Source organism: Paenibacillus silagei (assembly GCF_017874735.1).
GTDB classification, from domain to species: domain Bacteria; phylum Bacillota; class Bacilli; order Paenibacillales; family Paenibacillaceae; genus Paenibacillus_AQ; species Paenibacillus_AQ silagei.
The window spans coordinates 173,014-230,684 of the sequence record NZ_JAGGLV010000009.1; the positions used below are offsets into that span (position 1 = coordinate 173,014).

Sequence of the window (57,671 nt, forward strand, 5' to 3'; positions counted from 1 at the left end):
TGAGGAGTGGGGTTTCCACCGTTTTGCCGTCAGGCACGGTCATGCGGAAGCTCCAATTCTTTGTATTCTTGCCTGCAACATAATAGGCTTTCATTCCGTTATTGAAGAGGATGAAGGTTTTCTTCTCATCCCAGCCGGTTTTGGCAATCGCCTCTTCCGTCATCTGCAGAGTGAAGTCAATGACATCTCCCTTGTTGAGCGTAACCCCGGTCAGAATCTCCGGCTGAATGCCGTTCGCGGTCTTGGAATACTTCGGACGCACAGCATCGACAATGACGCGGTATCCGCCCCGGTCGAAGTCAAACGGGTTCCCGGCTTTGCGCTCCACCCAGGAATTGCTGCCGCTGCTTGGCACAGCGTTGAGATTGAAAACCGCTTTATTGCCCGCTGCATCACTGAGCACGGCTTCTTTCAATTTATTCTCCAGCGACAGATCCATCTGCGCACCGCCGGTGGTTCCCCCGGTAATTAACGGTCTCAGCGGAAGGTTGCTGCTGTTATGGAAAGGAACTCCTGTATATCGGTAGGCAATTTTTTTCTGGTAGGAATCCAGAGTGTTCTCATTAAAGGATATATTCTGCAGATACTGCTGCTGTCCAGCTGCCGGAAGTCCGGTGTCCGGATCATTAATGAACAGCTTGTGCCGCAGGAAATAGTCAGAATTGGCCTTCACTACCGTGCTCGGTCTGACCGGCTCGCTGAAGTTGTAGCTGAGGGTGATGTTCTCGTCTCTTTTGACATACAGCTCTTTCTGGTTAATATTCTCGTTGAGTCGTTCTGCACCATTGCCGGTGAAGGTATAGTTATCTATGACCGGACGTTTGAGATCCTGGAACTTGAGGTAAAATCCGCGTACACCGGCTGCTTCACCGTCGTCATCGCCTTCGCCCCAGACCCTAACGGTAATGACAGAATTCGGTTTGATGAGGGCCTTGGCCGACTTGTTATACCGCTGGCTGCTGCCGGTTCGTTCATTAATAATATTTTTTCCGTCAATGTTTACTGTAATGGACGAATGACGGGTCCATAAGAACCCGGAGTGACGCCGCAGCACGGAGAATCCTGTAAGCATCTCCGCATGTCCGCTCTCCGCCATATTCTTTAGAAGGGTATTGTCGGCTACCTTCACCTGGAATTCAACCGTTGCTTCATTATCATCGACACCCGCAAAGATATCTCCCTTGACCCAATCATATTTGGCATCTTTGTCTTTCTCTGTCTGCTTGAAGCCTTCCACCTCGGTATAAAAGTTGAGGAATGTATTGTCCGCAGGGTAGCTTAGGTTCCCAACATGTTGTCCGTTTGGAAACGTGACTTCATAATCATCACCCGCAGCCTGTGCCAGTCCGCTAAAGGAACTGGGTATTAACGATAGCAACATACTAAGAATTAAGCTTAGCGAGGTATATCTCTTCAATCTCCTGCTCATTAACAATTGGTGCTCCCCCTTATTCGTTCATCATTTCCTGTCCGGCGTGCAGCAAGCTTCGCTGTAGTCTAAGATTCACTCCCTATGCTTCCGCATTCTCCTTTCGCCCTGCCCTCCCGTGGACAAAAAATACTAGTTATAAACTACCTATTTTTTCATATCTGCATTTATTCTATCAGGCGGCTCTAAACAAACTCTTAACAAATCTCGACAAAAGCTGCGTCAAACGCCCCGAAATAGGGTTAATACACTCGGAAAACGAAAAAAGTCCTGAATTTTTAAGAGAAAATGTCTGAAAATACAAAAAAACCGCACTGAGAACGGCTCAGTTGCGGTTTATTGGTGTGGATAAGTTATTTTGCTATCTAGTATTCTTCAGCAAGTCAACCATGTTATGATAATGAATTTCACTCAGATGGTCGATAAAGTCATCCATCTTATAATTCTCACGTTCAACAATCCATAGACAAATCGCACCTACCAATCCCGATATCATGTACTCGAGACCAATTTTCATCTTTTCGTCGTGGCGGAAATCGCTGATTCCGGCGAAGATAAACGTTTTAAAAGCGTCTTTTAAGTAGATGGGGAAGTTTGGGTGAATGTTTTGAGTGAGCATGGTTTTAAAGAATATCATGTTTGCATCGATATTGTCGAAAATCGTTTTTATCATCGTACTGAACATATCCTTGTCCATCTCATGGATCGAGCTCACCTCCAGGCTCAAGCAAGCATTCAAATTCTGTACGCTCTCCTGAAATAACTTGTCCATGAATTCAGGTTTATCTACATAGTGTAAATAAAATGTGTTTCGATTTATCATCGCTTCGTCGGCAATGTCTTGTACAGTAATTCGTTCGTAGCCTTTGGTTTGCACTAGTCTCAAGAAGGCTTCCTTAATCGCTTTTCGCGTTTTAAGAATACGCAGATCCACCTTATCCTTGCCCAATAATAAGCCACTCCTTCATAAATAATAGTCAAATATATATAAAATGATGTTTAAATGTCATGTTGACTCATATCAACCATTGAACGTTTTAATTGTAGATTTTACAATTAAAATTGTCAATTACACTCACGTATTCATAAAAGGAGAATCAGATATGAAAACACTAGCGATCATTGGTGCAGGTAAGGGATTAGGAATGTCTATTGCGAAGAGCTTTGGAAAAAATGACTTCCAAGTGGCATTAGTCGCAAGAAACGCCGCAAAGCTGCAAGAAATGGTGAATGACTTGAAAGCGGAGGGTGTTGTGGCCTCTTATTTCATAGCGGATATTTTCAGTAAAGAACAAATTGAACAGGCGATCAGTAACATTAAAGCACAGTATGGCCAGATTGATGTGCTGGAATTCAGTCCTACAGCAGGCAACTATCCTCCCACCTCTGTATTGGAGTTAACCGTAGAGAATGTAAGGGACGCATTTGAGGCCAATGTGGTCAGTGCCATCCAAGTTGTCAGTGCTGTTCTCCCTGATATGCTCGCTAAGAATGAGGGTTCCATACTATTTACCACAGGATTATCTGCCATGTACCCCGTCCCAATGATGGGGAATATCGGTATTGCTCTTTCAGGGCTGCGCAATTATGTAGCTAATCTTCATACTTCATTGGCTGCTCAAGGCATTTTTGTTGGTCACCGTTCTTTAGGCTTGTTGATTAAGGAGTCGGGTACTGGCGCAATCAATGATCCGGATGTGATTGGCGACATGTGGTATCAAGCCTATATGGACAAAACCATATGGGAGGAAGAATATCCCAAGGGTGTAACCCCCGAAACCATTGTATTTTAACATTCCGTGATGGATGCGGCCTCATTGCAGGAAGGCGGATCAAAAAAGCAGCTCCAGGATAAACCCCTGGTGCTGCTTTTTCAATCTAACTATTTATTTCCCCACCGCAGTCCGGTTAATTACCGCGCTGACCCGGGTCAGAATCTCCGACATGGAAGCCGGATCCTTCACATCATACTCATCAATATTCAGGCGCAGCACCGGGCAGGCGCTGAATTCGTTGATCCACTGGGAATAGCGGGCGTGCATATGCTCCCAGTAGGAGACATCGGTCTGAATCTCCATCTCGCGTCCGCGCTCATTAATGCGGGTCAGGATCGAAGGCAGGCTGCCTTCAATATAGATCAGCACATCCGGGTGCGGGAAGTATGGCGTCATCACCATGGCCTCGTAGAGGCTGGTGTAGGTTGCATAATCTGTCGGGGACATGGTGCCTTGGTCGGCGTGCATTTTTGCGAAAATCCCGGTGTCTTCATAAATCGAACGGTCCTGCACGAATCCGCCGCCCAGCTCGAACATCTTCTTCTGCTCCTTGAAGCGCTCCGCCAGGAAATAGATCTGCAGGTGGAAGCTCCACCGCTCGAAGTCGTGATAGAACTTCTCCAGATAGGGGTTATGATCCACCTGCTCCAGTGAGGTCTGGAAGCCCAGGCGCTCCGCCAGTGCTGCGGTCAGCGTCGATTTGCCGACGCCTACGGTTCCGGCCACCGTGATAATGGCATTGTTCGGGATATTGTAACTGTTCATTTCATAAGCTCCTTTACTTGTTCCGCGATGGCGGTGAAGTCTTCCGGGTTCTCCACGAAATCCACCTGGTTTCCGTCGATCGTGACGATTACGGTGGACGGTTCGCGAAGGGCCAGTGATGCCATCGCATCGTCGTAATCCTCAATTAACTGCTCGAGGTAGGCAGGGGCAATGATCTCTTCGAAGGTACGCGCACGCTTGGCAATCCGGGCCAGCAGCGTATCCAGATCCGCCCGGATATACAGAATAATGTTCGGCTTGGGGAAATCATCGGTCAGAATATGATAGATCTCCCGGTATTTGTCCCGTTTCGATCCCTTCAGCGTCCGTTCCCCGAAGATCAGATTCTTATAGATATGATAATCCGAAATGACCGGCTTCCCTTGATCTATGTACTGCACAGTCGTGTCTTCCAGCTGCTTAAACCGGTTGCAGAGAAAGAACATCTCAAGCTGGAAGCTCCAGTCGTCCATATTCTGATAGAACTTGTCCAGAAACGGATTCTCGTCGACAATTTCTTTAATAACCGGAAGCTGTAATTCGGTGGCGAGCATCGTGGCGAGGGTGGTTTTACCGGCTCCAATCGGGCCTTCCACGGCTATAAAAGGTGCATGTTTCATTAACGCTAATTTCCTCCTCAAGTACGGACAATTCCAAAAAAACAGACTAAATTATTGTACCACAGGAGCGCCGCCAGCAACGGTTAATTTTCAAAGAAACTTTTCGCACCTGTGCAGCGTCTATATTCAAGGTAATATATTCATTTATTTACCTAATTCAGTAATTCCCTATAGAGAGTAGAGGATATCTTGATGAAAAAAAGAAATTTGCTTGTGAGTATGGTGATGGGTTTGACGGCGTGTCTGACTGTTGGGACTCCCGAGGCTGCAACAGCAGCAGCTAGTGGCGGTAGCTCCGGTATCTCTTCCTACGGACCCGATTATCTGATTAAGGATGACGGGAGCCTGTGGGTCTGGGGTGAGACGAAGTCTGTACCTACGCAGGTACATGGACTAAGTGATGTACAGTCTTCTTTCCCGCTATATTACAGCGCAATGGTAACCACCAAGGATGGCTCGGTCTGGAAGTGGGAGAGCAACGCCCGGACGATGGCCATCGAAGTTACGCCAGTGCCGGAATTGAAGAATATAACCAGTTTCCAAAGAGTATACCCGCGTCATTTAGCAGTTACCGGAGAGGGTACGGTATATACTTCAGTTACGTCAACTGACGATAATACGACCCCACCGTTTGCGAGTGTTCCGGGCCTGGATCACGTTGCAGCTATCTCCCAATATTCCGAGAGCAACAAGCTTAACAATAAAGATAGCGACTGGCATCGTTATCTGTTCTTGAAGACAGACGGGACGGTCTGGACCAGCATTGACGAACTTGCCACTTTTACACCCGTCCCCAATCTGAAGGATATTGTGCAGCTCGAACAGAATTATGCGCTCAGCAAGGATGGCAGCGTCTGGACCTGGCCAGACCAGGATAGTTATTTACCGGAGACCTATAGTGACCCGGCCCAGTTAACTGCAACTCCATTCTCCGGCTTAAAAGATATTCGGGCCCTGTACAACAACGGGCGCAGCCGGCTCGCGATTGATAAGCAATCCCGACTATGGTTCTGGGGCTCCACGGTCACCGGATATTCGGATGGAACCACATATCAGGATGAACCCGTTCCGGTCGTCTTCTCAGGGATCAGCAAGGTGACCGATGCCTACATCGTTGAACAATCTATTGTCGCACTGACCTCAGACGGCAAGGTCTATGCGGCTTCGATTGCCGCAGAGCTTATGTCGCCGAATGCAAAGTTCACCTTGCTTGCTTCCGATATTCAGTCGATAAAAGGCGGCGGAAGACATGTCATTATGCAGAAAAACGACGGCACGCTCTGGGGCTGGGGCGTGAACAAGAATGCTCAACTAGGGTACGGTACTTATGAATTCAGCTATAAGCAGCCTGTCCCGATGCAGAAGCCGATCTCCGTTACCCTGAATAGCGAATCCATCGCCTTCACGAATGGAGTAATTACCCGTAACGGACAGAATTTCATTCCGCTACGTTCGCTGTTCACCAAGATGGGCGCTACTATCGGTTATTCCATGGACAAAGTAGTAACGATCACTGGTACCGCTGCCGATAAAACTCCGCTATCCATCGTCATCAATACCGTGAACGGAGCCACCACCGTCAATGGTAAAAGTGTCACTCTGGCCACGCCGCCGTTTGTAGTGAATGGCACCGTCTACCTGCCGCTGCGCTTCATCAGCGAACAGCTTGGGGCGAAGGTTGACTGGCTGCCGCAGGAGAGCAGAATTGCGATTAGTATGAAGTAAGAAGGTCTTCCTCCCATAAAAGAGCAAAACGGGCTATCTCCCATCGCAGATGAGAATAGTCCGTTTTATAAATGATTCGTTGTTTGAGATAAGGTGATAAACAGTTTTTTTCTGATACAGATGCAGATATAGCGTTCTCACCGACCTCCATTGTTGCACTAAATGCAGGAATATTGGCTGGTTAGGAGACTAATCTAGGCATTGTTGCACTTTTTGCAGCATTTCCAGTGGATTAGCGGCTGAGATCAGCAGATTGTTGAATTTTATGCAGGATTTCGCGCAGACGCTCGGATCAGCGGCGGTATTGTTGCATTTATTGCAGCATTTCCAGCGGCAGGTAAAGCAGCGCAGCACCGGAAAAGTAACGGTGAGCGGTGAGCAGGACTAATTACTGATTAGCGGCAATATAGCGGATATTCATCAGAAAAATAGCAAATTGGCAATATCGCAGGCTGCCGATCAAGCAAGCTCCCCCTGCCCATCCGCGCACCCACAAAACGCCCCCTCAGCCAAGGCTGAAGGGGCGCTTCTATTATGCATCTATATATTGCAGCTATTCGTTATGACAACCGGCCGCTAAAATCACTATATTCGAACTCGCGGATTACCTTGAGGCCTTCTGCTTCATTATAGGAAGCGATGGCCGGGAGGTTGACGCCGTTGAACATGTGGTTCTTCACCATGGAGTAATGCGCCATGTCGGTGAAGATCAGCTTGTCGCCGTATTTCAGCGGCTCCGGGAAGGAATAATCGCCGATAACATCCCCCGCCAGGCAGGTCATGCCGCCCAGCCGGTAGGTGTGGGCGAATTCGCCCGGTTCTCCGGCCCCGATAATGCCCGGACGGTAAGGCATCGCCAGCACATCCGGCATATGGCATTCCGCCGAAGTATCGAGAATCGCGATATCCATGCCGTTATGCATCGTATCCAGTACCGTGGCTACCAGATAACCGGTATTGAGCGCAACCGCTTCTCCCGGCTCCAGGTAGATCTCCACATTGTACGTCTGCTTCATGTGCAGAATACACTTGATCAAGGTGTCGAGATCATAGTCAGGACGGGTAATATGATGCCCGCCACCGAAGTTCAGCCATTTCATACCGTGCAGATATTGGCCGAACTTCTCCTCTACGACCTTAAGCGTACGCTCCAGCGTATCCGAGTTCTGTTCGCACATAGTATGGAAATGCAGGCCGTCAATGCCGTCCAGCTCGTCCGGCCGGAAGTTCGGCAGGGTTACGCCCATGCGGGAGAAGTTGTAGCAAGGATCATAGAGCGGCACTTCAATCTCGGAATACTCCGGATTGACGCGAATCCCGCAGCTAATCTGCTTCGGCGCGTTCTGCACGCGCTGCTTGAACCGGCTCCATTGGTCAAACGAGTTGAACACCATATGATCGCTGTAGCGAAGCAGCTCATCGAACTCGCGGTCTACATAAGCCGGTGCATAGACATGGACCTCTTTGCCCATCTCCTCAAAGCCCAGCCGGGCCTCAAACAGGGAGCTGGAGGTTACCCCATGCAGGTATTTGCCTACCAGCGGGTACATGGCGTGCATGGAGAAGCCTTTTTGCGCAAGCAGAATCTTGGCTCCGCTCTTCTCCTGCACATAATTCAGAGTCTCCAGGTTCTTCGTCAGCAGCCGTTCATCCACCAGATACGCCGGGGACGGCAGATTGCTGATATCAATATCGATGTCCTTGTTCTTCATGGTCATACGCCTTAATCCAGCAGCGTCGGCGAGAAATCTTCTTGCCAAGGCAGGCCGTGTTTGTTAAGAGCATCCATGAATGGATCTGGGTCGAACTCTTCGATATTGTGTACACCCGGCTTGTTCCAGATGCCTTTGATAATCATCATTGCCCCAATCATCGCAGGAACGCCGGTAGTGTAGGAAATGGCCTGGGAGCCAACCTCTCTATAGCACTCTTCGTGATCGCAGACATTGTAGACATAATAGGTCTTAGGCTGGCCGTCTTTGGTTCCTTGAATGATACAGCCGATATTGGTTTTACCTTTGGTTCTTGGTCCCAGGGAAGCCGGGTCAGGCAGAATGGCCTTCAGGAACTGCAAAGGAATAATCTCTTTACCTTCATAATTAATAGGCTCAATAGAAGTCATGCCGACATTCTCAAGCACCTTCAGGTGAGTCAGATAGTTCTGCGAGAAGGTCATCCAGAAGCGGATTTTTTTGACGCCAGGAATGTTAACTGCCAAGGATTCTAACTCTTCATGGTACAAAAGGTAGATATCCTTCGGGCCGATCTCCGGGAGATCGTATACTTTCTTCTCGGACAGCGGCGCTGTCTCAATCCACTCGCCATTCTCGAAGTAACGTCCGTTCGCAGTAATCTCGCGGATATTAATCTCAGGATTGAAGTTAGTGGCAAACGGATAACCGTGGTCGCCCGCATTCGCATCCACAATATCAATCGTATGGATCTCGTCAAAATAATGCTTCTGCGCATAAGCCGTGAATACACCGGTTACGCCAGGGTCGAAGCCGCTGCCGAGCAGCGCTGTAATTCCGGCCTTCTCGAATCTTTCCTTGTAAGCCCATTGCCAGGAATATTCAAACTTCGCCGTATCCTGCGGTTCGTAGTTCGCTGTATCTACATAGTGCACTCCGGTAGCCAGGCAGGCATCCATGATCGTCAGATCCTGGTAAGGAAGAGCCACATTAATCACGACATCCGGCTGGAAGCTCTTGATCAGCTCAATGACTTCTTCCGTGTTGTCAGCATCCAGCTTGGCCGTAGAAATCTTAGTCAGGCCCCCGTCCAGCTTCTCCTTGAGCGCATCGCACTTCGACACCGTACGGCTGGCAATGCAAATCTCTTCGAATACATCCGGGTTCTGGCAGCATTTATGAACAACAACGCTCGCTACACCGCCAGCGCCAATAATTAACGCTTTTCCCAAATTAATAACCCCCTAATTATGCTTAAGTTATTAGTTATTAGCCTTGCTGCTCTGGAACAGGCTACATCCTATGAAAAATCAACAACGCTGATTATACAGAAACTTTCTCAATAAATCAATAAAATCCGACAAAAACTGTGATCTTCCGTGTAAAATCTGCCGTTTTCTACATTAATACTCTGTAATTCACTTCATTGCACTGAAATCCTTCGTTTTCCTTCGCTTTTAACCTTAATAAATTGAAAATAAGCTTAGGGTCCCGTCCACATGTCAATCCATCAGGCCAACCGGATAATTATATCACAACGGCGGTGTTGTTCAACTTTTTTATTTCAAATTTAAGCAAGACCAGCCGGACAAAAGTGCAAATGATACACATGATAATAAATTACCCGTTTTTCGCTGCCGTTAACTGATCATTGTAAAGGCCGCCCAGTGTGGACTACTCTGATCTGGTCCATCCGTTTATTATGCGTAACCCTCTCTATCCCATACCTCTGTCGTGCCTAGCCGTTGCGGGATTAGCAGGACCTCATCGCAGACGGCGGCTGTCCGCTGAGCTGCTTGAAGGCTTTGCTGAAATGAAACTCATCGCTGTATCCGCAGGCGGCAGCAATCTCCTTCAGGGTTAGCCTGGTATACAGCAGTTGCTTCTTCGCATGTTCATAGCGGATTTCACTTAAATACCCTTTGGGACTCTTGTGCAGATATTGCTGAAAAAGACTGCGCACATACGAGGAGGATATGCCGTAGCGCACCGCCAGCTCATGGATCTGCAAGGGTTCACTGTAGCGCCGCTCAAGCTCCTCCTTCATCCGTAAGAACAGTTCATAGCCCTGCCCCAAGTCAGGATTAGCGCTATCCTTAGCCTGAAACAATTCGTACAAAAGCTCATAGAGCAGCGCCTGAGTCTTAAGCTGGCTTCCGGGATTACCAGGAACAAAATCGCCGGCAATCTGGCGGAACAGCTGACTCAGCTGTCTGCCTGGCTCCCTCCCCGGCTTCAGGAGGAACGGCAAAGGCAGTGCATGAAGCGGCTCCACCCTCCCCTGATTATCCGCTGAAGGAGACAACGTATACAACGACAGCAGGATCATGGTGATCCTCAGGGGCTCCCCGCCTCCGCTGCTCATCTCCATGGACAGGCCCGGCCACAGATAGAACAGCATGTCCGGCGACACCGGATGCTCCTCTGTGTCTGTCTGGAACACTCCTTCCCCTTCCTGAATCCAGTACAGGCTGTGCACATGTATATTCTGACGGATATCCTTCCAGTGCGGGAAGGTGGTCTTGTCATGAATCCAGTGGATATCCATCACCAGATTCTGCGGAATCTCCTCCATGTATAGCTCCTCCGTTTCTCGGTTTGCCATTTACCAGAGATGGGATCAATCAGGAATGGGATCAACCAGAGATTAATACTGAAGCGTTTTTGACATGCCAATTTTGTTCATTATACCATGCCACTCCCCTGCATTCATTGCTACACTTAGGACATTAACGGCTGGAATGATGAAGGAGAGATACCAGATGACTGAAACCCTGTCCACCCAAGCACAAGCCCTGGATTACATGCCTTGGATTGGCTTGTCCGAACAAGAACGTCTTCAGCAGGACCGCTACCAGCAGCAGCTTGCTGCGGATTATCCCTGCACCTTCGGAGAAGCCTGCTTCGTCTCGCCGCAAGCCATCGTGCTGCCGGATCAGCTGGCGCTCGGCGACCGGAGCTACATTGCAGGAGGTGCGATTATCCGCAGCACACGGCTGGTCACAGGCAGCGACTGCTCTATGAACAGCTATAGCATATTGTCAGGCGATATTACCATGGGGAATGGCGTGCGGATCGCTTCCCATGCAAGTCTATACGGCTTCAATCACGGCTACGCCGTGACGGATGTTCCGGTCTTCCGCCAGCCTTTGACAGTCAAGGGCATTGTCATAGGAGATGATGTGTGGATCGGGGCTAATGCCGTGATTCTTGACGGGGTGCGGATCGGCTCGCACAGCATTGTTGCGGCGGGGGCGGTAGTAACCCGCGATGTGCCGGCGTACAGCATTGTCGGCGGCAATCCGGCCAAGCTGATCCGCAGCCGGCTGGCCGGGGAGGCCGCTGCAACGGCTGAGCCCACCAAGGACAAGGAGGAATCAGTGATGAAGATGAAGGATGGAATGGGAATTGAGGAGGCTAATTTGGGGGGAGAATCTGAGCAGAGGGAGGAAGGAAGTAAGGGGCTGGGGAAAAACGGTGAGCGGTTGGAGAAAAATATTAAGCTGTTCGGCGAGGACGTTGAGGCGGTGGGAGATCGCAGTGAGGGGTCGGACGATGGCGTTGGGCGGTTGAGCGATGGTGCAAGGCGGTTAGGCGATGCCGCAGGACTGACTGGTGGAGTTGCCCCCGCTTTTAAGACACTTTATAGCCAGTTGGCAGACTTCAGCAAGCAGTTGCAGGAGCAGCTAACTTCCCTGCTGGAGTTCTACTCCGAAACGATCGAGGGAGAGAAGCTGTTCCGGGACCGGCCGGGAGCGGGGCGGACCGTACGGGCGTACTGCGATGCTGTGGAGATTGCTGCAATGTTCGGCAGTCTGCCGCCTGGCTGGATGAAGGAAGAGCTGATCGCCACATTAGAGCAGTTCCAGGATAGCCAGACCGGATTATTGCCCGACCCGTGGTCGCCGCCCGGACCGGAGGATCAGCCGGAGCGGTTAGCCGATCATCTCTCGCGTTATCATCTTCTCGCAGTAGGCTACGCGCTGGAGGTGTTAGGTTCTGCTCTGCCCCATCCCGTTGCTGTTGCCGAGAATATGGATACTGCTACACTGTATCAGCAGCTTAATAGTCTGCCATGGACGGACAATGCCTGGGGCGCCGGCGACTGGATCGATTGCTATGCTACCGGCCTGTATCACAACCTGAAGTCCTTCGGCTCCGGCAAGCGCCCGGACGATCTCTTCGGCTGGCTGGCGACGCATTGCCGCCGGGACTCCGGGCTGTGGGGTCTGCCTACTGCGGAGGAGGGCTGGCTGCAGCCGGTGAACGGCTTTTACCGGCTTACCCGCGCTACCTACGCCCAGTTCGGTCTGCCCCTGCCGTACCCGGAGCGCAGCATCGATACCGTGCTGGCTCATAGCCGGGACCGCCGCTTCTTCCGCCTGGACGCGCTCAATGCCTGCAACGTGCTGGATGTCGTCCACCCGCTCTGGCTCTGCCAGAAGCAGAGTGATTACCGGCAGGCGGAGATCCGCGCTTGGGCGGAGAAGCTGCTCGGCGAAGTGCTGCCCTTCTGGGTTCCCGAGCGCGGCTTCGCCTTCCAGCTATCCCGGCAGCAGGAGACCGGCCTGCAAGGCACGGAGATGTGGCTAAGCATTATCTATCTGTTGGCGGACCTGTGCGGGTTAAGCTCAGCCCTGGGCTACTCCCCGAAGGGAGTACACCGCCTGGAGCCTGCCTTCTCGTTATCCGTATAAGCGGGACTGGCGTTCATACGGCTGCCAGAACTTACGCGCACAAGTGGGAACGGCTTTGCCGTCCTTTTAAAGGACGGTACCGTTTCAGTGAGAAGTAGAAGGCCTCGTGGCACCACAATGTATGCTGTTTAATACGAAAATAAAAGTCGGGATGCGACTGATGCACCCGACTTATTTTCATTCCTGGGGGTGACAAGGCCTCTGTCTTGTCATGCCTGTTTTTCGCATACATTCGGGTCATACGCCTGCGTGCCAACACAATGTATGCTGTTTTTCGCATACATTTGGGCCATACGCCTGCGTGCCACCACAATGTATGCTGTTTTTGGCATACATTCGGGCCATACGCCTGCATGCGGAGCACAATGTATGCTGTTTTTCGCATACATTTAGGCCATACGCCTGCGTGCGAGCACAATGTATGCTGTTTTTGGCATACATTCGGGTCATACGCCTGCGTGCGAGCACAATGAATGTTGTTTTTGGCATACATTCGGGTCATACGCCTGCGTGCGAGCACAATGAATGTTGTTTTTGGCATACATTCGGGTCATACGCCTGCGTGCGAGCACAATGTATGCTGTTTTTCGCATACATTCGGGCCATGCGCCGTGTGCCACTAACATGTATGCTGTTTTTGGCATACATTCGGGCCATGCGCCTGGGTGCCAGCACAATGTTTGTTGTTTTTCACATACATTCGGTGTGGATACTATAATTTCCTATACAAGCGCAAAAACCCCGTCGTCTCCGCTCGTTCTTAGCAGGGATGACGGGGTTTTGTACGCTTTTACCTGCAGCTCCCGGTTATTGCCCGAAGCCGACGCGCGGACGCTCGCGCTCCTTGGTCTGCAGCTCTACCGCCCGGATCGAGGTAATGGGAATGTAGAGGGTCTGATACTCCGTACTGTATTTCACGAACCGATCATCCAGTTCCTCCAGTACGCCTCCCCTAACACTTGTACCATCCAAAAAATGAATATGAACTTCCTGTCCCTTCAGCGCTTCCAGCATGCTCTTCCTCTCCTTCGTCTCACAGATGGGTGATGATCGTGTCAATAATTCCGTACTCCAGTGCCTCCTCAGCCGACATGAAATAATCCCGGTCCATATCCTTCTCCACCTTCTCCGGCGCCTGTCCGGTCCGCTGCGCGGTGATCCCGACAATCTTCTCACGGATCTGGAGAATACGTCTGGCGCTGATGGCAATATCGCTCGCCTGCCCCTGCGCCCCGCCATGCGGCTGATGGATCATAATCTCGCTGTTGGGCAACGCGGACCGTTTGCCAGTTGCTCCCGCCAGCAGCAGCAGTGAAGCAAACGAAGCAGCAAAACCGGTGCAGATCGTGTTGACTTGAGGTTTAATTACCTGCATCGTATCATAAATACCGAAGCCTGCGGTAGTCGAGCCTCCGGGGCTGTTAATGAACATCTGAATATCCTTCTCCGGCTCATCCGCCGCGAGGAACAGCAACTGCGCGATAATGCTATTGGCCAGCCCGTCATCGATTGCCGCACCTACGAATACAATCCGGTCCTTCAGCAGCCGGGAATAGATATCATAAGACCGCTCTCCTCTGGCTGTCTGTTCAATCACATAGGGGATTACGCTCATTCTGGTGTGCCTCCTCTGATCTGTTTTAGTGTGGATACCCTGTAAACGGTCAGCCCGCGCGAAAAGATACGGAAGGCGGAAGAGTTGCGGAAATAGCGGGAGTGCGTATCTTTTACATTGTGCCGTTCGTTTATATAATAGAAGCAACACAACCCATCGAAGGAGAGGGCCACTATGACGATGCTTGAACAACACCGGACATCCGATAAGATAGCTATGGATACAAGACATCTGCAGGAGCTGGGAACAACACTCCAGCGCTACTGCCTGTCGCTCACCCGCTCCCGCTTCGACGCCGACGATCTGGCGCAGGAGACTTGGGTCAAAGCGCTGGGCTACCGCAAATTCACCATCAGCCCCAATCCCGAAGCCCTGCTGCTGCGGATTGCCAAGAATACCTGGATTGACGCCTCCCGCCGCCAGGGGTCGCTCATCCGTGCCATGGAAAGGTCTGGAGTGTCATCCGATCCAGCTTCTGCGGCGGCAGCCCTGGAGGAGCTGACCGAGACGGAGCTGACCTTTCAGGCGCTGCTCGCCCATCTCTCGCCGCCGCAGCGGACCGCCTGGGTCCTCCGCGATGTGCTGGGGTATTCAGCCGCCGAGTCCGCCGGACTCTTGGCAACCACGGAAGGCGCGGTAAAAGCGGCGCTGCACCGTGCACGCCAGGCCTTGAGCAAGGTCCGGGAGGAGCTGATCCAGCATGAAGGCCCCGCGCTTCCGCAGGATTCCGATTACCGGGGTTATCTGCGGGCTCTAGCTGAGGCTTATGAGCAAGGGCGGATTCCAGTATTGCTGGAGCTGCTCCGCCAGGAGAATGCCGGGGAGGTAACCGCTGCTGTAAGCACGTTTACGGTTCAGTCCTTGGATTCCATGTATATAGACAACGCGAGATACGCCTATACCTATGGAGCGCCTGCATACGGTGAGCTTCGGATGGCTGCATAATACGGCTGAATGGAGCAGTAGCTCTGACTATAACTTAGGAGAGGTGATCCCATGAAGAAGGTGCTTGTGCTTGGAGGGACGAGATTTTTCGGCAAAAGGCTGGTGGAGCTGCTGCTCCAGGACCAGGACAGCGAGGTCACCATTCTGACCCGGGGCCTAACAGAGGATTCCTTCGGTGAGCATGTCACCCGGCTGGCCGCGGACCGGACGGATGAAGCGGCGCTTGAGCAGGCTGTCGGGGACACTGTATGGGATATCGTCTACGATAACATTTGCTACACGCCGGATGAGGCGGCGGCAGCTGTGCGGATCTGGGCGGGGCGGGCCAAGCGGTATATCCTGACTTCCAGCTTATCCGTGTACGATCCGCAGCCGGAGGCGCTGGCTGAAACGGACTTCGATCCCTGGCATTATCCGCTGAAGTCTGGCGGGAAGACGGATATCAGTTACCAGGAAGGCAAAAGACAAGCCGAAGCCGTTCTGCTCCAGACAGCCGATTTCCCGGTGGCTGCGGTACGTTTTCCGATTGTGCTGGGCACGGATGATTATACGCGCCGGTTGCATTTTCACATCGAGCATGTTCTGGCGGGAAGGCCGGTTGGCATCCCTAATCCGCAGGCGGAGATCTCGTTCATCCGTTCGGATGAAGCGGCTGATTTCCTGCATTGGCTGGGCCGGGAGGGCTCAGCCGTCACGGGGCCTGTGAACGCCTGCTCGGACGGTACCCTCACCATTGGCGGCGTTATCTCCATCATCGAGCAGATTACCGGAAGGACAGCTATCGTCCAGAGTGAGGCGGCTGAGACGGATCAATCGCCTTTTGGCATCGGTGCATCGTGGTTCATGGATACGGCAAAAGCCCGCAGCGCGGGCTTCAGCTTCCTGTCCTTATCAGAGTGGTTCACGGAGCTGGTCTCGTCGCTGACCCATTCACTTCGCCAGGACCAGTAGCTCCTCCTCCAGCTCTTTGGAGATCTCTTTATCAGGTTCGTTAACAAGCGTACTCAGGCCGGGCGCAGGCTCTTCCTGCACTGGCATTCTTCCTGGCAGCGGCCGGTGATTACCGGCTTCTGCCCTTTTTGCTGTCTGTTCCGTCTGCTTCGTATGCATCTCCCGCTGTAGCTTGGGCTGGATTTCCCCGGCAGTCTCCGCTTCCTGCTGCTCTTCCGATTTCTGCACCATCCCGCGAACCTTTGGAGCTGCATGTGTTGAACTTGGATCTGAACCCGGGTCCGAATCTGGGTCCGGCTCTAGCTCAGACGCTGCTCCCAGCTCGAATCCGGCCTCAGCAGCCTCCGATATTTTGAACACATTGATCTCCCGGAACAGCCGCTGCGAGATTTCATTAATCTCCCCGGCCTGCCTGGCGATGTCCCCGATGGCCTGATCCTGCTGGGTGCTGGAGGCGTTCACCTCCTGAACTCCGGCCGCCGTCTGCTCAGCTACAGCCGCAACAGAATGTACAGCTTCGGCAAGCCGCGAATTGAGGGTACGCGTCTGTTCCACCTTGTGGTGAATTTGCCCGATCTGTATGCTGATGCCTGTAATCGATTCGTCGATAGCGGCGAAGGAAGCCAGGGTCTGTTCCACCTGATGGTCCTGCTGCTCCAGACGGTCCCGGGTCTCCATCATATGTCCCTGGAAATCCGCCATACCAGCCCCAAGCTCCTGAATAATCCTGCTGATAAGTACCGAGGAGTCATTCGTCTGTACGGACAACTGCCGCACTTCATCGGCAATCACGGCGAAGCCTTTGCCTGCTGCCCCCGCCCTGGCAGCTTCAATCGCTGCGTTCAGTGAGAGAATATTCGTCTGCTTCGAGATTTCGGTGATCGAATGGGTAATACGCGAGATATCCTTGGACTGGCTCACCAGCTTGTCCAGCGCCCCATAGACCTTGCTGATGGACACCCGGGAATCCTGGGAGCTCTGACGCAGCGCCGTAACGGTCTCCGAGCCCTGCTGCCTGTTCTGGTTAGCGGCTTCACTCGTAGTCAGCATGACATCCGTATAATCGGCAATCTCCTGAACCCCGCAGGCCAGCTCCTCCAGCAGCTGTGAGCTCTGCTCCGACTGGACAGCCTGCTGGTCTGCTCCAAGCGAAATCTCCTGGATGGTTCTGACAATATTCTGGTTCGTATGCGCTGTAACCGCCGAAGACCCCTGAAAAGATTGCGCGTAATCGGCAAGCGAGCCTGCCGCTGACAAGGTCTGCCGCAGCATCCCCTGTACCCTGCTGACCATATGGTCGAAATGATGGCTCAGTTGTCCCAGCTCATCATTGTACGGGGAGTTAATCTGCTGCCGCAGATCGCCCTCCGCGATCTGTCTGAGCGCCGCCTGCAGCTTGCGCACCGGTGACAGGAACGAGCGGATCAGCAGCCAGGCGAGCACCAGCATGAACAGGGACACTGCGATCGCAGCGTACGTCACGATGGATACCGTATCATCCAGCAGGGCGAAGGAGACCCCCTGGGCCTGATCGGCATTGGCAGCAGCAGCGGTGTACAGCTCACCGTTAGTCTTCAGCATGTCCTGATTCAGCGCAAGCGCCTTCGTATGTATACCATCGATTTTCTCCAAAACACTTAGCGGGTCAAGGGTCTCGTCCGACATTGTGGTTACCAGTTCCTTCGTCAGAGCGCTGTATTCTGCGGCCTGGGCAGACAGCAGCTTATAGCTCGCAGAAGCAGGCGTACCCAGCTCAAAATTTACCTTGGCCAGCTCCGTGGACAGCTGCTGCTGCTTCTCCTTCAAAGGCTCTGCCTGCTCCAGGTCACTGGATTCCGCCAAGGAAGTCTCCGCACGGTTCAGCTCCTGCAGCTGCTGGGTGATGGTTGAGACCGTAATTCTATTCTCCATTTCGCTCTTCTGCCGTTCCATGGATCGCTCGACCTGCTTGATTTTATGTCCCTGGTACACAGCCACGCCCAGAAAAATAAGTGTAATCGCCGAGAAACTCAAGATCAGCTTCCATTTCATCGAAAAGTGCAGCCGCTTCCCCTTCAAAAGTATCATCCCTTCATATCAAGCCTGATTATGCAATAGGTATATTATGCTAATAACCTCATTGTAAAAGCCGGATATTAATTACTCTCTCAAGTTGTGTATGCGCAGCGTAAAGAATGTGTTGCGAAAGTGTTAACAAAGCGGCAAAATTTAAGGAATTAGGAGAAGTTGCATAATGTGCAGGATTTCGATCGGGCAGAGGGCAGACAGAGCCGGAAGCAGAAGACAGAAGGGAATGAACCCTATCTATGAGTAGCGAAAATAGACTTGAAGCTGCAACGAGAGAAGATTTGAGAAAGTGGCTGATCGCAAATAGCACCACAGAGGGCTCTTGCTGGGTAGAGGTCAGTCTGAAGCCGCTCCCGGGGACAATACTGTATCTGGACGCCGTGGAAGAAGCGCTGTGCTTCGGCTGGATTGACGGGGTGAAGAAGGTGAACGCTGAAGGCAAGCTGATGCAACGGCTGTCTCCACGCAGCAAACGGAGTTCATGGACTGAGCTGAATAAGGAACGTGTCCGAAGGCTGGAGAAGCTGGGGCTGATGCGCGACGAGGGACGGCGATGCCTGCCTGATATGGATGTCGGAGCTTTTCGAATCGATCCCTTGATTGAACAGAGATTGAAGGAGGACGAGCAGGTGTATCGCCATTTCCTGGCCTTTCCGGCGCTGTATCAGCGGGTGCGGATCGACACCATTCAGAGCTATATCCGCCAGCCGGAGCTGTTCCAACGTAGATTGGACAAATTCATAGAGAACACCAGAGTTAACAAAATGTACGGCCAGTGGCATGACAACGGGCGTCTGCTGGAGGATTAGTTCTGTTCTTTTACTGCGTTTGTTGTCGGACAAATTACCCTGACGGGTGGGCCAACAGCTCCAGAATGGCATGTGCAACTACTGTATGTGTGAATGGGTGCGGGATTTGGTAATGTGCGCGGGGGGATGTGTGAATGTGCGCGGGATGTGTGAATGGGTGCGAGGAATTAGTTGGAAAAACGTATCTTAATCTGGCTCATTTGGAGCGTTCGCAGAAATTAATTGGATTTATGACATTTATTTTCGTAAAAATTCCCTCTATGGCTCTGATGCCAGCATTTTAAGTGCTATTTTTCCAACTACGACTCGCTGTGGTCCCTTCCGCCCCTGAACAAGTGCCTAAAATCCAACTATTTCCTGAGAATGGGGCTGATGCAGACGGTGAGGCTGGTGCTGAGGCTAACGCAGATACATTTGTAGATGCTGATGCAGCTGCTGGTCCAGGCGCTGGCGCATTCGTTGACGCAAGTGCGGACTTAGTGCGAGTGACACTGCGAGTGTAGGCGGAAAACCGAATACAATGTGCTGCGCAAAGGTAATCAGGGCGGATGTATGTTGAAAACCGAATACATTTACTATTAATGTTACTGGCGTGGAGCAGACGCTGGCGCAACAGCCATCCCCTTGCTCAGCCCATGCCACCCCCGCCCTCTGCAATCGTTCAACTTGAGCGATTCACTTCCAAATCATAACAGGCCCCCGTAACCGGGGGCCTGTGCTCACCTTACCGCCGCTCACTCACTCCCGGCGGTACACCCAGCCGCCGGCCTGGCACAGCGCCGTCAGCGCAAGCCCGCCGCCACCCGGCCCGGTGCGGCGGATCAGCGCCAGATCCGCCGGCGCTCCGGCGGCCAGGCCCGCAGCCACAGGCAGGGCCATGAAGCCTGCCGGATGCACGGACGCCATGTCCCAGGCGTCCGGCAGGCTGGCCAGGCCCGCGGCGCTAAGGCGCGCGATGTGGCGCAGCAGCATCTGCGCCGAACCCGCCAGCAGCCCGGGCTCGCCGGCGAGATGCAGCCGGCCCGCCGGGGTCAGCACGACACGGCCGCCGACCGGCGTGTCATAGCTGCCGGGCGCAAGCCCGGCGAGGGCAACGGCATCGCTGACCAGCAGCACCCGCCGGCCCTTGACCTTCATCGCCACCTTCAGCACCTCATCCGGGAGGTGGAAGCCGTCGGCGATCAATGTGCACCACAGCTCATCTGCGGCGAGCTGGGCCCACAGGTAGTTCGGATGGCGCGGCAGCATAGCATGGGCGCCATTGCCCAGATGCGTGGACAGCCGCGCTCCGGCGGCAACCGCCCCGGCAATCTGCGCGGCATCCGCTGACGTATGCCCGATGGAGACCGTCACTCCCCGCCGTACGCAGTGGCGGATGAATTCCGCGCTCCCCTCCCATTCGGGGGACAGCGTCACAATGGAGATTCGCCCGCCCGAAGCCTCCTGCCACTGGTCGAACAAGGCCGTATCCGGCGGACGGATATGCTCCAGCGCATGTGCCCCGCGCGGCCCGTCCTCCGGCGAGAGAAACGGGCCTTCCAGATGGATGCCCTTGATCGTCGCAGCGCTGGCCTCATCCTCTTCACAGGCCCGGGCAATCGCCCGCATCGCTCCGAGAATCGTATACGGAGCGCCGGTAATTACAGTCGGGTAGAAGCCGGTCACTCCCTCCCGCCACACCGCGCGGACCGCCTTCTTGACATCCTCTGCCCCCAGTGCCGGATGATTGAAATCATATCCGCCATAGCCGTTAATCTGCAGATCCACCAGGCCCGGCGCAACAATTGGAAGCCCCTCTCGTTCCTCCAGCGGCAGCTCCCGTATGCCCAAGGCTTCAATGGCAGCAATCGCCCCATCCTCCACGTGAACCCGAACGGGTTCGCCTGTCCGGTAATGCAGTGCGTCAATGTTCATGAGAAGACCGCCCCGAAGGAGTCGGTGTCCACGAACATCCGGCAATCCCCGTGCTCCCGCAGGATGGTGGACGGACATGCCGTGGAGATGGATTCATGCAGTGTGCGGGTAACCGCACCGCGCTTGGAAGCGCCCGGCACCATGCAGAACAGCCATTGCGCAGACAGCAGGACCGGAATCGTCAACGTTAAGGCCTGCTGCGGCACTTCCGCCAGGCTGGGGAAGCACCCGTCATTCACCTGCTGGTTCCGGCAGACCTCATCCAGTACCACCAGCTTCACAGGAAGCGGGTCATTGAAATCTGCCACGGGCGGATCATTGAAGGCCAGGTGACCATTCTCCCCGATGCCAAGGCAGACGATATCGATCGGCGCTTCCGCCAGCAGCCGTCCGTAACGCTTGCATTCGGCTTCCGGGCTGGCGGCAGGGTTCAGATAATGGACCGTTCCCGGCCGTACCTTGCCGAACAGCGCCTCCCGGAGGAAGCTGCCGAAGCTCTGCGGAGAGCCTGCCGGCAGGCCGATATATTCATCCATATGGAACGCGGTAATCCGGCTCCAGTCCAGATCCGGCGCAGCGGCAAGCTCTGCAAGAAATTCATTCTGGGAGGGTGCAGCGGCGAACACGATCCGCACCTGTGCCTTGGAGGCCAGCAGCGCCCGGATGGCCGCCGCTGCTTCACGCCCGGCAGCAGCTCCGAGCTGCGAGCGGTTCTTGTATACGCGGACAAGCATGGCGCCCGACAGTTCCGTATGAATCGGTTTGATGCTCAGCATGGGTAGTGCCTCCTTGTGCCTAATGTCTGTGCAGACCGGCTGCCTTCCTCCCCCCGGAACTCTCCGGGCGTAGTGCCTGTATGCAGCTTGAAGAGCTTCGTGAAATAGCTTTTATTCTCATATCCCAGCTGCTCCGCTACCTGCTCCACACTTTGCGGAGACTGGTCCAGCCATTCTTTAGCTTGCTCCATTTTGGTATGGGTGACATAGTGGATGAAGCTCATTCCGGTTTCCTTTTTGAACAGGCGGCTGAAATAGCTCGAATTCAAATGTGTGTATTCCGCCACCTCCTCCAGGGTGATTTTACGGTTCAGATGGCGGTCTACATACTGCTTCACCTTCTTGATCTCATCCCGGCGGGTCTCCTGGTACATCTCCCGGATCACCGGCAGGCGTTCGCTGAAGAACTGCTGAGACCATTCCTCCAGATGATCAATATGATCAATGGCCGTCAAGGTATCATGCAGCAGCTCCAGGGAAAAGGTGGACTGGTATTGCTGGCGGGCCATCAGACGCATCTGGTTATCGTAGAGCAGCTTGAGCATCCACTCCTTCACCTGGCGCGGCGCATACCGTCTGGCACGGATGGTATCCAACCATTTCGACAGCAAGGCCGCAAGCCTGTCCGCCGCTTCCTCCAGGAAGGCCTCACGGATCTCCTGCGAGGCTTCGGCATAATAGAGGAACAGATCCTCCTCCGTGAACGGCGGAAGCGTCTTCAGGCCGTTCAGCTCTCCCGGCTTCAGATAGAAGGCATATTCGCGGCCTTGGCTAAGCAGATCAATGATTCCCTCCCGGAAATGCCCGCCGCCCGCCGGTATACATAAATATTGAAAGGAAGCCGTAACCCCCGGCAGCGCTTGAATGGCGGAACGCAGCCTGCCCAGCATGGAGATATGGCCTGAGTCCGCTCCATTGCCCATACCGCCGCTGAAGACCAGCACACAGTCGCGGCCGCTGTAAGGCAGGCACACGGCAGCGGTATCCTCCTGCCGCACGGCTTCGGCGGCGGATTCCACCCATGACATTAGTGCAAGCTCCTCCGGTTCATTCTCCCCGGCGTTGCCGCTGATCCGGCAGAGCACGGCTACATGGGCCGTGAGATCCGGCATAATTCCCAGCTCGGCGGCGTCTGCCCGCCATTCGCTGTCCGGCAGCTCGCGGGCAGCGATGCGCCGCAGCACACTTTGCTTCAGCAGCACCTTCTGATGCTCGGCCATGCTTTTCCACTTCAGCGTCTGGGCTTTGTCCGCATCCCTGCGGCGCAGATCCTCGCCCAGCTCCCGCAGCAGCCCGGTAATCAGCTCGCGGCTGATCATCTCCTTCAGGATATAGTCGCTCACCATCAGCTTCACCGCCTGCTGGGCATATGTGAAATCATCCATGCAGGACAACACCACCACACGCAGCTCTTCGCTGCGCAGCTTCAGCTCACGGATCAGCTCCAGACCATCCATATAGGGCATGCCAATATCCGTAATGACAATATCGGGCATATCGGCCTGCGCTTTCTCCAGGGCAACCAGACCATTCTTGCAGGCCGAATGCAGCGTTAATCCAAGCTCGTCCCAAGGAATCATTGCCGAGAGAAAGTCCAGTACCGGCTGATCATCATCCACCAGCATTACGCTATACATCGCTTCCACGCTCCCTTTCATAGCCTTGATCCGGAATCTCTTCAGGCAGCACGAACCGGAAGGTCGTCCCTTGTCCGGGCAGGCTGTCAATCGTGATCTGGAAGGCTGCACCGTAAGTCAGATACAGCCGCTCATAGACATTGGACATGCCGATATGGGCCAATCTGCTAGACGGCATCGCTTCCTTCTCTTGCCATTCAGAGCTTAACTCGGCGCGCAGGCGGTTCAGGGTCACCTCATCCATCCCCTGCCCGTTGTCTTCGATCTCTATTAGCAGCTGGTGATCCTGCGTCCGGGTCCGGATCAGAATACGTCCGCTCTCCTGATGCAGACCATGAATGTAGGCATTCTCGATGACCGGCTGCAGCAGGAACCGGGGGATCTTCACGCCAAGGCTCTCCGAAGTACAGTCTGTATCTAGCGACACCTCCTCGGACTGGCGGAAATTCAGCAGCTCCACATAACTCCTGACAATATGCAGCTCATCATGCAGGGTGGTGTACTCGTCCCGCTGCTGAATGGTCATCCGCAGCAGCCGGGAGAGCGAGAACAGCAGCTCCGCATTCTCCTCATCGCCCCGCATCATGATGCGCAGGCGGATCGAATTCAGAATATTGAACAGGAAATGGGGATTGATCTGCGACTGCAGCATGGCCAGCTCGGCCTTGCGCTTCTGCGCCTGCTCCACCTTGATCTGGATAATCATCCGCTCCACCCGGTCCAGCATATGGTCGAAGGACTTGCCCAGCCGTCCGATCTCATCATAGCCGCGAACGCCTGAACGGATGCCTAGCTCTCCTCTGTCCACCCGTGCTGCCACCTGATCCAGCCGGATCACCGGCTTCGTGAACTGCCGGACCAGCAGAACCAGAATCAGCAGGAAAAAAGCGCCTGATACGATCTGCACGGCACTGCTCCAGCGGTGGGTGGCACTGATCTGGCTCACGGCCTCACGGTATGGCGACAGGCTGACAATCCGGTAATTCCCGTAAGGAATCTCCAGGCTGCTCAGCAGATATTGCTCGCCCCGGTAATCCATAAACCCGGAACCTTCTGAATGCTTCACAGCATCCATAAGCGCGAACGGCCGGCCCAGCCTGGTCTTGTCCCTGGCGGCAAGAACGGTTCCGTCAGGCGCAATCAGCAGCGTCTCCTGGCCCTGCCGGTTGTCATTAAAAATCTGGCTGATCCGGCTCTCGGCGATGCTGATGATCAAGGTAGCATAGGTTGAATTGGAGGACAGCTTGAGATTCCTGGCAATGGTCAGCACCTGCGGGCTGCTTGGGGCAGCGGTCGGAATATAGTTGGCAAGCACACCCGCCCAATACAGCTCGAAGGCAGGCTGCTGGCGGGCTTGTTCCATCCAGGGCTGCTTCAGCAGTGCGCCGATATCCAGCTTGGCGTAAGCATAGTTTGAATAATATTGTCCATCTGAGGTGAGGACGGTGACGAACGTTTTTTCCATCATGGAAGTGACGCTGTTCAGCTTGTCCGTAACCTCTTTGAAATCGAGAATGTGCTTGGCGGTATCAGGCTCGTGCAGCTTATTGCGCTGCCAGTTTTCTTTGAGAATAAGAGTGATGCCGGGGTCGAACTGGATATAATTCGCCACCAGCACCATATTGCTGAGAAGGTTAGAGATATATAGGCTCTCCTGCTCCAGCGAACGGCGTTCATTCTGAATCACCTGGGAGCGGAGGATATGCTCGGTGTAGGAATTGGAGATATACAAGGTAATAGAGGCGGGAAGCAGCAGACAGAGCAGAGAAGCGACGAGCAGCTTATTGCGAAAACCGAGTCTCCATCCTCTAGGCAGCAATGGCAATCCTCCTTCACAATCAGACTATCGTTTTCTATGCCTCTATCATATCAGCTTTCCGCCTCCAGCAGCTCATTTCAATCTATTATTCCGGGTAAAAAAGGGCTATTCAGCGCTTCCAATTTTTACTTGTTGGCGTCTACAATCTTCTGCAGCTCAGCCTGCGCCTTCTTGATGGTAGTCTCCAGATCCTGCTGTTTCAGGATGTACAGCTCGGTTTCTTTGGTAAAGGCTGTTTCCAGCTCGCCTTGATAGGTCGGCGGCACGCTGAGCGGTGCGGGCTTGGCATTCTTAATTACATAGGCCAGTGAGGCTTCGTCAATCTTGTCGGGGCTCATGGCACCCGATTTGACGCCGGCAATGAACTTGTCCACATCCTGCTTCTTCCACGCGGAATATACATTCTGCATCTGCTCGCCCTCTGTGGAGTACCAACGGATGAAATCATAGGCTTCCTGCTGATGTCCCGACTTCTCCAGGATACCTACATAGTTGCCGTTGGCAATGCTGACTCCCGCAGGTTGTCCGGCACTATTGGACGGCATCGGAGCGAACGCGGTAGTGAAGGTTGCAGGGAATTCTTCCGACCCGCCTGCTTCGCCGATCATCCAATTGCCGGTCACGATCATCGCGGCATGTCCGGTGAAGAATTCCGAGCGGTACGCGAGCTTCTGGGAGATGGTGTCGGCATACGGCACCGCTACTCCCGATGCCTCTGCCTTGCTGCGCAGCTCCAGGGACTGGCGGATACCCGCACTATCGATGTTTACGACACCATTGTTGACCAGATTATTGTCCTTCTCCTGGTTGATAACGGCCAGCTCCCAGTACATAGCCCAGGTATGGAAATACGTACCGAAGGTCTTGGACGGCCCGGTGCCGCTGGTCAGCTTAGCTGCGTAATCAAGGTAATCGTCCCAGCTCCATTCGGTGGGAACGGCTAAGCCCGCCGCATCCAGCTTGTCCTTGTTCAGCAGGACGAAATAATTCTCCAGCGTATCCGGCAGGGCATACACTTTACCGTCAACGGACGGATCAACCGTATACTCATCTGTCAGCGTGATGCCTTCCTTGCTGATCAGGTCATTCAGCGGAGCCAGCAGTCCGAGTCCGGCACGCTGTGAATAATCGGTTGCCCCCGGCATGAATACCACATCCAGGTTCTCGCCGGATGCGACGAGCAGATCCAGCTTCTTCATTCCGGCCACCGAATCACCGTTGTCAGCCAGCTCCACGTATTCCAGTGTAATTCCCGGATGGGAATCCTCGTACGCCTGCAGAATCGGTTCCATATCCGCCGCAGGCGACCAGTTGGCGACTTTGATCGTTACCGGTTCTGCTGAAGGTGCGGCACTCTCCCCCGCCTCCGGTGCAGCCGTGCTGCCGGAAGTGGGCGATGCACCATTTGTGTTGTTTGAGTTGCCGCAGCCCGCCAGGGCTACCAGAAGCACGATGATCCATACCAGAGCGAACACATTCTTTTTCATAACTAACACCCCTTCTAATGTGGTCTACAGTTCCATGCAGTTCTCATGCACATCCTGACCGTCCTATCCGCCCGCCTGTCTTCCGGTTATGCAGCTTCCGGGAACTTGCCAGCCCTCACCCCTTCACCCCCCCCAAGGAAATACCTTCGATCACCTGCTTCTGCCCGAGGATGAACACGACCAGCAGCGGGACAATCGCCGAGACCGAAGCCGCCATGATGAGCGAATAGAAGGCGCCGTTGCGGTCAGCGAAGGCATTCATGCCAAGCTGAAGCGTATAGAGTGTCTTGCTGTTCAGGAAGACCAGCGGCGTCTGAAAATCATTCCAGGTCCAGATGAACCGCAGAATGGCATAAGTGGCAATGGCGGGACGGACCAGCGGGAACAGAATCGAGAGGAAGATACGGATATGTCCCGCGCCGTCGATCTGCGCCGATTCGATATACTCATTCGAGAGTGAGGCAAAAAACTGGCGGAGCAGAAAGGTGCCCAGTACGCTGAACCCGCCAAGCAGGATCAGGCCCAGATGCGTATCGTACAGGCCGGTGGAGCGGAAGATAATGAACAGCGGCACCAGCGTGGCTTCCGCAGGAATCATATAAGTGGCCAGCACCAGTACGAAAAGTGCATTTCTGCCGGGGAAGCGGATTTTGGTGAAGCCATAGGCCGCCATGCTGGACACCGCTACGGAGAGAAGTGTTGTGAGCGCCGTGACTTTAATCGAGTTCCAGTAATACAGGGTGAAGTTTGCTTTGCCGAACCAGACGGAATGATAGTTGAACGCCGCCCTCCATGTCTGCGGAATCCATTCGATCGGATATTTGAACACATCGGCCTCAGGCTTGAGCGAAGCGGACAGCATCCATATAAAAGGGAGCAGAAACACAATGCCCAGCAGTGCCATGATCAGGGTGATGATGGCTTTTCCCCAGTCCAGATTGCCTATTCTCACAGGTATGTGCCTCCCTTATCTAGTAATTGACCCAATAACGCTGTCCCAGCCACTGCAGGCCGGTAATGGCAAGCACGATGACGAACAGAATCATGACCATGGATGAAGCATAACCGGTCTGAAGATCGACAAATGCGGTCTGGTACATATCGTACACTACGACAGAAGTGGAGTTAGCCGGTCCGCCGTCCGTCAGCACCTTGACCAGGGCGAAGGATTTGAAATTGCCGATAATGCCGGTCACGAGCAGGAAAAAGGTCGTCGGCGTCAGCAGCGGAAAGGTAATGGAGCGGAACTGGGCGAGCTTGGAGGCGCCGTCAATCGTCGCCGCTTCATACAGGTCGGCAGGGATATTCTTGATCCCGGCAATGTAGATAATCAGCGAGACCCCAAGGTCAATCCAGATCATCAGCAGCATGACCGATGGAAGCGCATACGTTGGATCGGCCAGCCATTTGGGCGGATTGTCCACCCCGATCGCCGACAGGAAACCGTTGACCGGACCGTACGAAGGATGGAAGAGTACCTGCCACACTACCGCCACAGCCACTACACTGGATATCTGGGGCATGAAGTAGATGACCTTGAAGGCACCCGGCGCATATACATGACTCGTGATAATTACCCCGAGGATCAGCGCGATCGCCATCCCGACGGGTACGGCCAGCAGCATAATGAAGTTATTGCCCAGCGACTTCAGGAACACCTCATCCTGGAACAGCTGGCGGAAATTATCGAGGCCGCTCCAGCGGATCTTGTCAAACCCGGTAACGAACGACCATTTGGTGAAGCTGAGCATGAAGGAGAATATCATCGGAATAAGCGTAAATACCAGCACCCCCAGCAGCATGGGACCGGTGAAAAAGTAGCCCATCCCCGCTTCTATCCGTTTTCTTTTTTTGCTGCCGGCGGTTGGTGTCTGATGGGACTGCGGTAAGGTAACTGACGTCTTCAAAGGCTCTGTCCCCCCTCTTGCGTGATCTTATCTCTCATTATAGAAAAGCAAAGAATTTTACATAAGTCACGATCCTGACCCGTTCAGAAAAATTTTTACCTGCCGCAGACGGGAGTTGTCCATTAGAGCATCTGGCCCGGCATAACGGACTGAGGCGCGCTTATTCCGGATGAAAGTCTCCACTTTGGCCAAGGAACGGACCCTATGGTCCTTATTCTTGGAACTTCTACTTGAAAACATCTTATAGAGAGACGATAAGGGCTACTCCGTCCGTTAAACCGCAAAAAGTGGCGTTTTCCAGGGAGTAGGGGCTCTCAGGTCCGTTAGAAGCAAACTCATCGGCCGGTGCAGTTTCATTTTACGGAACCTCAGGGATCTGATCCTATTCACAGATTACATCTGATGCTGCTCTATGACATCCGGTTGGCCAAATCGGTCAAAAACGGTGCGGATTTGCGCAAAATAGTTGATTTACTTGGTTTGCCCGCTTTGTTATCTTCTAGGCAAGCACAAGTTTATGCTTACAAAACTTAAAGCGTATGCTTCCGAAGCCAGTTTTGCGAAGAGACTTGAGGAAGCTTATGCTTACAAAACTTTTAGGAGGAACCCAGATGAACGCCAAGCCAGATATTATGTCCGCTTATATGGATACTATTGTTGAGCTGCTGAATGAGATCCGGAACGAACCGCAGGACAAGCTGCAGCAGGTGGCAGAGCTGCTTGCGGATCATATCGCACAGGACAAGCTGGTCTACCTCTACGGCCCGGGCGGCCATTCCAATATGAATGCGACTGAGGTCTTCTTCCGCGCCGGCGGCCTGATGCATATCAGCGCCATATTAGATGAAGGCACAATGATCTCGAACGGCGCTCTGCGCTCGATGGCCGTTGAACGCACTCCCGGCTACGGAACGCTTGTTATTGAAGACAACCGGCTAGGCGAGGGCGATATTCTGATTCTTGCCAATGCTTACGGCATTAACACCGCCTGTGTCGATGCGGCTGTAGAAGCCCGGCGCCGGGGAGTCACAACGATTGCCGTTACTTCGGTCGGCCATGCTGAAGCTACGCCTAAGGATCATATTGCCCGCCACCCTTCAGGGCAGAATCTGTATGAGCTGTGCGACTATGTCCTGGACAGCAAGGTGAAGCCCGGTGACGCTGCGCTGCATATTGACGGGATTGAACCGAAGATGGGTTCGACCTCCACCTTCGCCAACGCTTTTCTGCTCAATTCCCTGATGATGACTACAGCGGCCTGTCTCGGAGCGAAAGGGATCGAGGTGCCAGTCTGGCGCAGCGGTAACGCTCCCGGCGGGGATGAGTGGAATAACCGCTTCATTGAACGCTTCAAAGGCCGGGTCCGCTGGCTATGAACCTTCAGCTGATTCCAGAGCCTCAGGTGGTGCAGAGCCGGGGACCGGAGCCGGTCAGCGGTATTCGCGGCTGGACGGTGCAGCTTCAGCTCCCCGTGAAGGATGTCCGGCTGCTCACGGCAGCGCAAAGGATATTCACAGAGGTGACGGTGCGTACTACGCATGACGGCAGCGGTGTATTCTCCCTGGTCACGGACGGTACCCCGCTCAACCCGCTGCTGGCCCGGCGGGTTGAGGGCAAACATGACGGCTACGTTCTGATTACAGACACGGACCGGATTGAGCTGTATGCGCTCAGTGCGTCCGGCCTGTTCTACGGGCTGAAGACGCTGGAACAACTGCTCCATACAGGCGGCGATAGGGTACCCGCCCTGACCATTGCCGACTGGGCGGAGCTGAAGCTGCGCAGCGATTATCTCGATCTGCGCACGGTCTATCCGACCTATGAGCATATCCTGGAGTATATCGCGGAGCTGGCCGATTATAAGATCAATACGCTGGTCATCGAATATGAAGACAAGCTGCCCTTCCGTAAGCTGGGCTTCCTGCGCCATCCTGAGCTTGCCTTCAGCGAAGAAGAACACCAGCGGCTGCTGAAGGCCGCACATGACCACTTCGTCACCGTGATTCCGAAGCAGCAGTCCTTCGGCCATCTGGAATATATCCTGAAGCATCCGGCTTATATCGGTCTGCGCGAGGTCCCGGAGACAGTCTCGGAGCTGTGCCCGCACCGCCCAGGCTCCTTCGAGATGATGGCCGGCATTCTGGAGGAAGTGGCTGCCCTTCATCCCCACAGCGACTATCTTCACCTGGGCTGCGATGAAGTCTGGACCCTCGGTACCTGTGAAGACTGCAAGCGGTCCGGGCTTACCCCGGAGGCTTCGTTCATCCGCTTCGTCAATCAACTGGCGGAGAAGACGGTCAGCCTTGGCAAGCAGCCGATGATCTGGCATGATATGATCATGCACGCTACTGCGGAAGAGATTGCGGCGCTGGACAAACGGATTGTGGTCGTCGTCTGGATCTATGGCGGACACCGGATGAAGGCCGATGCCCGGCTGATTCTCCATAAGCTGCGGGATGCGGGCATCGAGACCCTCGGCGCTTCCTCTGTCCGCTGCTGGGATGATAACGGGGACCAGAATTATCCGGTCATCCATAACCGGATCAAGAATGTGCTGGACTGGATTGAGCTCGCACGCTCCGAGCAGTTGGGCGGCATTATTCATACGAATTGGGGTTGCCCGTTCTCGCTGGGCAGTCCTTACGGGCTGTTCGAGACCTCACGTTATCCGGCCTTCCTGGCCGCAGAGCAGAGCTGGAATTCCGGGGCAGATCTCTCTACCTACCTGGTCCGGTTTCTGCACCGCTTCCACGGACTGCCCGCCGCTCTCCTTAGCGGGGAAGAATGGGCAGATTATGCGGTAACCGACTATTATGCCCTGATCCCGCAACTGCTGCCTGAGGTGAGGAAGAACCGCTTGACCGCCGAGCTGATCGACGCCATGATCCAGTATGAGATTCCGGCGCAGCGCCGTTCCCCGCTGCATACCTTCCTCTTCCGGGGCGCGATGTCGCCGGGCAGTGAGGAAGTGCTGACCTTCCTCCGGGACAAATACCGGAGCGGATACGGAGATCTGCGGAGAGCCAAGCTAAGAATGCAGACCGTGCTTGCCGAGCTGCTGGTGCCGCAGATGGCGGAGCTGTTCCTCCGCTCCCGCTTCTACCGGCCGGAGCTGTTTGAAGCAGACCTGCATGCCATGATTACCGATCTTGAGATCATAGAACAGAAAGCGGGGGATAGCTGATGCCTGATATGCTTGTGAAGCTGTACGATCTGCCGGACAACGGGGCGCTGCTGGAGCGTCTGCGTGGACAAGGCATTGTTATTAAACGGGCGATGACCGGAGATAAGCAGGCCATTGTGGATTTTGTCGGCCGCCATTTCACGGAGAGCTGGCGGAATGAATGCGAGGTAGCCTTCGCCCACCTGCCCGTCCACTGCTATATCGCAGTGAAGCAGGGCGAGGTGATCGGCTTCGCCTGTCACGAGGTTGTAATGAAGAACTTCTTCGGCCCGACCGGCGTGCTGGATGATTACCGGGGGCTGGGCATCGGGAAGGCCCTGCTGCTGGAATGCCTGTCCGCGATGCACCAGAACGGCTACGGCTACGCCGTCATCGGCTGGGTCGAGGACGCACAGCCGTTCTATGAGAAGACCGTCGGTGCGATAGCGATCCCTGATTCTTTTCCCGGAGTATTCCGGGACATGATCAAAATGGGCTGAATCCGGCCCTGATACAGCAAAACAGCGGCATCCCGGGGCTTAACCGTCCCGGGTGCCGCTGTTTGCTGTTGAGCATGTACACCTCTATCAATATATAGTCGGGACCATCCCTCCATCCATGCGGATGGGAGAACCTTTAAAGGCCGCCGCATAAGGACTGCATACGAAGACAGCCAGCCTGCCGATTTCCACCGGCTTGATGAAACGCTGTAATTCCGATTGCGGCAGATTGGCCGCCATGAATTTCTGCTCTTTTTCTGCAAAAGTTAAATTTTCGTCAGGATACATTCCCTCAATGATGTGATGTACCTTTTCTGAGAGTGTAGGTCCGGGCATGATGGTATTCACTGTAACCTCTGTTCCTGCTGTCACTTTAGAGATACTTTTGGACAGGGACAGCAGCATGGATTTGGTCATCGCATATTGAGGCATTTGTCCTGAGGGCATGACCGCCTCTTCGCTGGCAATGAAGATCACGCGGCCATAATTCCTGCTCAACATTCCAGGTAAATATAATTTCGTTAATCCGTTTGCAGCCAGCACATTCGTGCGGAAATACTTCTCCCAGATGTCATCGGCCACTTCCTCATACTGCATCAATTCATAAATGCCCATACTGTTGATCAGAATATCAACGCTGGGGAATTGGGCGAATAAGGCTTGTCTTTGTTCAGGATCGGCAAGATCGGCTGCGGCATTCTGAGGAGCGGTGGCCGGGTAATTTAGCTTCAATTCACGGACAATCTGTTCTACCTCTTCCCTATTCCGCCCATTGACCAGCACGTTGACGCCTTCCTTAGCAAGCTCTATGGCGATGGCTTTTCCTATACCCTTCGTTGATCCTGTAACTAGTGCTGTTGTATTGTGTAATCCCATCTCCATAATGCACTTCTCCTTATTCATATCTTGTTGTGTTGCGGATAGTGATTATATTATCTTGTTGGGATCGTTCAGTAACTAGCACCTTACGCCAAGCTTCTTGCCGGACACGCCAAAAGTTACAGCTCAGCAAATTCGTGCATTCAGGTGCTCCGCACGCCACTGTGAAGGCGTAACCCCTTCCCAATGGCGGAAGGCACGGAAGAAAGAGTTCTGATCCTCATACCCGGTCAGAAACGCCACCTCTTGAAGATCAAGCGAAGGATTTGTCAAGTACTCCCGTGCCTGCTCATGTCTGACTTGTGTCAATAGCTGCTTGAAGGTCGTCTTCTCGTCAGTCAGCCGGCGCTGCAAGGTCCGCCCGCTCATCGTAAGCTCCTTCGCCACTGTCTGGAGGTCGGGACATCCACCAGCGAGACAGTGTGCAATGATCACCTTGACCCTCCCGGATACAGAGAAGCTGCCAAGCTGTTCGTCGAGTGAGCGGTCCAGTGCGGGAGCAAGAATCTCCAGCAGTTCTTTGTTATACGAAACAAAGGGAAGGTCCAGATGGCTTTGCAGCAGGGTCAATCGGTTATACTTCCCGCCCGTTTGAATCGCGCAGCCGAAATAAGCTTCGAGCACTTGTTCATCGCCCATGGAGTGGACAAATTCAGCGGCCTGCGCTTTCAAGGGCTGACCCGTCCCCTTTCTTCCAAGCTCCAAGAGAAAAGCCAGCGTGATCCCCGCCAGCACCGGCGGACCGGGCAGCCCTGTAGGCCCCCACTCCAGTTCTATGGTGCACTGCCCGTTCTCCTCAGTCATCCGCAGGCTTTCGGGCGGACACATCTGTTTGTACCTGACCATACGGTGCAAGGCATCGCGGTAGTCACGGGCGTGATACGTCGCTAATACGGCGGGAGGATACTGCGCGGTGTCAAAGGCGGCCGCAAGCCTGGTAATGCCTGACGCAAGATCCCCGGCGAGCTCGGAATACGCCTGCCAGATTGCGAAATATTGGGCAGTGGTAACCGTGGCTTCTGTTGTTATCGTTACAGGGAGCTGTGCCTGGCGGGCTACGTCGCGGGCAGCAATCCCCAGGCGGCTTATTCCTGTCCAGAATCCCGGAGGCATTTTAACGCGTTCAGAGGAACGGGACTTCATAGGTATGGGCCTCCTTTTGCCAGTTGCATATTACAGTGTTATGGTTGTCTTAAGGCCATATAAGAATACTCTTGTGCCCGTGATCATGTCTACCTTAATGTACGGGAATGTACAGCTCTGCCTAATTTCACACATATTTCTTATTTAGTTTTAACATATAGGCATTACAATGGATTAGATTATCACTGCATGGTATCCATCATAACTAGTAGGAGGATCAATCATGCCCAATATTTGGATGCATATCGAATTCGGTCAGCAGCTGGCCAGAGAATTCAGCAGCCGTTTCCCGTGTCTCCACCTGCTGGAACAACAGCCGCGGCTCTATAATCTCGGCTGTCAGGGTCCGGATTTCCTGTTATATCACAGCTTTCTTCCTTGGAGACGAGATACCGGGGCACTTCATCTCGGAGACCAGATGCATACGCAGAGCTGCGGGCCTGTACTTGTTGATTTCTGGGAGGCTGCCCGGAGACTTGAAGGAACGGAAGCGGCCCAGGCCCAGCTCTATTTCCTCGGTTTCCTGACCCATCATCTGCTGGACCGCAACCTCCATCCCTATATTAACTGGAAGGCGGGCTATAAGTACCGTGCCCATCAGCGGTTTGAGATTGACCTGGACACTTTGTTCATGAAGCGGCTGCACGGGATGAACACCTGGCAGCACGCTGCCTGGGCTACAATTGACACAGGTGCCCGGCTGCCTGAGCCGGTTCATCGCATTCTTCATGCCACCGCCCTTAAGCATTACCCGGAAACTATGGATCGACTGCCCGCAGAGATCTGGCAGAGCGCGTACCGCGATATGGTGCTGGCTCAGAAATGCCTGTATGACCCGAAGGGCTGGAAGAAGGCTATAACCTGGGGCCGTACCCGCCGGTTGTTCTCACGAAAGCTCACTGCCCGCGAGGAACGGCTGGATTATCTGAATGAGCGGCACTCCCGGTGGCGGCATCCCGCACTATATTCCGAGGTGCAGACCGAATCTGTGTGGGGGCTGTGGGAGGCAGCCCTTGCGGAAGGACGGACGGTGCTCGAAGCGCTTGCCGATTGGCTGGAATGTACGGAGGACTCCGCTGCGGCAAGCCGCAAGCTTGAGCAGTTCACACTGGCACTGGGCAACCGCTCCTACGATACCGGCAAGGATTGCAGCATGAATCTGCAGAATCAATACGCTGAGCCGATCTGGACAAGTCTCCCTGGGAGTTGAGATTGAGCCTACCAAACGTCAGCCAACGTCTCTATTACCGCCGCACCCTTTTCCAGCTGAGGAGACGGCTGCCTGCCGCAAACAATTGGAAAAATCCACCTATTTCCCTTTACAGTGACTTTTTGCTTGTCCGAACGCCCCTCCGGCTCGCGAACACAATGTATGCTGTTTTTCACATACATTTGGCCCATATGCCTGCTTACGAGCACAATGTATGCTGTTTTTCACATACATTTGGTCCATATGCCTGCTCGCGAACACAATGTATGCTGTTTTTCACATACACTCTCCTTCTTTCCAAGAACTCATATCCACAAATTTATACTCACCTTTCCACAGCAGCAGGAAACTATAGTTTCCTAATATAAACATAAAAACGCCCGGTTCCCCGGGCGCTCAGCACAATCTATACATTATCCTTCTGTCAGACAGCATTCCAGCTTACAGCGGATCATTCGGAAGAATCTCGGGCGGGGCCGGCGGCACCATATCCGGCTGCTCCGGCGGTACGATTTCGGGATGCTTCTCCGGCACAATCTCCGGCGGGATCACAACCGGCTCCGGGAGGATATCCGGCTTCACATCGGGGACAACCTTCGGCGGAACCTCGGGCGGCAGATCTTTGCTCATCTCCTTATACCTCCTTCATTCCTGATACCTCATGTATACCCGCTCCACGCTTCCTTTAACCTTATTGCCCTAGTCCTCCCCGGTCCTCCCTTGTCCTCCCTTGCCCTCCCTTGCCCTCCCTGTAAATTCCCCTCTTCATGCAAGATGTTTAACCTGCGGTTGATCTCCAAGTAATAGTTGGTTGTTAAGATCAAGGCAACAAGATTACTGGGAGGGATACCGATGCGTCTGGCTCTATTCACGGACACTTTTCTTCCGCAGACGAATGGCGTTGCCCGTACACTCGGCCGGCTGACCAGCCACCTGCACCGCCGGGGAATTGAACATCTGCTGTTCACGCCAAAATCCGCCCCGGAGAGCAGCTACCCCGATCCTGTCAGACCCGTGGCCAGCATCCCCTTTTTCCTCTATCCCGAGTGCAGGCTGGCCCTGCCCGGCATGTCCTCCATGCAGAGTGAACTGACTGCGTTCGCCCCTGACCTGCTCCATCTCGCCACCCCGTTCAATATCGGCTTAACCGGCCTCCGGTATGCCCGCAAGCAGCAGCTCCCCCATGTCGCCTCCTATCACACCCACTTCGACCGTTACCTCGAATATTACAAAATGAGAAGAATCCTCCCGCTCTACTGGAAATACATGAAGTGGTATCACCGTTCCTGCGATGCCGTCCTGGCACCTTCCCGCGAGACCCTAACCAGCTTGCGCATGGAGGGCTTCACCCGGCTGCGTCTGTGGTCCAGAGGCGTGGACTGTACCCTCTACTCGCCGGAGAGACGAAGCGAAGAGACCAGGGAGCGTTACGGCAAGGGAGCAGCGCTGATGATGCTCTATGTCGGACGGATTGCCCCGGAAAAAGATCTCACCACCCTCCTTCAGGCTATGCAGCTCCTGCCGGAGTCCGTGCGTTCAAAGGTTCAGCTGGTGATTGTCGGCGATGGCCCGCTGCTGCCCGAGCTTAAATCGCAGGCACTGGAGAATGTCACCTTCACCGGTGCCAGACACGGCGAAGAGCTGGCAGAGCTGTACGCCTCCGCCGATCTGTTCGTCTTCCCCTCCTGCACGGAGACCTTCGGCAACGTCGTGCTTGAAGCCATGGCGTCTGGGCTTCCCGTGATCGCCGCAGATGCAGGCGGAACGCGGGAGCTGATCGCACCCGGTGTCACCGGCATGCTGTTCGGGCCGCGCAGCCCGGCAGCCATGGCAGAGCAGATCTGCACCGCCGCCGCCAGGCCCCTGCTGCGGAGCGCAATGGGCCGTGAAGGGCGGCGCCAAGCCCTCCAGCGCTCCTGGGAGCAGATTTTTGACAGACTGATTAAGGATTATGAAGAAGTCATTGAGCGCCGCAGGATCAAGAATGAAGCAGGGATTTACACCGCCTGATCCGCTGTCTGCCCGCCTATGAAGACTAAGCGTTCCTGGGACCACGGGAATGCTTTTTTCCATTGTTCACGGTTTCTCCCCATCACTCTATTGACCATTGGAATAATGACTTATATTATACACATATACAATAATCCAAAATATGGAATTCAGTCAGGCGGTGATCCCTTGAAGCCTCTCACAACGATTCGCAGTCATCTTGAGGCTTATCTCTATTCCCAGCAGTTGTCCATCAACCAGTTCTCCATTCAGTCCGGCGTTAATTCCGGCACCTTAAGCCGTATCCTTAGCGGCCAGCAGCCGATTGCCATGAATCACCTGAAATTGATCACCCGGGGCATGTCATTGCCGGAGGATCATTTCTATAGTATGTATGTCGATGAGTGCTTTTTATATTCGGCACCCACCTGGCGGCGGCTGCGCCCCTTCATCCTGAATTCGGCGGAGCTGGGGCGGCTGGACTGTATAGAGCTAGTAGTCAAAAATCTGCTGGACAACCTAACCTATGCTCCGATGCTTTTTGAAGTGGCCGAGGACTTGTTCCAGCAGCATCACTGGCAGGCGGCAGCCGTGCTGTACAAGAATATCAGCGCGAGCGAGAAGTATCAGCATTCCGAGCGGCTGGCCCTCTGCCAGTACCGTTTGTTCCGCATTGCCCTAGGAGACAGCCAGACACTCAACCTCCAGGCTGCTCTTTTATTCGAATGTTATATTGAACGGCTTGAGGTGTCTGATCAGCTCGATGGACTGAAAGCTCTGATGCATGTCTATTACTCGCTGCACAAATGGGACAAGGTGGACGCGCTGGCTCAGGAGATGCACCGTCTTGCCATGCTCAGCTACCACCATCTGCACCGGTCTCAGCGCAGAGACCGCCAGGATAAATGCCCGGAGAAGCCGGTATTCTTCTATGCGCTGTATTCGCATCTGATGCGGGCAAGCGTGTGCGAAGAATTCCGGGACTATGAATCGGCGCTGAAATACGTAGCTCTATATATGGATAGGAGCTGGATACGCGAAAAAGGGGAAGACACCCGGCACATCCTGGACCAATTTCAGGAGTGGGGCACGGCCAATACCCTCCTCTACCGGATGATGTCCGGCGACTATGGAGTGCTGCCTGAATATGTGGCCTATATTGCTCCGCATGCCAGTGAGATCTTTGTAGCCCTGTACCATATTGTGATCTCAGCCAACCGCTTCTCCTGGAATGTGGATGAGGTGCTTGAACAGTTCCCTTCCTATATCCCTTACCGGACCAATCTGAAGGACTTCGGCGAGCTTCACAACCAGCAGATCCTGGCCGACCAGTACTCTACCTTTCTCGCGGAATTAGCCAACTATTATTTACGCAATCACCGCCTGGAAGGAATGGGCTTCCTTCTGCAAAGTCTGGAATCTTCTGCTAAAATAAAGAGTGATAGCATAATCATTAAATGTGTGAATCTGTTTGAACAATTCCGGCATCAAGCCACTGAGGAACAGACAGAACAATACAGACTTCTGATTGGAGAGGTGCAAGAATCCAATGATAAGAAAAATGATTATGCTTCTAATGTCATGTAGCTTGGCCGTTATAGCTATTCACCCCCTGGAGGGTTATGAATCTGTAACAAAGGCTACTGTACAATCCGTGGTTCAGCCTATGGGTCACGGTACGGGGGACGGCTGATTTAGCAGCCGCCGCGCCCCCAGAAAGGATGATGAACATGAAGTTCACCCGGAGGTTATTACTCCTCCCCGCACTTGCACTGGCTCTGGCCGGAGGAGCTGAAGCCGTTCCGGCTTCGGCCAAGCCCGCCCCGGACGTGCAGCTCCAATTAACCTACAACAACGGAAGCGGAACATCAGGCATGGCCGGAGGCACCGCACAGATCAAGAACGGGGTTTCTTATATGCCAGCTAACCTGGTCACAATCATGGGACTTAAGGTCAAGTGGAATAACGCGGACAAAACGGCCACCTTCAGCGGGTGGAACAAAAGCTTCAGCATGAAGCTTGGTCAATCCACCGGCGTACTGGACGGGAAGAAGGTCTCCCTTGGAGGTACACCTTATATGGCGGATAAGCAGTTGTATGTGCCCGTCAAGTTTGTGGTGGCGGCCCTTGAAGGCGGACCCGTAAGATGGGATGCCGCCACCAATACAATACGGGCCAACGGTCTGCATATGTACCGCGGTTATTCAGAAGTGTTCGACGGCGGAGTGTACTCTTTGTCGCTGGACAGCGGGGAGCTCTATCTGACTACGAAGCAGAACACTAAGCATAAGCTTGCTGTTCTCGGCAAAGGACTGGATGTAGTGGATTTCACTTTCGAGCGCACACCCGCCGGTCTGACACTGCTTCAAGTCGTCAATTCGTATGGCGAGCCCCATGTGCATGCAGAGTATTACACCTATCTAGTGAAGAATAACAGTGTGATCCGCCAGGGGCATACGAATATCCATACCTCCTTCGGCACAGCCCCGGTCTGGGCCGACGGCAAGCTGGTATTCAATGACGGCCGCACACTAAGGTTCATTGAGGATAGGACCGGAGCAGTCAGCGAGACCGTAGATATACCGAAACTGCTGGGTGCAACCGTTGCCCAGGATGTCTACTACAATGTCGAAGCCGTATACCCGGATGTTCTGCTGGTACGCCCTACAGACACTGCCTTCCTGACCCTAGTTGACCGCGCTACCGGTAAGCAGACTGTGTTATATAAGCAGCTGCTCAGTGCAGAGCGCCAGCGCGAAGTAGAGCAGCCCGATTTTATGTTCCCGGGAGACTATATCTACTTCACCGGACGTACTGACAATGTCTTCACCTTCAACCTTCACCGAATGGACGGCAGCCAAGACATCATCAAGTCCTACACTTGGCCAAGCAACCAAAACTGAGCAGCTACACTCCACATTCGGTTGAGCCCGGTTTTTCGCCTACATTTTTTCGGCCGCAACAAAAAGAACGCATAAACGTCATTATAACAAACAATGACGTTTATGCGAGCAACATCCAACAGCCAGCAAATGAAAGACAGGGCGTCTACAAACGCCCCTGCCTTTTCATTCTCCGCTCCATTCTCCGCTCCATTCTTCGCTCTCTTCTTCGTTCTCTCCTCCGTCTACGGTCCTTACGGTAAAGCAGGAGATCCAGTATAACTTCGAAAAGCACCCCGAATAGCTCAGCCATACAACCCCTCTTTTCAGCGGTTATAGAAGTGCTGCTTCACCCCTTACGGCTCCGCAGTCCACCCAAGCTTGCTCCTTCACTAAATACCCGTTCAATCCTCCGCTGCACCTCGGGGTCAGGAATTAACGGCGGCGCTTGATGCGGCTTCACCCGGGCATCGATGATCACATTATCACAGGCCCAGTGCTTATGCTCCACCGTGCTGTTCACCCCATGGATGTCATGGGACGGATTGCTGCGGGTGAAGGTCGCCCACAGGAAGTTGTTCAGCGACTCCGACATGAAGCTGCTGTCATCGCACAGAATAATCATCGGGCAGGAATCAAGCGCCCCCTGCGCTGCAATCGCAGCGCTCAGGCCGGAGATTTCCTCTGCCGCCGAGGAGTAATCCCGGAACGGCTTCCCCTGCATGGCGACAATCCCCGGCATAATCATCGCCGCCGGGCCCCAGCCCTGCTCCACCCGCTGGAGAACCTCAGGCACCTCCGTGCACAAGCTCCGCTTCTGCTCCCCTACAGCTGCGAAGACTACCTTGCTTCCGCTGTTGATCCCGGTGCCGGAATAATCCAGCGTATCGATCGTTGTATTCGTCTGGAAGTGAATATCGCGGCGCAGATTGATCCGCTCCAGGATGTAGGTCAGGAACCCGGCGATATCATGCGTGCTGACCGGCTTGTCCTCTTCTGCCGTGATGAACAGATATTTCGCCAGACTGAGCTGTCCGGTTCCGAGAATCCGGTTGCTGATCGTCAGCAGCTCTGCAGGCTGCTTAAGCTGCTGATACGGGGTATACCGCTCACTGCCGATCGCGAACAGCAGCGGGTGCACTCCCGCAGCATCTATCGCATGTACCTCCTTCACGCCGGGAATCTCCGAGCGGATCGCCCCGCCGGTCAGCTCATGGATGAGCTCTCCGAAGGCAGTGTCCTCCTGCGGCGGACGGCCGACCACCGTGAAGGGGAAGATAGCCCCTTTTTTGGCGTAAACCTTGTGAACTCTCATCACCGGAAACGGGTGAGTCAGGCTATAGTAGCCCAGATGATCGCCGAACGGCCCCTCCGGCTTCGTCTCCCCGGGATGAATCTCTCCGGTAATGACGAAGTCAGCATCGCTGCTGACGCAGAAGCCGTCTACATAGCTATAGCGGAAATGACGCCCCGAGAGCAGCCCGGCAAAGGTCATTTCACTTAAGCCCTCCGGCAGCGGCATCACCGCCGAGAGCGTATGCGCAGGGGGGCCCCCGATGAAGCAGCTTACCTTCAGCGGCTCACCGCGTCTGTTCGCGTGGGCCTGATGAATGCCGATGCCGCGGTGAATCTGGTAATGGACGCCCACTTCCTTATTCAGCTCATATTCGTTGCCGCTAAGCTGGATACGGTACATTCCCAGATTGGAGTTCATAATGCCCGGCTTATCGGGATCTTCGGAGTACACCTGCGGAAGCGTGACGAATGCCCCGCCGTCTCCCTGCCAGTGCTTAATCTGCGGAAGATCGGAGATTTGAATCTCCTCGAATCCGGCCGGTACACCGCTGCCCTTCTTGATCGGCAACGCTTTACGGGCGGCAAGGCCTGTCCCGATATACCGCAAAGGCTGCTTGAGCGCCTTCATGGGATTGCTGCGCAGGGCGATGACCGCCTGCGACGATTCCCAAGTGTCGCGGAAGATGAACTTGCTGCGCTCGATCGTTCCGAACAGATTCGAGACCGCCCGGTACTTCGAGCCCCGGACCTTCTCGAACAGCAGGGCGGGACCTCCAGCCTCATAGACCTTCATATGTATCGCCGCCATCTCCAGATGCGGGTCCACCTCTTCATGTATGCGAATTAAATGCCCGTGCTTCTCCAGGTCAATAATACATTCTTCCATATTGCGATATGACATGCTTCTACTCCCATTCTCTCAAGAATATGAACCTCTTTATTATCAATGAGTGTGCCCGTCAGGTCAATTGCCGCCAGGGCAACCTCTCCAGTTGTCACAGATATTCTTGCCTTCTTCTGTGGAGAGCCATTATTATACTTGTAAACCGGACGGCTCCGGGCAAACATTCGGCAAGCAAAGGGGACTAACGCAATGATCATCAAAAAGGTAACCTGGCTGGAGCTCTTCTACGATCTGCTGTTTGTCGCTGCAGTCTCCAAAGCCAGCCATGTGCTGCTGCATGTAGAAGACGAGACCCTGTCCCTTGAGACACTGGGCAAATTCGTACTGATCTTCATTCCGATCTGGTGGGCCTGGGTCGGCCAGACGCTTTTCGTTAACCGCTATGGTCAGGATACGGTGATGCACCGGATTTTTCTGATTATCCAGTTGTTCTTCGTATTGATTATGACAGCCAGCCTGTCAATAGATTTCGATGCCAACTATCTGCCGTTTCTGATTGGCTATCTCGGACTCCGGATCATGACCGCGGTCCAGTATCATTACAGCCATTCCAGAGAAAGCGGGCATCTGCGCGACACGGCCCGCTATCTGGGATCACGTTTCTGGATTGGACTTGCGATTTCGGCCTGCTCCCTGTTCTTCGATTCTTGGCTGCGGTATGCGGTACTGTACGCAGGAATTATGCTGGACATCATCCTGCCGCTGACGGGACGGAGGATTCTGGTGAAGACGCCCCCCAATACCCATCACCTGCTGGAGCGCTTCTCCCTGTTCGCCTTGATCCTGCTCGGCGAATCTGTGGTTAGCATCCTCGCCGTGCTGCAATCCAGCCGCTGGACCGGGCCATCTGTCGGCTTCGCTGCGCTGACCTTTGTGCTGATCATCGCCATATGGTGGCAGTATTATGACAACCTGGAGAAGAAGGTCGATATGCATATCCAGACTGCCGGACAGACCATTATCTACGGGCATCTGTTCATTTATCTGTCGCTATGTATGCTCGCTGCGTCAATCCAGCTATTGTTCCTGGATCAGCTTCATTATGGGCAGATGCTGAACCTGTTGTTCGGCTCCGCGCTGCTCTACTTCGCTTCCACAGTACTGGTCTTCCAGGTCTACAGGCATAAGCAGCATCGGCTGGGAATGAAGCCGCTGGCAGGGCTGACCGTCATTCTGGCCTGCTTCTATGTGCTGGATCTTATAGTCCATCTACCGAATGTCCTGATCATGGGCGAGCTGGCGCTGTTCTTCGCGCTGTACGCCAGAATTACTGCCTGACCCGGCTGCCCGTCAGCTCTCAGGCACTGGCCCCATCTATTCGCTCTGCACGCCAAGAGGCTGCACCAGAGGTCATAGCCCGCCTCAGGTACAGCCTCTTCCGGCCGTCTTACTGGCCTGTAAATTCAATCTCATCGTACTCATAATAAGCCTGTAGGATCTGCTGCCGGTCATCCAGGAACAGCTGGTCAGCCACGCCGCTGACCAGTCTAGGAATCGCATTCCGCAGGCCCGAGATGGCCGATGCCGATAACCCGCAGCTGGCCAGAGCGGAATAGTTGAACACGAATAAGCCATGCAGCAGCTTGCGGCCTGCTTCATCCCGGCTCTGAAGCGCAAAGCCTGGACTAAGGTAAGGGTGCGCATCCAGCAGCGGATTCGCCGCTCCCGCAGGCGCCTTGTACCGGTCGCTCCAGCGGGCAATATGAGGCTCCACCTGCCGCAGCTCCGGCCGCAGGGCAGGATCGCTAAGCAGGCCCGTGCTGACAATCAGATAGTCGAAGCTGAACTCTCCCGCGGGCGTAGTCACCACCGCCTGCTCCCCCGAAGCCTCCACCTTCAGCCACGGCGAGCCGAGGTGCAGCCGGAAGCCGGGCCATGCCGCTGCACGGCGGAAGGTATCGCTTGTCGGCGGCTGATTATACTGGAAGAAATGCGAGATCACTGCATATTTGTCCGCGTCCGCCAAGGTATGGAACCGCTCAATCATACCTGAGCCCTCCATCTGGCGGATCGGGTTCACCCCCGGAAGCTGCGCCCGGCGGACGAAGACCTGGGCCTCAGCCGCGCCCTCCTGAAGCGCGTAATTGGCATTGTCGAAGGCGGACGCCCCGCCGCCTAGAATCCCCACCCGCTTGCCGCGCAGGGCAGCGAAGTCAATCTGCCGGGAGGTGTGGGCGTACAGGTGCTCCGGCAGATGATCTGCAATCATTGGCGGAACATGCCACTGCCCTCCGCCTTGAATACCTGTAGCCAGCACCACCTTACGGGCCAGCAGTGTTCCAGCCTGCGCCCCCGCTCCTGTAACCTGCAGACGGTAGATTCCGTCGTCACCAGGTTCAATCAGCATTAGCTGCACCTCGTTACGTACCGGCAGCTTCAGAATCTGCCGGTACCAGCGCAGATACTCCATCCACTGGCCACGCGGGATTTTGTCCACCTCACTCCAGGCGGCCGTTCCATGCTGAGCCTCCCACCAGGAGCGGAAGGTCAGCGACGGGATTCCCAGATCAATCGAGGTCAGATGCTTGGGAGTGCGCAGCGTCACCATCCGGGCGTAGGTCTCCCAAGGCCCCTCCAGCCCGTCACGATTCTCGTCGATAATCAGCAGATTCGAGATCCGTTCGCGCAGCAAGCCAAAAGCCGCACCAAGCCCACTCTGGCCCCCGCCCACAATGACGACATCATAGACATGGCCTTCATCATGCTCCACAGGGCGGACCCAGTCCGCGCCGCCATAGGCGAGGTAAGAGAGATCCGTATTCACTCGTTCATTCAAGGCTTCCAGGCTCATCATTCCTCAGACCTTTCCGGGGCATCTTCAGCTCATAGCTGCTGCTCACTTTGCATTCTGTTCCATAATCCCTGTATACATCTATGGCGATATTATATAGGGTATGCCCCCGCTTTTGAACATTGATGGAAGGTTTATTGTCATAAGAGCTGAATTCAGTGGACGGGATTGTACATTAAACCAATATTTTAACGCCAACTCGCCTTAATGCTTGACAAACGAAATATTATCTCACACGTATCCGCAAAATAAACCCCACAAAGTGAGGCTTTAGCTTCGATGATGACTCAGATACTTTGCGGGGACCCCAAAACATATAAATTCTTTCAAAAAAGAGCTGCCCCCATCAGCCCTCCGGCCCCGGAAACAGCTCTTTCGTTCAGTCATTCACAGCTACACTATGCAATCTGGCTTTCTATCTTGCTCTGTTCATAGAATATAAATAGGTCCGCCACCTTAGAAGCGTGCTACAAAAAACTCGCGGTTCGACGGGACGAACTTCTGTGTGCGCTGCACATTATCCGCATCGATAATTCGGAGCGTGTAGCTGACTGTTGTCAGCGTACTGATCGTATTAAACTGGGCGACGCCGAATTCATCGAACTGAGCCGTGATCACAGTGCCGGAGCTCCGGGTCAGTGTAGCCGTCCAGCCCTGCGTTTCGTAAGGGACATTGTTATTGTTCACTGCAAGCACGATGAAATTATTAAGCACCTGTCTGATCCGCCGTCTCTTTGGTCTTACTACCGCCGCTGCTCTTGCTTTTTTAGCCATCAGTTGACGTTTTGCCAGCAATGCCTTCTTCTCTGATTCTTTCATTTGCTTCACCACTTTCTATTGGAATACAGTAGTAAATGCAAGAGAAGAATCAACCGAAACGCACGATTGCCTGTTATTTACATAAATGTATCGCTGTACTCATTCATGGTTTCGTACCCACAGGGCAGCTGGCCGCATACACTGCTTCATAGAGGTGATTACATTATGAAGAGTGTACCATCATGGGTCAGGCGTCACGCCGCCAAGCTCAACCGGCCCCTGAAGCATAAGATCCGCAGTGCTTATTCCACTAGTGCTGCAAATGCTGCTATACCGGTGATCATACAGTTCAGACAACCGATTACTCCAGCGGGACTCCGCGAACTAAGGACGCATCTGGGACGGCATGTCCTCCCGGTCAAGCATCATCTGCGGCTGCACCAGGCCGTGGCTTCACAGGTATCCCTGAAATGTCTGGAGCATGTATGCCGCTGGAACGGAGTCCATAAAGTCTATCTGGACGGCATTAAGAAGGCTACGCTCAACATTGCAACTCCATCCATAGGCGCTACAGCGGTTAGACGCTCAAGAGGGCTTACCGGCAAAGGCATCAACATCGCTGTGCTTGATACCGGAGTCTATCCGCATCCCGATCTGACCCGGCCGGTGAACCGCATTCTGGCGTTCAAGGATTATATCAATCACCGGAAATGCCCGTATGATGACAACGGACACGGCACGCATATCACCGGGGATGCCGCCGGTAACGGCTGGTCCAGCCGGGGCAAGTACCAGGGACCCGCGCCGGAAGCGGGGATTGTCGGAATCAAGGTGCTGGATAAGTATGGGGACGGCTATGACTCCACCATTATCAAGGCAATTGAATACTGCATCACCCGCCGCAAAAAGCTGAAGCTGCGCATCCTCTCCATGTCCTTCGGAGGACCGGTGGCTCCGCATGTCAAGGATGACCTTCTCGTCCAGGCCGTTGAAAAAGCCGTCAAAGCCGGGCTCACCGTAGTCATCGCCGCCGGTAATGCCGGCCCCAGGCGCCGGACTATTGAGTCCCCCGGAATCAGCCCCTCCGCGATCACCGTCGGAGCCGTCAATGACCGCCGGACGCTGACGCAGAAGGATGACCGGATCGCTGTCTATTCCAGCCGCGGGCCCGCTCCCGGCGGCAAGGTGAAGCCGGATCTGGTCGCCCCCGGCGATTCAGTGATCTCGCTGCGTGCCCCCGGCTCCCAGCTGGTCCGTGAACTGCCGCGCAATAAGGTCGGCAAGCGGTATTTCAAGCTGTCCGGCACCAGCATCTCCACGCCCATCGTGTCAGGTGCCGCCGCCCAGCTGCTCCAGCTCCGCCCATGCCTCACGCCGCGCCAGGTGAAGCTCTTGCTGAAGCGTAACGCCTTCCCCCTCCGCCTGAAGCCGAATACCGGCGGCAGCGGAGAGATCGACGTACGGTTCCTGAAGCGGCGCTGCTTCCCCAAGAAACCCCACAAAGTGAGACTATAGCTTCGATGGATATTCAGGTACTTTGCGGGGACCCCAAAACAAAATAACCGGCACCGTAACCAACCGGTAACCGCTCCTTATTCCACGGGGAGCGGTTGCTCACCCGCCAGACACGGCCATAGCTGCCGTGCCCAAGCTAACAACTCCTCGTCTTCTCCATATCTTCCTATACACTGGAAGCCTAGCGGCATGCCTTCAAGCGTTGCCGCAGGCAGACTGACCGTGGGCACTCCCGCGAAGCCCCAGACCGCAGGCATCCCTGCCCAGCCCGTATTCCGCTCCTCATTCTTCGGCGCAGTCCCCCCTTGGGCCGGAGAGACCCACAGATCGATTCCCTCTTGTTCCATAAGCTCCATTAGATCCTGCCTCAGCTCCCTTTGCCGGGTTCGGTACTGCTCCAGCTCCTCCTCCGGAATCTGCTGCCCTCTAAGGATCGCTTCCTGCACGGGAAGACCGTATTCCGCTCTATGCTCCGTGAATCTATGCTCATGCTCCCGTGCCAGCTCACCCTCAATGAAACGCAGCATCGCATTTCCGTAGATGAGTTCATCCTCCCACGGCATTTGGACGTAACGGACTTCATATCCAAGCTGTTCAAGCCCTGTGATCTGAGCCCCGAACAGCCCTTTGACTTCCGCGCTCATCAGCTCCATATAGACTCCCTTGGGAATACCCAGAACCGGCTTGCGGGGCATTGGGGCAGCAGGAGCCTCCCAGTCCGGGACAAGCAAGGCCGCCGCAGCCTCCATATCAGGCAGGTTTTGTGTGAAGAACCCTACTGTGTCAAAAGACGGCGAGAACAGCAGCACCCCATCCAGCGGAACCCTCCCGTAGCTGGGCTTGAAGCCGACCACTCCGCAAAAGGACGCCGGGGCGATCACCGAACGCAGCGTCTGTGTGCCCACTGTCAGCGGACAGAGCCCCGCAGCCACCGCTGCAGCGGAGCCTGCACTGGAACCTCCTGGAGTATGCCCGGTATTATGCGGATTAAGCGTAGCAATCGGCCCGTTATAAGCGAATTCCTCGGTCACCGTCTTGCCTGCAATCACGGCCCCTAGGGCACGCAGCTTAGCGACCAGAGATCCCTGGGCACCGGCTAACAGCTCAGCGGATAGTTGTGATCCCGCCCGGGTCGGCAGGCCGTCTACATGCAGCAGATCCTTAATGCCCACAGGAATGCCGAAGAGGGCCGGTTTACGCTCATCTCCGCTGTAGGTACGTTGCAGCAGAGCTTTTTCCGAATCCAGACGCCCTTCAGCCTCATCCTCAGGGACAAATGCATGGATATGCGGCTCAACCTGTCTGTAACGCTCCAAGTACGGGTCAAGCACAGTTTCGGGTGAATATCCGGGTTCGTGAATCCGGCTCATCATTTCTGTCAGGGATACCTTGTGAAGCAGCATAAGATCATCTCCATGGAAGATTATGTATAGCATTTGGCTTATTACGGTTCAGTCTGCAAAAGGTAACAGAAATCCCCAACCTTACTTAGCACCAAAAAAGCCACCCGGGCCGCTTTCCCTCCAAGATGGCTTTCATAACCCCTATCACCAGAGATTCCTAAAGCTCTTCTTCTTTTTGCTCCCCGTCCTGCTTATACTCATACAGCTTCTGATTAAGCTGCTTGGCTTCCCGCTTCCCGTCGATGTGCATCATCGCGTACACCATACTTTTGACCACCAGAATGACAATGACGAATGGCACCAGCACTCCCTTATCCATCAGCGGGCCATCCGCGAACAGCCACAGCCAGAGAATTACCAATACATCAGCAAGGATGAAGCAGAGGTAGAAGCTGATCATCTGCACTTTGGGATCAACCTCATACGTATTCACCAGCGCATAGCGGAAGCAGGTAAATGCCGCAGCCCCCAGGAACAATTGCACCAGCAGCGAGCCCCGGATCATCTCCGTTGAGTTCAGAGCCAGCACAACCGCCGCGAGTACCATCAGACCCCCGCAAGCCACCAGCAGATCCTTCACGAACAAAGACACATACTTTCTGGTTGTAATCATGCGTTTTCCTCCTAGTCAAGTTTGGACAGCACAGCTATAACCCTAACTTCCGTTTGAGCACCGGGACGTATTGTCTGGAGATGTAGACCTTCTCACCGTTGTGCAGCAGCGCCTCGTATCTTCCGTAGAGCACCGGGCGGAGCGACTCGATCTTGGCCACATTCAGGATGCTGGATTTGGATGCCCTGAAAAAATCGCCAGACTCATACTCCGTCTCCAGCTCATACAGCTTTAGCCTTGACTCATACACCTTCTCCTGGCAGTAGATGAACACCTTATGATCCACCGCCTCGAAATAATAGACCTCATGCGGATGGATGATGTGCATTTGCAGCCCGTTCATACCAATCAGCTTCCTTGCGCCTGCGTTCACCGAGTAGATCAGCCCCAGCAAGGCTTCATCCGGGTCGTTGCACCTGAGAATAATTTCAGGCTCCCCGCCCTCCGGCACCTGCTCAATCGTGATTTTCACCGCCACCGCCTCCTGCCTTCTCTCCCTACAGCTACAGTATATTTTTGTAAAATGACTTATACAATGGCCTTTTCGCAAGCTGCACTCTAGCGGCTTCAAGCTGCAATAACGGAATCTCAGTCCGCAACCTCGTCTGCAATTGGCTACACTTCTAATGGGTCCGTCTAATTTAGAGGATTCAGTCGAGAATGGCGTATCATCTGAGCAGCAAAAAACCCGCAGATCAGCTCTGCGGGTTCTTGGAATATACAATTTTGCGGATGCTGTCGATGGATAACCCGTATTGCTCGCACAATTGGTACAACTCTGCACCTTCTTGGAAGCGGCTACGGATCTCAGCATTGCGGACTTTATAGTAATCGGCTGCCCCTGAGCTTTCGCCCCATTTTCTGCGTTTGCTCTTGCAGGTTGGGATATACAGGGCTTCCCCTTGAATATATTGCTGAATCTCCTTCAGCAAGTGGTCTGGCAATAGCTTTGCTGCATTTATACATTGCATCTCTGGCTCGCTCCTTAAAATATATTAATCTTTTAAGGGCAAAGCCTGTGTATAAATAACTGTATTTCTTAAAACATACTACAGGCGAATAAATCCGCTCCATGCCAAGCTTTCGCCTTAGTTATTTCACAGGCTTTGCATGGAGCGTGCCGTTCACATACTGACTCATCCGAAACATGGGTCATCACCTCCCGGGATTCTGGAATTGGTGCAGATTACCTCTATTCTAGAATAATTCCCATATCCATTCAACCACTAGACGCTGCTGCACCCACAATTAGCTATAATCAAACTTTACGGCCTGAACATTAGTTTTTTGCGGGCGCCGATTATATAATAGAATCTATATGGTAAAGAAAGGATGGGATACAGCAAATGAAATTCTCAGAATATGTATACGAACGCCCGGATGTGGAGCAATTCAAGCAGGAGTTCACCACGCTGCTGAAGGACCTGGAGACAGGCAATCTGGAGGAGCAAAAAGCTGCCGTGGCAGCAATCAATAAGCTGCGCAGCCGCTTCGATACGATGGAGACGCTCGTGAGTGTCCGCCACTCCATTGATACGGAGGATGCATTTTACAAGGCAGAGCAGGATTATATGGACGAGACCGGGCCGGTAATTCAGGAGTACATCACGGATTATTACAGAGCCATCGTCAACTCCAAGTACAGAGCCGAGTTCGAGCAGGAATGGGGAACACAGCTGTTAAGCCTGGCCGAAATCTCACTGCGTACCTTCAGCCCTGAAGTGATTGAAGATCTGCAGCTGGAGAATAAGCTGTCCTCCGAATACTCCCAATTGATCGCGTCCGCCAAAATCATGTTCCAGGGCGAAGAACGCACCTTGGCACAGCTGATTCCGTTCGATTCTTCCACGGACCGTGAAGTTCGCAAAGGCGTATTCGAGGCCCGTAATGCCTTCATGGCAGAGCATGAACCCGAATTCGACCGGATCTATGACGAGCTGGTGAAGGTCCGGGCGGGAATCGCTGCCAAGCTGGGATACAAGAGCTTCGTGGAGCTCGGGTATGACCGGATGGGACGTACCGATTATAATGCTGAGATGGTAGCAGGCTTCCGCAAGCAGGTGCATGAGCATATCGTGCCGGTTGCGGGGAAGCTGAAGCAGCGCCAGCGCGAACGCCTTCAGCTGGACGGACTGAAATTTTACGATGAGGGTATTAAGTTCAATTCCGGCAACGCTACCCCTAAGGGAGACCCGGACTGGATCGTGGCGAATGGTGCGAAGATGTACCAGGAGATGTCCCCGGAGACCGGTGAATTCTTCAGCTTCATGCAGGAGAACGGGCTGATGGATCTGGTCAGCAAAAAAGGCAAGGAATTCGGCGGCTACTGCACCTTCTTCAGCGACTACCGTGCTCCGTTTATTTTCTCCAACTTCAATGGAACCTCCGGCGATATCGACGTGCTGACCCATGAGGTCGGGCACGCGTTCCAAGCGTATTCCAGCCGGAATATGGAGGTTCCTGAATATACGTTCCCGACCTCCGAAGCCGCTGAGATTCATTCGATGAGTATGGAGTTCTTCGCCTGGCCATGGATGGACCTGTTCTTCAAGGAGGAGGCGGACAAGTACCGTTTCAACCACCTGGCGGACAGTTTGGAGTTCATTCCTTATGGCGTATCTGTCGATGAATTCCAGCATTTTGTGTACGAGCATCCGGAAGCTACGCCGCAGGAACGCAAACAGGCTTGGCGGGACATAGAACGGAAATACCTGCCGCACCGTGACTATGACGGTAATGCTTATCTGGAGCAAGGCGGCTTCTGGCACAAGCAGGCCCATATCTTCCGCTCCCCGTTCTACTATATCGACTATACCCTGGCCCAGCTCTGCGCCTTCCAGTTCTGGAAACGCTCGAATGAGGACTTCGCCTCGGCCTGGCCGGATTATCTGAAGCTCTGCCAGGCCGGTGGCAGCCGCTCCTTCACGGAGCTGGTGAAGCTTGCCGGATTAACCTCCCCGTTCGAGGATGGCTGCATCGGCTCCGTCATCGGAGAGATTGAGGGCTGGCTGAACAGCATAGACGATAAGGCGCTGTAGGGACTGGGATTCATACACCGAATACAATTAAGTTATATTCACCATCAAGCGTAGCGTCAACTATTAGGGGCTGTCCCAAGTAGCCAGTTCACGGCTTCGGGACAGCCCCTTATTTTAAGTTGGATCAACATGAACCCTCCTTCTTATTTCTTCTTCCGCTTCTCTGCAGCCTGCTGCTGATTCTCTTCCACTCTGAACTTGACGATTCTGGCAATGAGATCATAGGGGAGCGGCTCCTTGATGGGGAACTGTACCGAACCCTTGGCTCCTTTGTACTGCGCTAGTTCCTCCTTGAAGGCTTCGATTCCACTGGGTGCCGGGTAGAACCCAATATGCGTCTTGTAGGCGGCAATATGCACCAGATTCTTATGCAGGAACCAGGTCGGCATCTGATAGCTGATCTTCTCCACTGCCTCCGGCGCGGCTTCCGAAATGACCTTACGCAAGCTCTGCAGAAGCTCCTGGATCTCCGGTGCAAAGGCGGCAATATACTGGTCTACCGATTCATAGGTAACTTTATTCTTTTCCACTTCGGCTTCATCTCCCTTGGGTTGGTTCAAAGATCTTCAAGCCATTGCAGGCATACCGGAATGAATCCAGCATAGTCATTCAATGCTTGCAGGGTAGGCAGCACCTGACTCGTTCCAAGCTCCCGCTCGGTCGCATCCGGTCCTTCCAGGCCCAGAGACCGCCGGAGGCTATACTCCAGCCAGCCTATTTTGCCGTGGAAGCCGCTGCTTAACACCTCGGGCCAGGGATCAGTAATTTCTCCCCCTTGATTACGGTAAGCATGGATTACTGCACAGAAATCTGCCTTGCGGATGTGACCACTCTCAAAGTCTGACCAATAGAGAGCTACTTCCATCAGCTCCTGCGCCGGGTTAACCCAGCCTGCGGCCTCCCAGTCAATGATCACGGGCTGGCCTTCAGAGCTCCACATTACATTCTTCGGGTCCAGATCCCGGTGGCTGATGACTATGTTCCCGCGAAGGACCGCCATAGCGGCATTGACCTGCTTTTCATAGCAGCTTAGCTTATCCAGATTAGCCTTAAGGGGTGCAGCCCATGGTAGGCCCATAGCTTCGCCCTGCAAGGCATACCCTTGCCAATCTGTCCGTAATTCCTCCGCTGTGCTGTCCCTTTGAAGCTCGTTGTGAAGAGAAGCGAAGTCCGATGCATGGATGTCAGCCAGAGCTTGTCCGATCAGAATGCATTGCTCCAGCCCCGCTTCAGCCGCAGAGATGGAACGGCCTTCTATCCAAGGGAACAGCAAATAATATTGCCCATCCGCTTCATGTATACAGTTTCCTTCATGCAGCAGTGCAGGAAGTGCGTTCACTCCCTGGCTGCGGGCCAGCATGGCTACCTTTTCGGCTGCTATCATATTGTTCATCACAGCTTCCTTCCGCATCAGCTGCGGGTTAAGCGCCTTCACTGCATACTCTGCCTGATTCGTGGTCACACGATACATCCGGTGGAGGAAACCGCCGGAGATTTGCTCTGGCACACCACTCAGTAAGCCCAACTTATATGTAGCACACAGCTTTTCAAAATTCAAATTGTAATTCGTAAGCGTCATGATCCATCTGTCCTCCCGGCATAGAACTTCAAATATTCGTCCATGTGGCTCTTCCAATAGTCCCCGTCATGCTGGCCTGCTCTGAGGTGATATTCTACCGGCACGCCCTTCTCCTTAAGCAGGGTATACAGCTGCTCCGTGCCTTCATAGAACCGGTAGCTATCCTCCGCCCCGCAGTCCAGGTAGATACTCAACTTCGATAAGTCCCTGTTCTGCGCCAAAAGAAGCGGGTCACGCTCCTGCCGCAGCGCTTCCGTCGGATAGAGAAACTGGACCAGGCCGTTCTCGCCTCCGGCAAGAGACCAGTCATCCAGGAACAGCGCCGGGCTATGCCCGCCAACCCTGCTATAGACATCGCTATGCAAAAACGCCGAATGCAGGCTGATAAAACCTCCCATCGATATACCGCCAATATAGCGGGAATCGCGCTCAGCCAGAGTTTTGAAATGTGAATCTGTATACTCCACAACATCCTTGACCAGATAATCCTCATAACGTTCACCGCTGGGCGCTGCGGGATCACCCGGATTAGCTACAGCATTCAGCCCATAGCTGTTGTCCTTCTGGGGAGCGACGATAATAAGCGGCTCGATTTGACCGGCTTCAATCAGTCGTTCTGCTTTCTGCTGAAGGTTCAGTCCGTCAAAAATATCCGTCTCCCGGCTGCCGTAGCCATGGATGAAATAGAGCACCGGATAACGCTGAGAGGCATTATACCCTGCAGGAAGATAGACACTGAGCCGCATATCCCGGTCGAGGGTCTCGCTGTGAAAAACCAGATTCTGTACGCCCGGGCTTTGCAGCGGTGCCGTCTCAACCTTGTCTGATGCCCCTTGAGAGTCTTCGCCTGAGTTCCGTGAACAACCACCCAGCACTATATACAGTATGATCAGAAGCAGATACAGGCAGGAGCTTCGAGAACCTTTCATATCGACCGCCTCCCGTTCTCCGCCACAATCGTAGCGCTTACAATTAACAGTACCACAATTCTGGATATTTATAGTAGTACAATTATAGCGCTTGGCTGCGGCCTGTTTGTCACTGGTTGGCCTAACTGATATGTGTTTTAATAAAAATCAATCGTTTTTCCGGTTAGCTCCGTCTTACTTATGAAAACATATTTAAAGGACGACTTCTTCCATAGACCAACACAATAAGGAAGAGGGGATGGTGAATGGGGGGAAGACAATGAACAAAGCCAATACAGCAGATCTGGCGCTGATGGATGAAGAGGTGTTCTTCGAGCGGCTTGCAAGTGAGCACCGTAAACTGTATGCGCTCGCGTACAGCTATCTGCGCTCAGAAGCAGATGCCCTGGAAGCGGTGCAGGAAGCCTCGTGCCGGGCCTGGATGAAGCGTAAACAGCTTAAGAACGAGCAGGCCTTCACACCGTGGCTGCTCCGGATTACCATCAACTGCTGCATGGATGAGCTAAGGCGTAAAAAACGCGTTGTGCTGACAGAGAAACTGGAGGAGGAGCCCCAGGAGATGAGGAGCAGCGACCGTCTCGATCTGGAGCGGGCGATGAGCCGGATGAAGCCGAAATACCGGCATGCTGTGATGCTCAAGTATTACCAGGATATGACGACCACTGAAATTGCCAAGGTACTGAATAAGCCCGAAGGCACGATCAAAACCTGGCTGCGTGAAGGACTTAGGCTGTTGCGGAAATATCTGTGAGCAAATCGGAGGTGACAGAAATGTTGGAAAAAGAAGAGCGTGTCCTGAAACAGGATGCCCAGGAGGTCCATCTTCATGCAGAGGAGATTCAGGAATTGAAAATTCATAATGCAATGCGCAGCGGAATGGCGCAAGGGAAAAAACGCAGCAAACGGCGTTTCTATTCCTATGGGGCCGGCGCCGTATTAGCCGCGGCCGCAGCCATTTTTGTGATTGTCTCATCCATCGGCTTGCCATCTGGAGGTATAGACGATCCCGGCCTCAGCGGTTCAGTGCAGGCGGCCAGCACCAAAAGCTGGAATGATTTTGCGGACTATCGCAAACAGCCATTAACGAACCGGGGGGTTGGCGACATCCTGGAACGAAATCTGGTAAATCCGGTCCGTCAAAGTGCAACAAACAATGGATACCGCATGGATGTAGATGGCGCTGTCACGGATGGCCGTAAAGTGTATATCCTGTTCAGCGTGCAGAACGATTCGGATACAGAAATTATACCTGCGGATACGAAAATTCAGTTTGGTGATTACGAGGTTCCATATCCACATCGGGGCGCAGCCTTGGAAATGGCGTACGATAGCGACTCCCGGATTCCGCCCGGCGGAAGCAAGGATTTTATTTATTCCACTAATTATCCGGCTTCCATCACTGATTCCAAGGATCTGAAGTTCACTGTAATTCTAACCGAAACATCCGACCAGGCGCTCACTTCCAGCAGCAACAAGTATCGGACCAGCCTGGAGGTATCGTTTCAGCTTGACCCAGACGAATTCAAAGACCAGGTACGCACACTCCCTGTGAATCGCACGCTTATAGTGGACGGTCAACAGATAAAAGTGCGCCAAGTGCAGTATACTCCGTTCAATACTTATGTCGATCTGGAGTATGACGAGGCGAACACCAAACAGATTTTCAGCCTGCTGAATCCTGTTCTGATCGCAACGACCGGGAGTCAAACCGAGAAATTGGTTTATCCGGGCAGAATCACGGCCGATAATTCCGAGGTGTACAAAGACCACTCGCAGGCAACGCTGGTGTTCAGGTATACCCAGCTTAACCAGCCGGACTCCACCACGCTGAAGATTGCCGGGATCTCGGCGCTGGAGCCGGACCGTATGAAATTTGTGGTCGATCTGAACAAGCAGCAAGTGATTGAAGCACCGGCAAACGATTGGGAAATGGTCACATCCAAGGAAGAACATCATGCAACAGCGGCAGAGATTCTGCTCCGGCGTAAGGTGACCCATCTGTCTTATTTCACCGATTCGCAAGGGGCGGTACAGGCGGAGAACATCGGCGCACAACTGGCTGACAAATTCACCGATGCGAACGGCCAGGTGCATAATAGAACGAATCGGGAAACGCCACTAATCGACTTCGGCGGCACCATGATCTCTAGAGATGGTACGGGAACCAGTGAGATGAGTTTATCTTTTGGCAGTCAAGCCGTAGATTACCCGCAGCCGCTTACCCTATCGGTTGAGCGCATTTGGAATCCAATTTTGGAAACGCAAAGTATCGAGCTGTTCTCAAAGAAATAGAAGCTTGCCGCAAACAGCAAGAAGCCCCGCCCAGCCGACAGGCTTGCGGGGCTTCTCCCTTTCTTAAGCCCTTTTACAGCAGTATAAGCATTCCGCTGCTTCGTCCGCTCCTAATTAATTTTAATAAGCTGCCATTTCTGGGCGTCGGTTCCGTTGT

General features: G+C 53.8%; 50 protein-coding genes (2 of these 50 only partly in view). 19 read left to right on the forward strand and 31 right to left on the reverse strand.

The features are described from left to right. Together J2Z70_RS15440 and J2Z70_RS15445 are read right to left on the reverse strand one after the other, a co-directional pair. On the reverse strand, positions 1 to 1,429 hold the beginning of the coding sequence (locus J2Z70_RS15440; RefSeq protein ID WP_209874504.1) for a hypothetical protein. Its footprint begins 4,175 nt before the window's first position; the window shows 1,429 of its 5,604 coding nt (coding positions 1-1,429); its start codon is at positions 1,427 to 1,429; its stop codon lies off the left edge, out of view. A 361-nt stretch (positions 1,430 to 1,790) separates the two neighbouring features. Beyond that, positions 1,791 to 2,378 carry a TetR/AcrR family transcriptional regulator gene (locus J2Z70_RS15445; RefSeq protein ID WP_209874507.1) on the reverse strand — a complete coding sequence of 196 codons (588 nt, stop codon included), beginning with the start codon at positions 2,376 to 2,378 and terminating at the stop codon, positions 1,791 to 1,793. Positions 2,379 to 2,532: 154 nt separating this feature from the next. On the opposite strand from J2Z70_RS15445, the gene J2Z70_RS15450 reads away from it, so the two are divergent. Further along, positions 2,533 to 3,222 (forward strand): SDR family NAD(P)-dependent oxidoreductase, encoded by a 690-nt coding sequence (locus tag J2Z70_RS15450; protein ID WP_209874509.1) that lies wholly within the window; start codon positions 2,533 to 2,535, stop codon positions 3,220 to 3,222. A 93-nt stretch (positions 3,223 to 3,315) separates the two neighbouring features. Here J2Z70_RS15450 and J2Z70_RS15455 read toward each other — a convergent pair whose 3' ends face one another. Together J2Z70_RS15455 and J2Z70_RS15460 are read right to left on the reverse strand one after the other, a co-directional pair. Next, entirely contained in the window at positions 3,316 to 3,969 is a 654-nt protein-coding gene (locus J2Z70_RS15455; protein WP_209874510.1) for a deoxynucleoside kinase, read from the reverse strand. Next, positions 3,966 to 4,589, reverse strand: a complete 624-nt coding sequence (locus tag J2Z70_RS15460) for a deoxynucleoside kinase (RefSeq protein ID WP_209874512.1) — start codon at positions 4,587 to 4,589, stop codon at positions 3,966 to 3,968. The genes J2Z70_RS15455 and J2Z70_RS15460 overlap by 4 nt, the downstream gene beginning before the upstream one ends. Positions 4,590 to 4,781: 192 nt before the next feature. Here J2Z70_RS15460 and J2Z70_RS15465 point away from each other — a divergent pair, with 192 nt between their 5' ends. Together J2Z70_RS15465 and J2Z70_RS33665 are read left to right on the forward strand one after the other, a co-directional pair. Then, a complete protein-coding gene (locus J2Z70_RS15465; protein ID WP_209874514.1) occupies positions 4,782 to 6,314 on the forward strand; it encodes a stalk domain-containing protein in 1,533 nt (510 codons plus the stop codon). 256 nt (positions 6,315 to 6,570) lie between these two features. Beyond that, the gene (locus tag J2Z70_RS33665) at positions 6,571 to 6,702 is read left to right on the forward strand and encodes a hypothetical protein (protein ID WP_281068188.1); all 132 of its coding nucleotides are present in this window, start codon (positions 6,571 to 6,573) and stop codon (positions 6,700 to 6,702) included. Positions 6,703 to 6,874: 172 nt separating this feature from the next. Here the strand turns inward: J2Z70_RS33665 and nspC are convergent, their stop codons facing one another. From nspC to J2Z70_RS15480, 3 genes are all read right to left on the reverse strand, one after another. Next, on the reverse strand, positions 6,875 to 8,011 hold the full coding sequence (gene nspC / locus J2Z70_RS15470) for a carboxynorspermidine decarboxylase (protein WP_209874726.1): 1,137 nt from the start codon (positions 8,009 to 8,011) through the stop codon (positions 6,875 to 6,877). 26 nt (positions 8,012 to 8,037) lie between these two features. After that, a complete protein-coding gene (locus tag J2Z70_RS15475; RefSeq protein WP_036702452.1) occupies positions 8,038 to 9,237 on the reverse strand; it encodes a saccharopine dehydrogenase family protein in 1,200 nt (399 codons plus the stop codon). A 521-nt stretch (positions 9,238 to 9,758) separates the two neighbouring features. Further along, entirely contained in the window at positions 9,759 to 10,580 is an 822-nt protein-coding gene (locus tag J2Z70_RS15480; protein WP_209874516.1) for an AraC family transcriptional regulator, read from the reverse strand. Between the two features lie 187 nt (positions 10,581 to 10,767). Here J2Z70_RS15480 and J2Z70_RS15485 point away from each other — a divergent pair, with 187 nt between their 5' ends. Beyond that, on the forward strand, positions 10,768 to 12,702 hold the full coding sequence (locus J2Z70_RS15485) for an acyltransferase (protein ID WP_245368256.1): 1,935 nt from the start codon (positions 10,768 to 10,770) through the stop codon (positions 12,700 to 12,702). Positions 12,703 to 13,509: 807 nt separating this feature from the next. Here the strand turns inward: J2Z70_RS15485 and J2Z70_RS15490 are convergent. Together J2Z70_RS15490 and J2Z70_RS15495 are read right to left on the reverse strand one after the other, a co-directional pair. After that, positions 13,510 to 13,716, reverse strand: a complete 207-nt coding sequence (locus J2Z70_RS15490) for a hypothetical protein (protein WP_209874521.1) — start codon at positions 13,714 to 13,716, stop codon at positions 13,510 to 13,512. A gap of 19 nt (positions 13,717 to 13,735) precedes the next feature. Next, a complete protein-coding gene (locus tag J2Z70_RS15495) occupies positions 13,736 to 14,548 on the reverse strand; it encodes an ATP-dependent Clp protease proteolytic subunit (protein WP_281068189.1) in 813 nt (270 codons plus the stop codon). On the opposite strand from J2Z70_RS15495, the gene J2Z70_RS15500 reads away from it, so the two are divergent. Together J2Z70_RS15500 and J2Z70_RS15505 are read left to right on the forward strand one after the other, a co-directional pair. After that, the gene (locus J2Z70_RS15500) at positions 14,492 to 15,262 is read left to right on the forward strand and encodes an RNA polymerase sigma factor (protein ID WP_209874527.1); all 771 of its coding nucleotides are present in this window, start codon (positions 14,492 to 14,494) and stop codon (positions 15,260 to 15,262) included. The genes J2Z70_RS15495 and J2Z70_RS15500 overlap by 57 nt on opposite strands. Positions 15,263 to 15,313: 51 nt before the next feature. Further along, the gene (locus J2Z70_RS15505) at positions 15,314 to 16,213 is read left to right on the forward strand and encodes an NAD-dependent epimerase/dehydratase family protein (protein ID WP_209874530.1); all 900 of its coding nucleotides are present in this window, start codon (positions 15,314 to 15,316) and stop codon (positions 16,211 to 16,213) included. Here J2Z70_RS15505 and J2Z70_RS15510 read toward each other — a convergent pair. Beyond that, on the reverse strand, positions 16,193 to 18,244 hold the full coding sequence (locus J2Z70_RS15510) for a methyl-accepting chemotaxis protein (RefSeq protein ID WP_209874533.1): 2,052 nt from the start codon (positions 18,242 to 18,244) through the stop codon (positions 16,193 to 16,195). The two genes, J2Z70_RS15505 and J2Z70_RS15510, sit on opposite strands and share 21 nt — an antisense overlap. Positions 18,245 to 18,519: 275 nt before the next feature. Here J2Z70_RS15510 and J2Z70_RS15515 point away from each other — a divergent pair, with 275 nt between their 5' ends. Continuing rightward, positions 18,520 to 19,089: a YdeI/OmpD-associated family protein gene (locus J2Z70_RS15515; protein WP_209874536.1), complete on the forward strand. Its 570-nt coding sequence runs from the start codon at positions 18,520 to 18,522 to the stop codon at positions 19,087 to 19,089. 738 nt (positions 19,090 to 19,827) lie between these two features. On the opposite strand, the gene J2Z70_RS15520 is transcribed toward J2Z70_RS15515, so the two are convergent. From J2Z70_RS15520 to J2Z70_RS15550, 7 genes are all read right to left on the reverse strand, one after another. After that, positions 19,828 to 21,003 carry an N-acetylglucosamine-6-phosphate deacetylase gene (locus J2Z70_RS15520; RefSeq protein ID WP_209874539.1) on the reverse strand — a complete coding sequence of 392 codons (1,176 nt, stop codon included), beginning with the start codon at positions 21,001 to 21,003 and terminating at the stop codon, positions 19,828 to 19,830. Further along, positions 21,000 to 21,779 carry a glucosamine-6-phosphate deaminase gene (locus J2Z70_RS15525; RefSeq protein ID WP_209874542.1) on the reverse strand — a complete coding sequence of 260 codons (780 nt, stop codon included), beginning with the start codon at positions 21,777 to 21,779 and terminating at the stop codon, positions 21,000 to 21,002. Before J2Z70_RS15525 ends, J2Z70_RS15520 begins: the two co-directional genes overlap by 4 nt. Next, the gene (locus J2Z70_RS15530; protein WP_209874544.1) at positions 21,773 to 23,437 is read right to left on the reverse strand and encodes a response regulator transcription factor; all 1,665 of its coding nucleotides are present in this window, start codon (positions 23,435 to 23,437) and stop codon (positions 21,773 to 21,775) included. Before J2Z70_RS15530 ends, J2Z70_RS15525 begins: the two co-directional genes overlap by 7 nt. Beyond that, positions 23,409 to 25,235, reverse strand: a complete 1,827-nt coding sequence (locus J2Z70_RS15535) for a cache domain-containing sensor histidine kinase (RefSeq protein ID WP_209874548.1) — start codon at positions 25,233 to 25,235, stop codon at positions 23,409 to 23,411. The genes J2Z70_RS15530 and J2Z70_RS15535 overlap by 29 nt, the downstream gene beginning before the upstream one ends. Positions 25,236 to 25,360: 125 nt before the next feature. Next, on the reverse strand, positions 25,361 to 26,722 hold the full coding sequence (locus tag J2Z70_RS15540; RefSeq protein WP_209874550.1) for an ABC transporter substrate-binding protein: 1,362 nt from the start codon (positions 26,720 to 26,722) through the stop codon (positions 25,361 to 25,363). 115 nt (positions 26,723 to 26,837) lie between these two features. Further along, positions 26,838 to 27,626: a carbohydrate ABC transporter permease gene (locus J2Z70_RS15545; protein ID WP_051478036.1), complete on the reverse strand. Its 789-nt coding sequence runs from the start codon at positions 27,624 to 27,626 to the stop codon at positions 26,838 to 26,840. 67 nt (positions 27,627 to 27,693) lie between these two features. Then, on the reverse strand, positions 27,694 to 28,548 hold the full coding sequence (locus J2Z70_RS15550; protein WP_083684876.1) for a carbohydrate ABC transporter permease: 855 nt from the start codon (positions 28,546 to 28,548) through the stop codon (positions 27,694 to 27,696). Positions 28,549 to 29,240: 692 nt separating this feature from the next. Here J2Z70_RS15550 and J2Z70_RS15555 point away from each other — a divergent pair. From J2Z70_RS15555 to J2Z70_RS15565, 3 genes are read left to right on the forward strand one after another with little or no spacing between them, the layout of a single operon-like run. Beyond that, complete coding sequence (locus J2Z70_RS15555) at positions 29,241 to 30,005, forward strand: sugar isomerase domain-containing protein (RefSeq protein ID WP_081751153.1); 765 nt, start codon at positions 29,241 to 29,243, stop codon at positions 30,003 to 30,005. Further along, positions 30,002 to 31,813 carry a family 20 glycosylhydrolase gene (locus tag J2Z70_RS15560; protein ID WP_209874553.1) on the forward strand — a complete coding sequence of 604 codons (1,812 nt, stop codon included), beginning with the start codon at positions 30,002 to 30,004 and terminating at the stop codon, positions 31,811 to 31,813. The genes J2Z70_RS15555 and J2Z70_RS15560 overlap by 4 nt, the downstream gene beginning before the upstream one ends. Beyond that, on the forward strand, positions 31,813 to 32,292 hold the full coding sequence (locus tag J2Z70_RS15565; RefSeq protein ID WP_209874556.1) for a GNAT family N-acetyltransferase: 480 nt from the start codon (positions 31,813 to 31,815) through the stop codon (positions 32,290 to 32,292). The genes J2Z70_RS15560 and J2Z70_RS15565 overlap by 1 nt, the downstream gene beginning before the upstream one ends. Before the next feature lie 87 nt (positions 32,293 to 32,379). On the opposite strand, the gene J2Z70_RS15570 is transcribed toward J2Z70_RS15565, so the two are convergent. Together J2Z70_RS15570 and J2Z70_RS15575 are read right to left on the reverse strand one after the other, a co-directional pair. Further along, the gene (locus J2Z70_RS15570; RefSeq protein WP_209874559.1) at positions 32,380 to 33,174 is read right to left on the reverse strand and encodes an SDR family NAD(P)-dependent oxidoreductase; all 795 of its coding nucleotides are present in this window, start codon (positions 33,172 to 33,174) and stop codon (positions 32,380 to 32,382) included. A gap of 123 nt (positions 33,175 to 33,297) precedes the next feature. After that, positions 33,298 to 34,314 (reverse strand): AraC family transcriptional regulator, encoded by a 1,017-nt coding sequence (locus J2Z70_RS15575; RefSeq protein ID WP_209874563.1) that lies wholly within the window; start codon positions 34,312 to 34,314, stop codon positions 33,298 to 33,300. 223 nt (positions 34,315 to 34,537) lie between these two features. Between J2Z70_RS15575 and J2Z70_RS15580 the strand changes: the two genes are divergently transcribed. Beyond that, a complete protein-coding gene (locus tag J2Z70_RS15580; protein WP_209874566.1) occupies positions 34,538 to 35,524 on the forward strand; it encodes a zinc dependent phospholipase C family protein in 987 nt (328 codons plus the stop codon). Positions 35,525 to 35,965: 441 nt separating this feature from the next. Here J2Z70_RS15580 and J2Z70_RS15585 read toward each other — a convergent pair whose 3' ends face one another. After that, positions 35,966 to 36,154, reverse strand: a complete 189-nt coding sequence (locus J2Z70_RS15585) for a hypothetical protein (RefSeq protein WP_209874569.1) — start codon at positions 36,152 to 36,154, stop codon at positions 35,966 to 35,968. 222 nt (positions 36,155 to 36,376) lie between these two features. On the opposite strand from J2Z70_RS15585, the gene J2Z70_RS15590 reads away from it, so the two are divergent. From J2Z70_RS15590 to J2Z70_RS15600, 3 genes are all read left to right on the forward strand, one after another. Next, on the forward strand, positions 36,377 to 37,534 hold the full coding sequence (locus J2Z70_RS15590) for a glycosyltransferase family 4 protein (protein WP_209874571.1): 1,158 nt from the start codon (positions 36,377 to 36,379) through the stop codon (positions 37,532 to 37,534). A gap of 168 nt (positions 37,535 to 37,702) precedes the next feature. Next, positions 37,703 to 39,100: a transcriptional regulator gene (locus J2Z70_RS15595; RefSeq protein ID WP_209874572.1), complete on the forward strand. Its 1,398-nt coding sequence runs from the start codon at positions 37,703 to 37,705 to the stop codon at positions 39,098 to 39,100. A 134-nt stretch (positions 39,101 to 39,234) separates the two neighbouring features. After that, positions 39,235 to 40,416 (forward strand): copper amine oxidase N-terminal domain-containing protein, encoded by a 1,182-nt coding sequence (locus tag J2Z70_RS15600; RefSeq protein WP_245368258.1) that lies wholly within the window; start codon positions 39,235 to 39,237, stop codon positions 40,414 to 40,416. A 328-nt stretch (positions 40,417 to 40,744) separates the two neighbouring features. On the opposite strand, the gene J2Z70_RS15605 is transcribed toward J2Z70_RS15600, so the two are convergent. Beyond that, a complete protein-coding gene (locus J2Z70_RS15605) occupies positions 40,745 to 42,592 on the reverse strand; it encodes a UbiD family decarboxylase (protein ID WP_209874573.1) in 1,848 nt (615 codons plus the stop codon). Between the two features lie 192 nt (positions 42,593 to 42,784). On the opposite strand from J2Z70_RS15605, the gene J2Z70_RS15610 reads away from it, so the two are divergent. Next, positions 42,785 to 43,873, forward strand: a complete 1,089-nt coding sequence (locus J2Z70_RS15610) for a low temperature requirement protein A (RefSeq protein WP_209874574.1) — start codon at positions 42,785 to 42,787, stop codon at positions 43,871 to 43,873. Positions 43,874 to 43,982: 109 nt separating this feature from the next. Here the strand turns inward: J2Z70_RS15610 and J2Z70_RS15615 are convergent, their stop codons facing one another. Both J2Z70_RS15615 and J2Z70_RS15620 read right to left on the reverse strand, forming a co-directional pair. After that, entirely contained in the window at positions 43,983 to 45,386 is a 1,404-nt protein-coding gene (locus J2Z70_RS15615) for an NAD(P)-binding domain-containing protein (protein WP_209874730.1), read from the reverse strand. Positions 45,387 to 45,842: 456 nt separating this feature from the next. Next, positions 45,843 to 46,205: a hypothetical protein gene (locus J2Z70_RS15620; RefSeq protein ID WP_051478024.1), complete on the reverse strand. Its 363-nt coding sequence runs from the start codon at positions 46,203 to 46,205 to the stop codon at positions 45,843 to 45,845. Between the two features lie 165 nt (positions 46,206 to 46,370). Here J2Z70_RS15620 and J2Z70_RS15625 point away from each other — a divergent pair, with 165 nt between their 5' ends. After that, positions 46,371 to 47,660, forward strand: a complete 1,290-nt coding sequence (locus tag J2Z70_RS15625; protein ID WP_209874575.1) for a S8 family peptidase — start codon at positions 46,371 to 46,373, stop codon at positions 47,658 to 47,660. Positions 47,661 to 47,737: 77 nt separating this feature from the next. Here J2Z70_RS15625 and J2Z70_RS15630 read toward each other — a convergent pair whose 3' ends face one another. The 4 genes from J2Z70_RS15630 to J2Z70_RS15645 form a co-directional block, all read right to left on the reverse strand. Beyond that, complete coding sequence (locus tag J2Z70_RS15630; RefSeq protein ID WP_209874576.1) at positions 47,738 to 49,063, reverse strand: amidase; 1,326 nt, start codon at positions 49,061 to 49,063, stop codon at positions 47,738 to 47,740. Positions 49,064 to 49,220: 157 nt separating this feature from the next. Continuing rightward, entirely contained in the window at positions 49,221 to 49,676 is a 456-nt protein-coding gene (locus J2Z70_RS15635; RefSeq protein WP_209874579.1) for a hypothetical protein, read from the reverse strand. 34 nt (positions 49,677 to 49,710) lie between these two features. After that, positions 49,711 to 50,148 (reverse strand): LytTR family DNA-binding domain-containing protein, encoded by a 438-nt coding sequence (locus tag J2Z70_RS15640; RefSeq protein ID WP_036725417.1) that lies wholly within the window; start codon positions 50,146 to 50,148, stop codon positions 49,711 to 49,713. 223 nt (positions 50,149 to 50,371) lie between these two features. Further along, positions 50,372 to 50,647 (reverse strand): CD3324 family protein, encoded by a 276-nt coding sequence (locus tag J2Z70_RS15645; RefSeq protein ID WP_209874583.1) that lies wholly within the window; start codon positions 50,645 to 50,647, stop codon positions 50,372 to 50,374. 375 nt (positions 50,648 to 51,022) lie between these two features. Between J2Z70_RS15645 and J2Z70_RS15650 the strand changes: the two genes are divergently transcribed. After that, on the forward strand, positions 51,023 to 52,714 hold the full coding sequence (locus tag J2Z70_RS15650; RefSeq protein ID WP_209874586.1) for a M3 family oligoendopeptidase: 1,692 nt from the start codon (positions 51,023 to 51,025) through the stop codon (positions 52,712 to 52,714). A 143-nt stretch (positions 52,715 to 52,857) separates the two neighbouring features. On the opposite strand, the gene J2Z70_RS15655 is transcribed toward J2Z70_RS15650, so the two are convergent. The 3 genes from J2Z70_RS15655 to J2Z70_RS15665 all read right to left on the reverse strand — a co-directional run bounded on the left by J2Z70_RS15655 (position 52,858) and on the right by J2Z70_RS15665 (position 55,222). Beyond that, the gene (locus tag J2Z70_RS15655; RefSeq protein ID WP_209874589.1) at positions 52,858 to 53,244 is read right to left on the reverse strand and encodes an iron chaperone; all 387 of its coding nucleotides are present in this window, start codon (positions 53,242 to 53,244) and stop codon (positions 52,858 to 52,860) included. Positions 53,245 to 53,270: 26 nt separating this feature from the next. Continuing rightward, on the reverse strand, positions 53,271 to 54,221 hold the full coding sequence (locus J2Z70_RS15660) for an aminoglycoside phosphotransferase family protein (RefSeq protein ID WP_209874592.1): 951 nt from the start codon (positions 54,219 to 54,221) through the stop codon (positions 53,271 to 53,273). 68 nt (positions 54,222 to 54,289) lie between these two features. Continuing rightward, on the reverse strand, positions 54,290 to 55,222 hold the full coding sequence (locus J2Z70_RS15665) for an alpha/beta hydrolase (protein ID WP_209874595.1): 933 nt from the start codon (positions 55,220 to 55,222) through the stop codon (positions 54,290 to 54,292). Between the two features lie 259 nt (positions 55,223 to 55,481). On the opposite strand from J2Z70_RS15665, the gene J2Z70_RS15670 reads away from it, so the two are divergent. Then, positions 55,482 to 55,973, forward strand: a complete 492-nt coding sequence (locus J2Z70_RS15670) for a sigma-70 family RNA polymerase sigma factor (protein WP_209874598.1) — start codon at positions 55,482 to 55,484, stop codon at positions 55,971 to 55,973. A gap of 20 nt (positions 55,974 to 55,993) precedes the next feature. Next, positions 55,994 to 57,514 (forward strand): DUF4179 domain-containing protein, encoded by a 1,521-nt coding sequence (locus tag J2Z70_RS15675; RefSeq protein ID WP_209874601.1) that lies wholly within the window; start codon positions 55,994 to 55,996, stop codon positions 57,512 to 57,514. A 110-nt stretch (positions 57,515 to 57,624) separates the two neighbouring features. Here J2Z70_RS15675 and J2Z70_RS15680 read toward each other — a convergent pair whose 3' ends face one another. Beyond that, a protein-coding gene (locus J2Z70_RS15680) for an RICIN domain-containing protein (protein WP_209874604.1) crosses the window boundary here: on the reverse strand, positions 57,625 to 57,671 show its 3' end. It continues 1,195 nt past the right edge of the window; the window shows 47 of its 1,242 coding nt (coding positions 1,196-1,242); the start codon falls outside the window, past its right edge; the stop codon is at positions 57,625 to 57,627.

Bases quoted from the DNA above. Each gene is read 5' to 3' on its own strand.
- J2Z70_RS15625 (WP_209874575.1), top strand. From the start codon at position 46,371: ATGAAGAGTGTACCATCATGGGTCAGGCGTCACGCCGCCAAGCTCAAC.
- J2Z70_RS15455 (WP_209874510.1), bottom strand. From the start codon at position 3,969: ATGAACAGTTACAATATCCCGAACAATGCCATTATCACGGTGGCCGGA.
- J2Z70_RS15585 (WP_209874569.1), bottom strand. From the start codon at position 36,154: ATGAGCAAAGATCTGCCGCCCGAGGTTCCGCCGAAGGTTGTCCCCGAT.
- J2Z70_RS15525 (WP_209874542.1), bottom strand. From the start codon at position 21,779: ATGCTGAGCATCAAACCGATTCATACGGAACTGTCGGGCGCCATGCTT.
- J2Z70_RS15590 (WP_209874571.1), top strand. From the start codon at position 36,377: ATGCGTCTGGCTCTATTCACGGACACTTTTCTTCCGCAGACGAATGGC.
- J2Z70_RS15515 (WP_209874536.1), top strand. From the start codon at position 18,520: ATGAGTAGCGAAAATAGACTTGAAGCTGCAACGAGAGAAGATTTGAGA.
- J2Z70_RS15485 (WP_245368256.1), top strand. From the start codon at position 10,768: ATGACTGAAACCCTGTCCACCCAAGCACAAGCCCTGGATTACATGCCT.
- J2Z70_RS15605 (WP_209874573.1), bottom strand. From the start codon at position 42,592: ATGTCATATCGCAATATGGAAGAATGTATTATTGACCTGGAGAAGCAC.
- J2Z70_RS15575 (WP_209874563.1), bottom strand. From the start codon at position 34,314: ATGAAGTCCCGTTCCTCTGAACGCGTTAAAATGCCTCCGGGATTCTGG.
- J2Z70_RS15480 (WP_209874516.1), bottom strand. From the start codon at position 10,580: ATGGAGGAGATTCCGCAGAATCTGGTGATGGATATCCACTGGATTCAT.
- J2Z70_RS15600 (WP_245368258.1), top strand. From the start codon at position 39,235: ATGATGAACATGAAGTTCACCCGGAGGTTATTACTCCTCCCCGCACTT.
- J2Z70_RS15510 (WP_209874533.1), bottom strand. From the start codon at position 18,244: ATGAAATGGAAGCTGATCTTGAGTTTCTCGGCGATTACACTTATTTTT.
- J2Z70_RS15570 (WP_209874559.1), bottom strand. From the start codon at position 33,174: ATGGAGATGGGATTACACAATACAACAGCACTAGTTACAGGATCAACG.
- J2Z70_RS15650 (WP_209874586.1), top strand. From the start codon at position 51,023: ATGAAATTCTCAGAATATGTATACGAACGCCCGGATGTGGAGCAATTC.
- J2Z70_RS15580 (WP_209874566.1), top strand. From the start codon at position 34,538: ATGCCCAATATTTGGATGCATATCGAATTCGGTCAGCAGCTGGCCAGA.
- J2Z70_RS15545 (WP_051478036.1), bottom strand. From the start codon at position 27,626: ATGGCACTGCTGGGCATTGTGTTTCTGCTCCCTTTTATATGGATGCTG.
- J2Z70_RS15620 (WP_051478024.1), bottom strand. From the start codon at position 46,205: ATGAAAGAATCAGAGAAGAAGGCATTGCTGGCAAAACGTCAACTGATG.
- J2Z70_RS15465 (WP_209874514.1), top strand. From the start codon at position 4,782: ATGAAAAAAAGAAATTTGCTTGTGAGTATGGTGATGGGTTTGACGGCG.
- J2Z70_RS15520 (WP_209874539.1), bottom strand. From the start codon at position 21,003: ATGAACATTGACGCACTGCATTACCGGACAGGCGAACCCGTTCGGGTT.
- J2Z70_RS15560 (WP_209874553.1), top strand. From the start codon at position 30,002: ATGAACCTTCAGCTGATTCCAGAGCCTCAGGTGGTGCAGAGCCGGGGA.
- J2Z70_RS15615 (WP_209874730.1), bottom strand. From the start codon at position 45,386: ATGAGCCTGGAAGCCTTGAATGAACGAGTGAATACGGATCTCTCTTAC.
- J2Z70_RS15675 (WP_209874601.1), top strand. From the start codon at position 55,994: ATGTTGGAAAAAGAAGAGCGTGTCCTGAAACAGGATGCCCAGGAGGTC.
- J2Z70_RS15550 (WP_083684876.1), bottom strand. From the start codon at position 28,548: ATGGGCTACTTTTTCACCGGTCCCATGCTGCTGGGGGTGCTGGTATTT.
- J2Z70_RS15665 (WP_209874595.1), bottom strand. From the start codon at position 55,222: ATGAAAGGTTCTCGAAGCTCCTGCCTGTATCTGCTTCTGATCATACTG.
- J2Z70_RS15630 (WP_209874576.1), bottom strand. From the start codon at position 49,063: ATGCTGCTTCACAAGGTATCCCTGACAGAAATGATGAGCCGGATTCAC.
- J2Z70_RS15495 (WP_281068189.1), bottom strand. From the start codon at position 14,548: ATGTCTTGTATCCATAGCTATCTTATCGGATGTCCGGTGTTGTTCAAG.
- J2Z70_RS15670 (WP_209874598.1), top strand. From the start codon at position 55,482: ATGAACAAAGCCAATACAGCAGATCTGGCGCTGATGGATGAAGAGGTG.
- J2Z70_RS15540 (WP_209874550.1), bottom strand. From the start codon at position 26,722: ATGAAAAAGAATGTGTTCGCTCTGGTATGGATCATCGTGCTTCTGGTA.
- J2Z70_RS15565 (WP_209874556.1), top strand. From the start codon at position 31,813: ATGCCTGATATGCTTGTGAAGCTGTACGATCTGCCGGACAACGGGGCG.
- J2Z70_RS15610 (WP_209874574.1), top strand. From the start codon at position 42,785: ATGATCATCAAAAAGGTAACCTGGCTGGAGCTCTTCTACGATCTGCTG.
- J2Z70_RS15460 (WP_209874512.1), bottom strand. From the start codon at position 4,589: ATGAAACATGCACCTTTTATAGCCGTGGAAGGCCCGATTGGAGCCGGT.
- J2Z70_RS15500 (WP_209874527.1), top strand. From the start codon at position 14,492: ATGACGATGCTTGAACAACACCGGACATCCGATAAGATAGCTATGGAT.
- J2Z70_RS15505 (WP_209874530.1), top strand. From the start codon at position 15,314: ATGAAGAAGGTGCTTGTGCTTGGAGGGACGAGATTTTTCGGCAAAAGG.
- J2Z70_RS15530 (WP_209874544.1), bottom strand. From the start codon at position 23,437: ATGAAAGGGAGCGTGGAAGCGATGTATAGCGTAATGCTGGTGGATGAT.
- J2Z70_RS15490 (WP_209874521.1), bottom strand. From the start codon at position 13,716: ATGCTGGAAGCGCTGAAGGGACAGGAAGTTCATATTCATTTTTTGGAT.
- J2Z70_RS15645 (WP_209874583.1), bottom strand. From the start codon at position 50,647: ATGCAATGTATAAATGCAGCAAAGCTATTGCCAGACCACTTGCTGAAG.
- J2Z70_RS15555 (WP_081751153.1), top strand. From the start codon at position 29,241: ATGAACGCCAAGCCAGATATTATGTCCGCTTATATGGATACTATTGTT.
- J2Z70_RS15635 (WP_209874579.1), bottom strand. From the start codon at position 49,676: ATGATTACAACCAGAAAGTATGTGTCTTTGTTCGTGAAGGATCTGCTG.
- J2Z70_RS15450 (WP_209874509.1), top strand. From the start codon at position 2,533: ATGAAAACACTAGCGATCATTGGTGCAGGTAAGGGATTAGGAATGTCT.